This window comes from Streptomyces sp. NPDC048142 (genome assembly GCF_043202835.1).
Classification (GTDB): domain Bacteria; phylum Actinomycetota; class Actinomycetes; order Streptomycetales; family Streptomycetaceae; genus Streptomyces.
On record NZ_JBIDBC010000007.1, the window covers coordinates 57672 to 114653 of the forward strand.

Annotated in this window: 46 protein-coding genes (2 of these 46 running past the window's edge); 20 read left to right on the top strand and 26 right to left on the bottom strand. The window is 71.0% G+C overall.

All coding sequences use genetic code 11. The annotated features are described in order from the left end of the window. The 4 genes from ACGF2Y_RS11795 to ACGF2Y_RS11810 all read right to left on the bottom strand — a co-directional run. On the bottom strand, positions 1-24 hold the start of the coding sequence (locus ACGF2Y_RS11795; protein ID WP_392945430.1) for a methylmalonyl-CoA mutase. The gene continues 1677 nt to the left of window position 1, outside the view; only the first 24 of its 1701 coding nucleotides appear in the window; the start codon lies at positions 22-24; the stop codon falls past the left edge of the window. A 97-nt stretch (positions 25-121) separates the two neighbouring features. Beyond that, positions 122-448 carry a DUF3817 domain-containing protein gene (locus tag ACGF2Y_RS11800; protein ID WP_392945432.1) on the bottom strand — a complete coding sequence of 109 codons (327 nt, stop codon included), beginning with the start codon at positions 446-448 and terminating at the stop codon, positions 122-124. Between the two features lie 67 nt (positions 449-515). Next, positions 516-1025, bottom strand: coding sequence for a MarR family winged helix-turn-helix transcriptional regulator (locus ACGF2Y_RS11805; protein WP_392945434.1), 510 nt, complete (start codon positions 1023-1025; stop codon positions 516-518). Positions 1026-1035: 10 nt separating this feature from the next. Further along, on the bottom strand, positions 1036-2331 hold the full coding sequence (locus ACGF2Y_RS11810) for an MFS transporter (RefSeq protein ID WP_392945436.1): 1296 nt from the start codon (positions 2329-2331) through the stop codon (positions 1036-1038). Positions 2332-2416: 85 nt separating this feature from the next. Between ACGF2Y_RS11810 and ACGF2Y_RS11815 the strand changes: the two genes are divergently transcribed. Together ACGF2Y_RS11815 and ACGF2Y_RS11820 are read left to right on the top strand one after the other, a co-directional pair. Beyond that, positions 2417-3400, top strand: coding sequence for a DUF5937 family protein (locus ACGF2Y_RS11815; protein WP_392945438.1), 984 nt, complete (start codon positions 2417-2419; stop codon positions 3398-3400). 171 nt (positions 3401-3571) lie between these two features. After that, positions 3572-4645 (top strand): glycoside hydrolase family 6 protein, encoded by a 1074-nt coding sequence (locus ACGF2Y_RS11820; protein ID WP_392945439.1) that lies wholly within the window; start codon positions 3572-3574, stop codon positions 4643-4645. Between the two features lie 54 nt (positions 4646-4699). Here ACGF2Y_RS11820 and ACGF2Y_RS11825 read toward each other — a convergent pair whose 3' ends face one another. The 4 genes from ACGF2Y_RS11825 to ACGF2Y_RS11840 form a co-directional block, all read right to left on the bottom strand. Further along, positions 4700-6655 carry a galactose oxidase-like domain-containing protein gene (locus tag ACGF2Y_RS11825; protein WP_392945441.1) on the bottom strand — a complete coding sequence of 652 codons (1956 nt, stop codon included), beginning with the start codon at positions 6653-6655 and terminating at the stop codon, positions 4700-4702. A gap of 3 nt (positions 6656-6658) precedes the next feature. Then, entirely contained in the window at positions 6659-8470 is a 1812-nt protein-coding gene (locus tag ACGF2Y_RS11830) for a glycosyltransferase family 2 protein (RefSeq protein WP_392945443.1), read from the bottom strand. Positions 8471-8642: 172 nt separating this feature from the next. Then, positions 8643-8936: an MTH1187 family thiamine-binding protein gene (locus tag ACGF2Y_RS11835; RefSeq protein ID WP_392945445.1), complete on the bottom strand. Its 294-nt coding sequence runs from the start codon at positions 8934-8936 to the stop codon at positions 8643-8645. Next, positions 8933-9283, bottom strand: coding sequence for a DUF3817 domain-containing protein (locus ACGF2Y_RS11840; RefSeq protein ID WP_392945447.1), 351 nt, complete (start codon positions 9281-9283; stop codon positions 8933-8935). The genes ACGF2Y_RS11835 and ACGF2Y_RS11840 overlap by 4 nt, the downstream gene beginning before the upstream one ends. A gap of 222 nt (positions 9284-9505) precedes the next feature. Between ACGF2Y_RS11840 and ACGF2Y_RS11845 the strand changes: the two genes are divergently transcribed. Beyond that, positions 9506-10138, top strand: a complete 633-nt coding sequence (locus tag ACGF2Y_RS11845) for an AIM24 family protein (protein ID WP_392945760.1) — start codon at positions 9506-9508, stop codon at positions 10136-10138. Next, on the top strand, positions 10138-10788 hold the full coding sequence (locus ACGF2Y_RS11850; protein WP_392945449.1) for an AIM24 family protein: 651 nt from the start codon (positions 10138-10140) through the stop codon (positions 10786-10788). Before ACGF2Y_RS11845 ends, ACGF2Y_RS11850 begins: the two co-directional genes overlap by 1 nt. 35 nt (positions 10789-10823) lie before the next feature. Here the strand turns inward: ACGF2Y_RS11850 and ACGF2Y_RS11855 are convergent, their stop codons facing one another. After that, positions 10824-12029 carry an RNA-guided endonuclease InsQ/TnpB family protein gene (locus tag ACGF2Y_RS11855; RefSeq protein WP_392945451.1) on the bottom strand — a complete coding sequence of 402 codons (1206 nt, stop codon included), beginning with the start codon at positions 12027-12029 and terminating at the stop codon, positions 10824-10826. A 267-nt stretch (positions 12030-12296) separates the two neighbouring features. On the opposite strand from ACGF2Y_RS11855, the gene ACGF2Y_RS11860 reads away from it, so the two are divergent. Together ACGF2Y_RS11860 and ACGF2Y_RS11865 are read left to right on the top strand one after the other, a co-directional pair. Then, a complete protein-coding gene (locus ACGF2Y_RS11860; protein WP_392945453.1) occupies positions 12297-13061 on the top strand; it encodes an AIM24 family protein in 765 nt (254 codons plus the stop codon). A 149-nt stretch (positions 13062-13210) separates the two neighbouring features. After that, a complete protein-coding gene (locus ACGF2Y_RS11865; RefSeq protein WP_392945455.1) occupies positions 13211-13687 on the top strand; it encodes a MarR family winged helix-turn-helix transcriptional regulator in 477 nt (158 codons plus the stop codon). A gap of 15 nt (positions 13688-13702) precedes the next feature. Here ACGF2Y_RS11865 and ACGF2Y_RS11870 read toward each other — a convergent pair whose 3' ends face one another. Then, positions 13703-15148 (bottom strand): ATP-binding protein, encoded by a 1446-nt coding sequence (locus tag ACGF2Y_RS11870; RefSeq protein WP_392945457.1) that lies wholly within the window; start codon positions 15146-15148, stop codon positions 13703-13705. After that, on the bottom strand, positions 15145-15807 hold the full coding sequence (locus ACGF2Y_RS11875; protein WP_392945459.1) for a response regulator transcription factor: 663 nt from the start codon (positions 15805-15807) through the stop codon (positions 15145-15147). The genes ACGF2Y_RS11870 and ACGF2Y_RS11875 overlap by 4 nt, the downstream gene beginning before the upstream one ends. Before the next feature lie 130 nt (positions 15808-15937). On the opposite strand from ACGF2Y_RS11875, the gene ACGF2Y_RS11880 reads away from it, so the two are divergent. Continuing rightward, complete coding sequence (locus tag ACGF2Y_RS11880; RefSeq protein WP_392945461.1) at positions 15938-16591, top strand: PepSY domain-containing protein; 654 nt, start codon at positions 15938-15940, stop codon at positions 16589-16591. A gap of 209 nt (positions 16592-16800) precedes the next feature. Here the strand turns inward: ACGF2Y_RS11880 and ACGF2Y_RS11885 are convergent, their stop codons facing one another. From ACGF2Y_RS11885 to ACGF2Y_RS11910, 6 genes are all read right to left on the bottom strand, one after another. Further along, entirely contained in the window at positions 16801-17463 is a 663-nt protein-coding gene (locus ACGF2Y_RS11885; protein WP_392945463.1) for a hypothetical protein, read from the bottom strand. A 165-nt stretch (positions 17464-17628) separates the two neighbouring features. After that, positions 17629-18171, bottom strand: a complete 543-nt coding sequence (locus ACGF2Y_RS11890) for a hypothetical protein (RefSeq protein WP_392945465.1) — start codon at positions 18169-18171, stop codon at positions 17629-17631. Continuing rightward, positions 18171-24644: an RHS repeat-associated core domain-containing protein gene (locus ACGF2Y_RS11895; protein ID WP_392945467.1), complete on the bottom strand. Its 6474-nt coding sequence runs from the start codon at positions 24642-24644 to the stop codon at positions 18171-18173. The genes ACGF2Y_RS11890 and ACGF2Y_RS11895 overlap by 1 nt, the downstream gene beginning before the upstream one ends. Before the next feature lie 294 nt (positions 24645-24938). Further along, positions 24939-28583, bottom strand: coding sequence for a LamG domain-containing protein (locus ACGF2Y_RS11900; RefSeq protein WP_392945469.1), 3645 nt, complete (start codon positions 28581-28583; stop codon positions 24939-24941). A 674-nt stretch (positions 28584-29257) separates the two neighbouring features. After that, the gene (meaB, locus tag ACGF2Y_RS11905) at positions 29258-30226 is read right to left on the bottom strand and encodes a methylmalonyl Co-A mutase-associated GTPase MeaB (RefSeq protein ID WP_392945471.1); all 969 of its coding nucleotides are present in this window, start codon (positions 30224-30226) and stop codon (positions 29258-29260) included. 37 nt (positions 30227-30263) lie between these two features. Then, positions 30264-31469 (bottom strand): acetyl-CoA C-acetyltransferase, encoded by a 1206-nt coding sequence (locus ACGF2Y_RS11910; RefSeq protein WP_392945473.1) that lies wholly within the window; start codon positions 31467-31469, stop codon positions 30264-30266. Positions 31470-31603: 134 nt separating this feature from the next. Between ACGF2Y_RS11910 and mce the strand changes: the two genes are divergently transcribed. The 7 genes from mce to ACGF2Y_RS11945 all read left to right on the top strand — a co-directional run bounded on the left by mce (position 31604) and on the right by ACGF2Y_RS11945 (position 41359). Beyond that, on the top strand, positions 31604-32032 hold the full coding sequence (mce, locus tag ACGF2Y_RS11915) for a methylmalonyl-CoA epimerase (RefSeq protein WP_392945475.1): 429 nt from the start codon (positions 31604-31606) through the stop codon (positions 32030-32032). Positions 32033-32275: 243 nt separating this feature from the next. Then, positions 32276-36169, top strand: a complete 3894-nt coding sequence (gene scy, locus ACGF2Y_RS11920; protein ID WP_392945477.1) for a polarized growth protein Scy — start codon at positions 32276-32278, stop codon at positions 36167-36169. Positions 36170-36353: 184 nt separating this feature from the next. Continuing rightward, the gene (locus tag ACGF2Y_RS11925) at positions 36354-37292 is read left to right on the top strand and encodes a cellulose-binding protein (protein ID WP_392945479.1); all 939 of its coding nucleotides are present in this window, start codon (positions 36354-36356) and stop codon (positions 37290-37292) included. 92 nt (positions 37293-37384) lie between these two features. Then, positions 37385-38395 carry an ABC transporter ATP-binding protein gene (locus ACGF2Y_RS11930; protein ID WP_392945481.1) on the top strand — a complete coding sequence of 337 codons (1011 nt, stop codon included), beginning with the start codon at positions 37385-37387 and terminating at the stop codon, positions 38393-38395. 5 nt (positions 38396-38400) lie between these two features. Next, positions 38401-39180 carry an ABC transporter permease subunit gene (locus tag ACGF2Y_RS11935; protein ID WP_392945482.1) on the top strand — a complete coding sequence of 260 codons (780 nt, stop codon included), beginning with the start codon at positions 38401-38403 and terminating at the stop codon, positions 39178-39180. 164 nt (positions 39181-39344) lie between these two features. Then, the gene (locus ACGF2Y_RS11940) at positions 39345-40514 is read left to right on the top strand and encodes an ABC transporter ATP-binding protein (RefSeq protein ID WP_392945483.1); all 1170 of its coding nucleotides are present in this window, start codon (positions 39345-39347) and stop codon (positions 40512-40514) included. Then, positions 40511-41359, top strand: coding sequence for an ABC transporter permease (locus tag ACGF2Y_RS11945; RefSeq protein WP_392945484.1), 849 nt, complete (start codon positions 40511-40513; stop codon positions 41357-41359). The genes ACGF2Y_RS11940 and ACGF2Y_RS11945 overlap by 4 nt, the downstream gene beginning before the upstream one ends. Before the next feature lie 133 nt (positions 41360-41492). Here the strand turns inward: ACGF2Y_RS11945 and ACGF2Y_RS11950 are convergent, their stop codons facing one another. Further along, the gene (locus ACGF2Y_RS11950) at positions 41493-41822 is read right to left on the bottom strand and encodes an ATP/GTP-binding protein (protein ID WP_392945485.1); all 330 of its coding nucleotides are present in this window, start codon (positions 41820-41822) and stop codon (positions 41493-41495) included. 211 nt (positions 41823-42033) lie between these two features. Between ACGF2Y_RS11950 and ACGF2Y_RS11955 the strand changes: the two genes are divergently transcribed. Beyond that, positions 42034-43098, top strand: a complete 1065-nt coding sequence (locus tag ACGF2Y_RS11955) for an LLM class flavin-dependent oxidoreductase (protein WP_392945486.1) — start codon at positions 42034-42036, stop codon at positions 43096-43098. A gap of 138 nt (positions 43099-43236) precedes the next feature. On the opposite strand, the gene ACGF2Y_RS11960 is transcribed toward ACGF2Y_RS11955, so the two are convergent. Further along, positions 43237-43629: an SCO5389 family protein gene (locus tag ACGF2Y_RS11960; protein ID WP_030580963.1), complete on the bottom strand. Its 393-nt coding sequence runs from the start codon at positions 43627-43629 to the stop codon at positions 43237-43239. Positions 43630-43903: 274 nt separating this feature from the next. On the opposite strand from ACGF2Y_RS11960, the gene nucS reads away from it, so the two are divergent. Continuing rightward, positions 43904-44575, top strand: coding sequence for an endonuclease NucS (nucS, locus tag ACGF2Y_RS11965; protein WP_392945489.1), 672 nt, complete (start codon positions 43904-43906; stop codon positions 44573-44575). Between the two features lie 79 nt (positions 44576-44654). Here nucS and ACGF2Y_RS11970 read toward each other — a convergent pair whose 3' ends face one another. The 3 genes from ACGF2Y_RS11970 to ACGF2Y_RS11980 form a co-directional block, all read right to left on the bottom strand. After that, positions 44655-47150, bottom strand: coding sequence for an ATP-binding protein (locus ACGF2Y_RS11970; protein WP_392945491.1), 2496 nt, complete (start codon positions 47148-47150; stop codon positions 44655-44657). A gap of 202 nt (positions 47151-47352) precedes the next feature. Further along, positions 47353-47676 (bottom strand): STAS domain-containing protein, encoded by a 324-nt coding sequence (locus tag ACGF2Y_RS11975; RefSeq protein WP_392945493.1) that lies wholly within the window; start codon positions 47674-47676, stop codon positions 47353-47355. A 303-nt stretch (positions 47677-47979) separates the two neighbouring features. Beyond that, the gene (locus ACGF2Y_RS11980; protein WP_392945495.1) at positions 47980-48828 is read right to left on the bottom strand and encodes a 3-hydroxyacyl-CoA dehydrogenase family protein; all 849 of its coding nucleotides are present in this window, start codon (positions 48826-48828) and stop codon (positions 47980-47982) included. A 397-nt stretch (positions 48829-49225) separates the two neighbouring features. On the opposite strand from ACGF2Y_RS11980, the gene ACGF2Y_RS11985 reads away from it, so the two are divergent. After that, complete coding sequence (locus ACGF2Y_RS11985; protein ID WP_392945497.1) at positions 49226-49798, top strand: cob(I)yrinic acid a,c-diamide adenosyltransferase; 573 nt, start codon at positions 49226-49228, stop codon at positions 49796-49798. Positions 49799-49823: 25 nt separating this feature from the next. Here the strand turns inward: ACGF2Y_RS11985 and ACGF2Y_RS11990 are convergent, their stop codons facing one another. Continuing rightward, on the bottom strand, positions 49824-50402 hold the full coding sequence (locus tag ACGF2Y_RS11990; RefSeq protein ID WP_392945499.1) for a hypothetical protein: 579 nt from the start codon (positions 50400-50402) through the stop codon (positions 49824-49826). A gap of 151 nt (positions 50403-50553) precedes the next feature. Here ACGF2Y_RS11990 and ACGF2Y_RS11995 point away from each other — a divergent pair, with 151 nt between their 5' ends. From ACGF2Y_RS11995 to ACGF2Y_RS12005, 3 genes are all read left to right on the top strand, one after another. Next, a complete protein-coding gene (locus tag ACGF2Y_RS11995; RefSeq protein ID WP_392945501.1) occupies positions 50554-51753 on the top strand; it encodes a sensor histidine kinase in 1200 nt (399 codons plus the stop codon). Then, a complete protein-coding gene (locus tag ACGF2Y_RS12000) occupies positions 51750-52400 on the top strand; it encodes a response regulator transcription factor (protein ID WP_311121550.1) in 651 nt (216 codons plus the stop codon). Before ACGF2Y_RS11995 ends, ACGF2Y_RS12000 begins: the two co-directional genes overlap by 4 nt. Positions 52401-52580: 180 nt before the next feature. Further along, the gene (locus ACGF2Y_RS12005) at positions 52581-54455 is read left to right on the top strand and encodes a glycosyl hydrolase family 18 protein (protein WP_392945503.1); all 1875 of its coding nucleotides are present in this window, start codon (positions 52581-52583) and stop codon (positions 54453-54455) included. Positions 54456-54691: 236 nt separating this feature from the next. On the opposite strand, the gene ACGF2Y_RS12010 is transcribed toward ACGF2Y_RS12005, so the two are convergent. From ACGF2Y_RS12010 to atpD, 3 genes are all read right to left on the bottom strand, one after another. Further along, the gene (locus tag ACGF2Y_RS12010) at positions 54692-55138 is read right to left on the bottom strand and encodes a DUF2550 domain-containing protein (RefSeq protein ID WP_392945762.1); all 447 of its coding nucleotides are present in this window, start codon (positions 55136-55138) and stop codon (positions 54692-54694) included. Between the two features lie 134 nt (positions 55139-55272). After that, the gene (locus ACGF2Y_RS12015) at positions 55273-55647 is read right to left on the bottom strand and encodes a F0F1 ATP synthase subunit epsilon (RefSeq protein ID WP_003966248.1); all 375 of its coding nucleotides are present in this window, start codon (positions 55645-55647) and stop codon (positions 55273-55275) included. 109 nt (positions 55648-55756) lie between these two features. Continuing rightward, positions 55757-56982, bottom strand: partial view of a F0F1 ATP synthase subunit beta gene (gene atpD / locus ACGF2Y_RS12020; protein WP_018958984.1) — the 3' portion only. 217 nt of this gene lie beyond the right edge of the window; 1226 of the gene's 1443 nt are visible here — the last part of the coding sequence; its start codon lies off the right edge, out of view — the gene reads right to left on this strand; the stop codon is at positions 55757-55759.

A 56982-nucleotide genomic window follows, 5' to 3' on the forward strand; every position in this document is an offset into this window, starting at 1 on the left:
TTCCTCGATCGCGTCAGCGTCCATACCTTCGAATTTACTAGGACGTCCTAGTAAATGTCGATGGCAAACCGCCCGGCGCTTTTCGCGCGGGGCGGTTCGGGTGATCCCGGAGCCCTGGGGCTCAGGCCTCGGCCGGGGCCGGTGCGGGGTCGGTGACCAGGGCGCGGGCCTCGCGGCTGACCTTCGGCTCGACGAAGAACGAGGCGAAGGGGATGCAGCCCGCGGCCAGCACCCACAGGAGCTTGCCGAAGGGCCATTTCGCCTTGGAGCCGAGATCGAACGCGAAGACGACGTAGACGATGAACAGCACGCCGTGGATCTGGGAGATCAGCATGGTGTCGCCGGTCTCGAAGCCGTACTTCGCGATGATCGCCACGGTGAAGACGAGCAGCCAGACTGCGGTGACGTAGGCCATCACCCGGTAGCGGGTGAGCACGTTCTGTTTCATGGCTACGAGCGTAACGGGACGACCGGGGCGATCTTCGCGCGGCCCCGGCCTCACCGGAAGCCCGCGTTCACTTCTCCTCGAAGTCCTGGGCCGCCACCCGCAGCGGCCGCAGCATGGCGAAGATCTCGGCGCACTCCTCGGCGTCGTACACCCCGAGGCCGAAGTCGATCGCGACCAGGTCCCGGGTGGCCGCCTCGACGACGTCGCGGCCCTTGTCGGTGATGGCCGCCAGCGTTCCGCGGCCGTCGTTGGGGTTCGGCCGCTTGCCGACGAGACCGGACCTGACCAGCCGGTCCACGGTGTTGGTGACCGAGGTCGGATGCACCATCAACCGCTCCCCGATCTTGGACATCGGCAGCTCACCGGCCTTGGAGAAGGTGAGCAGCACCAGCGCCTCGTACCGGGCGAAGGTCAGCCCGTACGGCTTGACGACGGCGTCGACCTCGGCAAGCAGGATCTGCTGGGCCCGCATGATCGAGGTGATCGCCCCCATCGAGGGCACGGGTCCCCAGCGCTGCTGCCAGAGTTCGTCGGCGCGGGCGATGGGATCGAAGGGAAGGCTGAGCGGCTTCGGCACGGCACCGACCTTACCGACTGGTCATATGCCGGTCAGCCCCGTCTCGTCCTTCGGTATCGGACATCCGTCCGGGGGCTGTCCTGCGGACCTCGGCGACGAGCAGGAGCGTGCAGACGGTACCGATGATTCCGGATCCGGCGACCACTCGGTGCACGGGGAAGAACTCGGCCGCAAGCCCCGCCAGCGCCATCCCGAGGCCCTGGACGGTCATCAGCCCGGCGGTGAGCAGCGTCATGGCCCGGCCGCGCAGCTCCTGGGGCACGGCGTCGACGAACCACTGGTCGAGCCCGATCACGTACGCGGCGCCCGCGCCGGCCAGCGCGAGGGCCACCAGGGCGAGCGGCAGAGGGGGCCGGACCCCGTACACGAGGAGCGGGAGCAGGCCGACGGCGGCGACCGGCAGGACGATCCGGGAGCGGTTACGGGGGCTGAGCACCGACCCCACGAACAGTTCGGCCCCGATGTGCCCGACGGCCATCGCGCAGAGCAGCAGCCCGAGCGCGGCGGGCGGGGCCCCGATCGCGTCGGCGTACGGGGCGGCGAGCGCCTCCGGGGCCACGACGAACATCGCGGGCAGCCAGAACAGCAGCATCAGCGCCCGGATGCGGCGGTCGCCCAGCACCAGACGGGCCCCGGAGAGCGACTCCTTCAGGAGGGTCCCGCCGCTGTCGCCGGTGGCGGTGCGGGCGGGGCGGCCACGGGTGCCGAAGCGGAGCAGGGCGGCCGAGCACAGGAAGGTCACCACGGTGACGGAGATCGCGCCGCGCGGGGACAGCACGGTGAGCAGCACCCCGCCGGCGCCGAACCCGATGAGCATCGCGCTCTGCGAGACGATCCGCAGCAGCGAACGGCCCAGCACATAGAGGTCGCCCTCGCCGAGGATGTCGGTGAGCGCCGCCATCCGGGTCCCGGTGAAGACGGGCGCGATCGCGGCGACCAGACAGCGCAGGGCGAGGAGTCCGGCGACCGGGGTGGCGGGCACCAGCATCACGGCGACGCAGGCCGCGCAGAGCAGATCGCAGACGACCAGGACGCGGCGGGCCGGGTAGCGGTCGGCGACCCCGGCGAAGAGCGTCCCGCCGATCAGGTACGGGAGCAGCCCCAGCGCGAACGTCAGCGCGCTGAGCAGCGGGGAGCCGGTGAGGTCGTAGACGAGCACGGTGAGCGCCAGTTCGCTGACCACCACGCCGAGCAGCGAGAGCAGATGCGCGGCGAAGACGGCCCGGAACTCGGTGACGGCGAAGACCGCGCCGTAGCCGCGCGGAGTGGTGGAAGTGCCCGCCGGGGCGGGGGTGTCGGTCGGCATGGGACGAGCCTGTGGCCGACCGCACCGGAGCCGTAGACTTTCGGCTGGAGACGAATGTCCGGGGTCCGCGAGGTGAGGGAGAGGCGTGCCGTTCCAGCTGCACTTCGGCGAGAGCGACCTGCTGCGCTGCCGGTTCGCCCTGTCACCGCTGTTCGAGACCCAGGAGGCGGTGCGCACCCTGTCCCGCCCCTACCGCCACGGCTACCACCTGCCGTGGCTCCGCCGGATCCGGGAGGCGGCCGGGGCCCTGGACCTGGAGCCGCTGTGGCTGCTGATGCCGGACAGCGGCCACAACCCGGACTTCATCTGTCCGCCCCCGATCGGGCCGCTGGCGACGTTCGAGGAGGAGATCACGGCCGTCCGGGCGATCGATCCGGAGGTGGCGCGGGCCGATATGGCGTCGGCGCTGGCGGACCGGCCCGGCGGGAGCGAATCGGCGACGGGGCGGCGGCTGCTGGCCGATCCGGCGCGGGCCGTGCGCGAGCTCGCCGATCTGCTGGAGCGGGCCTGGCAGGCGCTGGTCGAGCCGTACTGGCCCCGGTTGCGGGCGCTGCTGGAGGCGGACATCGCCTACCACTCCCGGCGGCTCGCGGACAGCGGCCTGGAACGGCTGCTGGGCGAGGTGAGCCCGCGGCTGAGCTGGAACGGCTCGACGCTCACCGTGGCCGGGACCCGGGGCGACCACCAGCGGGTGCTGGGCGGGCAGGGTCTTGTGCTGATGCCGAGCGTCTTCGTCTGGCCGGAGGTGGTGGGAGGCCACGAGGAGCCGTGGCAGCCGGGACTGATCTATCCGGCGCGCGGTATCGGCGGGCTCTGGTCCGGGGCCGGCGACCGGACGCCCGAAACCCTCGCCCGGCTGCTGGGCCGGGTCCGGGCCGACGTCCTGTGCGCGCTGGACGAACCGGCGGGGACGAGCGCCCTGGCGCACCGGCTGAGCCTCGCCCCCTCGTCCGTGTCGGCCCATCTGTCCGTGCTGCGCGGGGCGGGGCTGCTGACCTCGCGGCGCTACGGGCATCAGGTGCTGTACGAGCGCACACCGCTCGGGATCGCGCTGGCCGCCTCCGGCTGAGGCGCATGGCCCATCGGAACGCCGAAGGGCCGGGACATCGGGGCATCAGGGCCTCGGGGCATCGCGGCATACGGGTCACGGACAGTGTCGCGTCACCACTCCCCGTAACTGTTGTGTCACGATTGCTCACGTTTCCCGTGTCCGTGAGCCACCGCCGTCCGAGGGGTCTGGATGTCCGGCCGCAGAATCGTCCCCCGCGCCTTCGCTCTCCCCCGCGCCTTCTCCCGCGCCTTTCCGCGTGCCGCTCCCGCCCTGACCGCCGCCGTCCTGGCCACCGTCCTCGCGGCGGGCTGCTCATCGCCGGACGCCGCGCGGGGCGGCGAGGAGGGCACCGAACTCGTCCGGGGAGAGCCCGCCCCGAGCGCGGCCTCCCCGTACTGGGTCGACCCGAACAGCGACGCGGCCCGCCAGGTGCGCACCTGGGAGCGGCAGGGGCGCGAGGCGGAGGCGAAGATGCTGCGGCGGATCTCCGGCCGGCCGGTGGCCGACTGGCCCGCGTGGGACGACCCGGCCCCGGGGATCCGGGCCGCCGCGGAGTCCGCCGCCCGCACGAAGAAGACCATCCTGCTCGTGGCGTACAACATCCCGCACCGCGACTGCGGGCTCTACTCCGCGGGCGGTGCGAAGGACGCGGACTCCTACCGTTCCTGGATCGGGGAGTTCGCCGACGCCATCGGGGACGCGCGCGCCACCGTGATCCTGGAACCGGACGCCCTCTCCCACATCACGGACGGCTGCACCCCGCCCGAGCACCACGCCGAGCGCTACCAGCTCCTCTCCGAGGCGGTGGACACGCTCAAGGCCCGGCCGAACACCCGGGTCTACCTGGACGCGGGCAACCCGGACTGGATCGACGAGCCGTCCAAGATGGCGCAGCCGCTGCGACGGGCCGGCATCAACCGGGCCGACGGCTTCTCGCTGAACGTCTCCAACTTCCAGTCGAACGAGCGTGTGAAGGCGTACGCCGACCGGCTCTCCGACGCCGTGGGCGGCTCGCACTTCGTGATCGACACCAGCCGCAACGGCAACGGCCCCCTGTCCGGGGGCCGTGAGGACGCCTGGTGCAATCCGCCGGGCCGGGGGCTCGGCACGCCGCCGACCACCGACACCGGGGACGACCGGCTCGACGCCTATCTGTGGATCAAGCGGCCGGGCGAGTCCGACGGCACCTGCCGGGGCGGCCCGCCGGCCGGCGACTGGTGGCCGGAGTACGCGCTGGGCCTGGCCAGGCGCGCCGCCTCCTGAGACACGGGGCGAACGTCTCCGCGCTCGGGCGGCCCCGACCCGTCGCTCCCGGGCTCAGGCGACCTTGACCCACTTCGCCTCGGAGGGGATGCCGTCGGTGTCCGTGACGAAGAGCATGTACCAGCCGGGCGGCACCAGCGTGGGGTCGCCCGGCACGGTCACGCTCACCTTGCCGTCACTCTTCTTCAGGCCCAGCTCGATGGAGCGCTGCTCCACGTCGGTGGTGTGGGTGACGGCGCTCGGCCGCATCAGCCGGGCGGTGGCGATCCGGTCCGCGTCGGCGCTCTCGTACGTGAGCGTCGCGCCGCGCTCGGCGTCCTCGGGGCCGGTCCCGATCATCGGGCGCTCGCCCTTGCCCCGGTGCAGCGCGGGCGGGGTGTAGACCTCCATGCGCTGTTCGAACTTGCCGAGCTTGGTGTTGTCCTTGTCGGCGTAGAGCGGGTCGGATCCGAAGGTCGCCACCCGCCCGTCGGGCAGCAGCAGCGCCTCCGAGTGGTAGTTGCGCCCCACCGTCGGCTCGGCCGCCTCCTTGAAGGAGTTGGTCTTCGGGTCGTAGGTCTGCGCCTTCAGGATGTTGCTGTTCCCGCGGCCCCGGTAGTCCACCGATCCGCCGCTGGTGAAGACGGTGTCGTCGGGCATGATCACGCTGTTCAGGTAGCGCGTGCCCTGCGGCAGGTCGGGGCCCGGTTCGAAGGCCGGGCTGTCCTTCTTGAGGTCGATGACCGCCGTGCGGGCCGTGGACTTGTCGGACTCGCCGACCCCGCCGCCGCCGAGGACCATCACCTTCTGGTCCTGCACGGGCGGCAGCAGCAGCGAGGCCGCCGTCTCCAGCTCGCCGGTGTCGGTCAGGCCGGGCACCTTGGTGAAGGTGTTCTTCTCGATGTCCCAGATCCCGGGCTCGCGCCCCTTGTCCGCCGGGCCGTAACCGGCGTTGGCGCCCGGGTAGAAGAGCTTGCCGCCCTTGGTCAGGAAGAGCGCCGGGTAGGTCGGGAAGTACTGGAAGGGGCCCTCGGACCACTTCTTGGTCTTCGGGTCGTAGACCTCGTTGTCGCCCGGGAGGATCGCGCCGACGTCGTCGAGACCGGAGACGGCCAGCACCTTGCCGTCCTCCAGGCCGACGAGCGTCGGATACCAGCGGGCCTCCTTCATCGGGTCGACGCTGACGTACTTCTCCGCCGTCGGGTCGAACTCGTAGGCGGCGCGGATCCCCTGGAAGTCCTGCTTGTCCATGGTGATCTTCTCGGCGATTCCGTAGGAGTTGTCGGCGTCCTTGCCCTTGAGCCCGACGATCTCGTACTGCGCGGCGTCCGTCGCCACCGCCTCGGGGCCGTCCTCCACCGCCTCGACGAACACCCGCTGTTCGGCGGCGGTCACCTTGGTCTTCCAGGGCTTCATCTGGCCGCTCTCGAAGTAGTCGACCTCGAACTCGCGCTTGGCCTTGGGGACGGTGACGTCGAACGTGGCCTTGTACTCCACGCCGGACGGCGAGCGGAAGACCGTGCCCTTCTTGAGCTTCAGCGGCTTGTCCGGGTTCTCGTTCTTGACCCGCATACCGCCGCCGGCCCGCTTCACCTTGTCGTCGAGCACCTCGTAGCGGGCGGTGCCGCCCGCGATCAGGAGGCGGCCGTCGGGCAGCTGGGCGTGGCCGCCGCAGAAGAAGTCCTCGGGGGTGGGGATCTTCTGGAAGGTGTTCTCGGCCGGGTCCCACAGCACGGTGTCGAAGGTGCCCGCGTCGAAGTTCTTCTCGTCGTTGCCGGAGCCCGCGACGATCAGCACCTTCCCGGTGTGCAGGAGCGCCGCGTGGATGGCGTTGGTGCGGTAGTCCTTCGGGATGTTCACCTGCTCCCAGGAGCCGTACTCCGCCTTGTACGCCGGCTGGTCGATCTTGTACGCGTGGTACCTGTCCTCGGCGAAGGACAGCGCCGCGGGAGCGTTCAGCCCGGCCAGCAGCACGGCCGCGCCGCCTCCCAGGAGCGTCTTCCTCATCTTCTTCGAGGGCCGGTAGTTCATGGTTCAGTTCCCTCCTGCGGTGGTGGTGGCGGTGCCGGCGCTCGCCGTGGTGGCCGCCGGCGGGGCGGGGGTGGTAGTGGTGACGTATGTCGGTTCGAGCGGCGGGGGCGTCGGGACGGGGACGGCGCGCGCCGCCTCGGCGCGCTTGTCCTGCCGGACGGTCCAGGCCCACACGAGGACCGGGGAGAGGGATATCGCCAGGCCCAGCGTCGCCCAGGTCCGCATCGCCACATGGGTGTGGTCCAGATACACCGAAGCGGCGAGCGAGGAGAGCAGGACCGCCGCCCAGAAGAGATGGATACGGAAGGTGAGCAGCCGGTCCGGGGAGGCCTGGCCGCCCTTGGGCGTGACGATGAACCGGCCGTCGGTGCGCAGCACGGCCGAGCCGAGCGACTTCAGGTAGATCGGCGCGGAGAGCGCCGACATGGCCATGCCGGCGAGTCCGCCGGAGCCCTCGGGCTCGTGCGGGGAGACGTTGTGCCGGCGGTTCCAGAGGTAGAGCCCGATCTGGAGGGCGGCGGCGTCGCTGTAGAGCATCAGCCAGATGGAGGCGGCGACCTGGGTGCCGGACGCCCCGAACCAGAGGAAGAGCACACAGCTGAGGACGCCGAGCAGCCAGTTGACGGCGGTCATCGGGTAGTAGACGAGCATCAGCGTGTAGCTGAGGAGCCGGCCGGGGGGCACCCGGAACAGCGCCTTGCCGTACTGCTTGAGCAGCGTCTCGTACGTTCCCCGGGACCAGCGCAGCTGCTGGGTGAAGAAGTCCGTCCAGGAGGCGGGCCCCTCGCCCACGGCCAGCACGTCGGGGGTGTAGACGGAACGCCAGTAGTGCCCGGTGAGCGGGTTGCGGCGGCGGTGGATCTCGAAGCCGGTGGCCATGTCCTCGGTGATCGAGTCGTACAGGCCGCCGACCTGCCGCAGGGCGGCGATGCGGACGACGTTGTTGGTGCCGACGAACATCGGGGCGCCGTAGCGGTTGCCCGCGCGCTGGATCAGGGCGTGGAAGAGGAACTGCTGCGATTCGGCGGCCTTGGTGACGGCGGAGTCGTAGTTGCCGTAGACCTGCGGTCCGACGACGAAGGCGATGTCCGGGTCGCGGAAGTAGCCCATCATCCGCTCCAGGAAGTTGGGCATGGGCACGTGGTCGGTGTCGACGGAGGCGAAGAAGTCGTAGTCGCCGCCGTGCAGGGCGATCCAGGCGTTGTAGTTGCCGTGCTTCGTCTTCGCCTTGTGGACGCCCTTGTCCCGGTTCCACTCGGGGACCCCGCGCCGGGTGAAGTGGTGGACGCCCAGTTCGGCGCAGAGCATCCGGGCCCCGGGGTCGTCGCCCTCGTCGAGCAGCCAGACGTCCAGCGGGCCGGAGTGCCTCAGCCGTACGGCGCCCTTGAGGGTGGCGCGGACCATGGAGAGCGGTTCCTTGCCGGGGACGTACGTGGTCAGGAAGGCGACCCGGGTGCCGGGCTCGGGCGTCACCGGGACGGGGTCCCGCGCGACGAGCGTGGCGTGCGCGATGGAGACCACGTTGACCAGCATGAACAGCTCGATCAGGGCGATCGACACCAGCATCACGGTGTCGGCGACGACCAGCCAGCGCTCCCCGTTCTCCCGCTCGGTCCAGTGCGTGGGCCAGACCAGGTACAGCAGCAGGACGCCCGTGAGCACCGGGGCGAGCGTCATCAGCAGGACGGCTCTTATTCGGTGCTTCTCCGTCGAGAGCAGGCTCTTGTAGCGCACCCGGTACCCCGTCGGATCCGGCTCCGTGAGCGGACCCGCGAGCCGGCTGTAGGTGTCGTAGTCGTAGCCCTCCGACCGCACCGTGCCTCCCACTGTCGAACGGGTTGATATCCCCACAAGAGGGGACAGCTAACGGCGTGTCGACTTGGCAGGTCCGAGTGAGCGGTTTTTGGTCCGGAACCGGAAAAGCCCCCGGGCGTGTGGTGCCGGGGGCCTTTCGGGTGAACGCGGGAGGTCCCGTGCGAACGGTGCGTCAGGGGGCGAGATACCGCTCCACGGTCTCGACCTTCGAGGCCAGACCGTCGGTGACACCGGGCCGGATGTCGGCCTTCAGCACCAGCGACACGCGGCCGGCGCGGGCCTCGACGGCGGCCACGGCGCGCTTGACGACGTCCATGACCTCGTCCCACTCCCCTTCGATGGAGGTGAACATGGCGTCGGTGCGGTTGGGCAGCCCGGATGCGCGGACGACCCGCACGGCGTCGGCGACGTACTCCCCGACGTCCTCGCCGACGCCGAGCGGGGAGACCGAGAACGCGACGATCACGCGCTGACCGTGCCTTCGCGGCGGGCGCGGGCGGCGATGACGCCGTCGGCCTCGTACCCCTTGAGGAGCTTGTCGCCGTAGAGGCCGCCGAAGGGGATCAGGGCCAGGCCGAAGAAGAGGGCGACGCGCTTGAGCGGCCACTTCGCCTTCATCCAGACGTCGAGCAGGAACACGGCGTAGATCACGAAGAGCACGCCGTGGATCAGGCCGAGCGGCATCATCAGGAAGTCGATGTCCGAGACGCGGCTGAGGATCGAGCCGAAGAGGATCAGGGCGGGGAAGGACAGCGCCTCGGGAATCGAGATGAGGCGCAGCCGGTGCAGGGCGGAAGCGGTCTTGATGTCCACAGGGGCACCTTCGGTGGGAGGGTCGCGAGGGCTTGTGAATCCAGGCACAAGCCGCCCCCATTGTGGCATCGCGCCGGCCCGCCCCCGGCGGCGGGGGCTGGCCCGTCCGCCGGTGCGCGTATCGCCGCATATCAGGGCCGGTCGGGGTACGCATCGGGGGCGTAACGGTTCCGGAGCCTCTGGCCGTGACGCGGGGCGGGGGGCTACCGTCGTCGCGTGGCGATGTTCCGACTCCAAGGCAGCAAGACGCTCGCCGTCGATCTGGCCGGCGATTCCGTCAAGGCGAAGAACGGCTCGATGGTCGCGTACGACGGTCGGATGACCTTCAAGAAGATGACCGGTGGCGGTGAGGGGATCCGCGGCATGGTGACCCGCCGGCTGACCGGCGAACAGATGACGGTGATGGAGGTGTCCGGGCAGGGCACCTGCTACTTCGCCGACCGGGCGAGCGAGATCAACCTGGTCGCGCTGCACGGTGACACGCTGTACGTCGAGGCGAGCAATCTGCTGGCCACCGACGCCGGGCTGCGCACGGGCACCACGTTCACCGGGCTGCGCGGCGGGGCGAGCGGCAACGGGCTGTTCACCACCACGGTGGAGGGCACCGGGCAGGCGGCGATCATGTCGGACGGCGCGGCGGTGCTGCTGCGGGTGTCGCCGCAGTATCCGCTGACGGTCGACCCCGGCGCGTACATCGCCCACCAGGGCCGGCTCCAGCAGAACTTCCAGGCGGGGGTGAACTTCCGGACGCTGATGGGCGAGGGCTCCGGGGAGGCGTTCCAGATCCGCTTCGAGGGCGACGGCCTGGTCTACGTACAGCCCAGCGAGCGCAACACCGTCGGGGGCGATGTCTGATGCCGTTCCGGGAGATCAACTCCAAGATGGTCGAGGCCACCCTCGCCCCGGGCCAGAAGCTGTTCAGCCAGCGCGGCGCGATGCTGGCGTACCGGGGCGAGGTGTCCTTCACCCCGAACATCCAGGGCGGCCAGGGCGGCGTCGCGTCGATGATCGGCCGCCGGGTGGCGGGCGAGTCGACACCGCTGATGACGGTCGAGGGATCGGGCACGGTGCTGTTCGGCCACGGCGGCCACCACATCCAGGTGATCAGCCTGTCCGGCGACACCCTGTACGTGGAGGCCGACCGGCTGCTCGCGTTCGACGGGACGCTCCAGCAGGGCACGATGTTCATGGGCTCGCAGGGCGGGGTGATGGGCATGGTGCGCGGCCAGGTGACCGGCCAGGGCCTGTTCACCACCACCCTCAAGGGGCACGGCGCGGTCGCGGTGATGGCACACGGCGGGGTGATCGAACTGCCGATCGCCCCGGGCCGGGACGTCCATGTGGACCCGCAGGCGTACGTCGCCCATCACGGCGAGGTCCGCAACAAGCTGTCCACGGCGGTCGGCTGGCGGGACATGGTGGGGCGGGGCTCCGGCGAGGCGTTCCAGCTGGAGCTGAGCGGCAGTGGTGCGGTGTACGTCCAGGCCTCGGAGGAGAAGCTTTGAATCCTCCCCTCACCGAAGGGCAGGGGATTCCTGGCTCAGGCTGCCTCCTGGAGCAGCGCTCCAGGAGGTCTTCTGCCATCGGCACCAGCCGGGTGGAGACCAGCCCGGACAAGCATGACGCGTGCGGAGTTCTTGTCCCGTGGGGACACGTTGCCGCATGCGGTGCAGGTGTAGGTGCGTTCACCCAGCAGCAGTGCGTGCTTGGCTCTCGCATCGCAGCGGCCGCAGTCCATCGTGGTGTACGCGGGATGTACGAGGCGGATGTCCCGCCCATGCTTACGGCCCATCTCCATCAGAGCGGCCTTGGTGGTGCCGATGGCGGCGTCAGCGGCCTTCCGGGCCATGGTCGTCTTGGCAAGGAACTTCGGGCGGAAGTCCTCGACAGCGATGGCGTCGTGGTTGCGGACGACCTTCTTGGCCCATTTACGGCCGGTGTCCTCACGCTGCCGCGCGACCTTCTTGTGCGCCTTCGCGCGCAATTTCTTCGCTTCGCGGTAGCCCTTGGATCCGGGGCGGCCCTTCTTCGGCCTGCGGCGAGCCATCATCCGGTCGTACCGGACCACCTTCGCCCGGGCCCTCCCGCCGTGCTCGGCGTGCGGCAGGTCGTGCGCGTCGGACGTCGTGGTCGCGGCCTCTCTCACACCCCAGTCGACACCAAGGACGCGGCCGGTCTCCGGCAGGAGCTCGACCTGAGCGGGAATGACGAACGAGCAGTACCAATGCCCAACACTGTCCTGGTACACGCGCACCGAAGACGGCTCATGCGGCAGCTCCCGCGACCACACGACCGTCACAGGTATGCCGCCCGCCAGGTGCAGCCGGCCGTCCTTCAACCGGAACCCACGCTTGGTGTAGTTGAGGGAAGGAAGTGCCTCGCGTTTCGTCTTCCATCCCGGCATCCCGGCCCGACGCGCCACAGGCAGACGCTCCGCGATGTCCTTGTGGGCCTTGGCACGGGAGCGACCGAAGTCACGGATGACCTGCTGCTGGGCAACCGACGAGCCCTCACGCAGCCACGGCATGCGGGCACGGGCTTCGGTCAGCATCCTGTCGAGTTGCGCTGGACCGCACGTGACCTTCTCGCCGGTGGACTTGTTCCGCAGATGTACTGCCGTGGACTTGGCGACGCACTCGTTCCACAGCCACCGGCACCGGTCCCACTCCGTCGCGAGAGCGGCGCGGGCAGTGGACGACACACGCAGCCGGTACGTGAAGCGGGCATGCCCGACCTCGACAACCATCGCCACCTCCTCCCCCACGGCCAGACCGGAATACTGCGCTGCCCCGGACCTCCCGAAGGACCATATGTGCGACAGCAGCACAAAGGCACCCCAATCCCGCAAGCACTACCCCGACCAGTGAAGACAGGAACACGCGTTCGCATTGCCTCGGTGATGCCGACAGCGACACAAACGCTCCGCACCCTGAACCGGCTGCAGGGGCTGACCGCATCACCACGCGACCAGACCGCTCCCCAGGCGTGAACGCCGGGACCTCATGAAAGGCAGGTGAGCACACCCGTGGCCTTCGACCCCATGACGCTGCCGTCGGACGACAACGTCAACTCCTACACCTTCTGCGTGGAGCTCAAGGGGAGCCAGTGGTTCCTGCAGAAGGGCAAGATGATCGCCTACTACGGGCAGATCCAGTTCGACGGCATCGGGCACGGCCGGTTCGAGCGGCTGGTGCGCGCCGGCTTCCATTCGCCGCTGCACGCGAGCGACTGGGTGGTGGCCGAGGGCAGCGGGAAGATGCTGCTGGCGGACCGGGCCTTCGATGTGAACTCCTTCGACCTGGAGGACGGGAACCTCACCATCCGGTCCGGGAACCTGCTGGCGTACCAGCCGACGATGGCGCTGAAGCAGTCGATCGTGCCGGGGTTCGTGACGCTGATCGGCACGGGCAAGTTCGTGGCCGCGTCGAACGGCCCCGTGGTGTTCATGGAGCCGCCGCTGCGGGTGGATCCGCAGGCGCTGGTGGGCTGGGCCGACTGCCCCTCCCCGTGCCACCACTACGACCACGGCTATATGACGGGCGTGATGGGCGGTATCCGGTCACTCACGGGAATCGGCGGAACGTCGGGCGAGGAGCACCAGTTCGAGTTCGTCGGGGCGGGCACGGTGCTGCTCCAGTCGAGCGAGGCGCTGATGGCGCAGCAGGCGGCGGGCATGGTGCCGGACGAGCCGGGCGTTCCGGGCGGCGGCGGCCGGCCCGGATCCGCCCCGCGCATGCCCGGCCAACTGGGGGACCTCCAGCGCCGCTTCGGGTGGTGAGCGGTAGGCTGCGGAGTGTGATGTCGAACGTCTGCGCCCAGCCGTCGGTACTTGCCGACGGGCCTGTCGGCACTCCGGCGAGCCGGGAGTACCGGTCGTCACACTCCCCCATTTCGTCCGGCTTTCAACTTCTTAGGTAGAATCCATATATGGAGACCGAGACGGCCACCCGCTGGCTGAGCGACACGGAGCAGTCCGCCTGGCGCACCCACCTGGACGTCAGCAGGCTGCTGACGCACCAACTGGAGAAGGACCTCCAGCCGTTCGGCCTGACGATGAACGACTACGAGATCCTGGTCAACCTCTCCGAGTCGGACGACCAGCGGATGCGGATGAGCGACCTCGCCGCCGCCACCCTCCAGTCCAAGAGCCGGCTCTCGCACCAGATCACCCGTATGGAGACCGCCGGACTGGTCCGTCGCACCCACTGCGAATCGGACCGGCGCGGACTGTTCGCGGTCCTCACCGAGCACGGCGCGGAGACCATGCGGAAGGTCGCCCCGCACCACGTCGCCTCGGTGCGGCAGCACTTCATGGACCTGCTGTCCCCCGAAGCGCTCACCGACCTGCACGCGGCACTGACACCGATCGTGGAACACCTGCGCGGCAAGCGCGGCAAGCTGTAGGGGCCGTCGTCCGGATCAGGCCGAGCGGGGCAGCCACAGCCGGAAGGCCGCACCGCCCTCGGCCGCCCGGTGCACCGTCAGCGTCCCGCCGTGGCGCGAGGCGACATCCCGGGCGATGGCCAGACCGAGGCCGGCGCCGCCGTCGTCCCGGCTGCGGGCGTCGTCGAGCCGGACGAACCGTTCGAAGATCCGCTCCCGCTCGTCCCTGGGAACGCCGGCCCCGTCGTCCCGGACCCCCACCCGCACGCCGCGCCCGTCGGCCGCCACCGACACCGCGACGCTCCCCTCGGCGTGCCGCTGGGCGTTGTCCAGCAGGTTGCCGATCACCCGGGACAGCTGCCCGCGCGACCCGTTCACCTCGAACGCACCGCCCTCCGGCACCTGAACAGCCACCGCGATCCGGTCCCCGGTGCGCTGCGACACCTCCTCCCGGACCAGCGCTCCCAGCTCCACCGTGGCGCTCCCGGGCTTCTCCCCCGCGTCCAGCCGGGCCAGCAGCAGCAGGTCCGCCGCCAGCACCTGCAGCCGTACGGTGTCGGCGACCGCGCCCGGGAGGTCCAGCAGCTCCGGGTGGGCCTCGGCCACCTCCAGCTGGGTGCGCAGCGAGGCGATCGGGGAGCGCAGCTCGTGCGAGGCATCCGCGACGAACCGCCGCTGCCGCTCCACGGACGCCTCCAGAACGGTGAGCGTCTCGTTCGTCGTCCGGGCCAGCCGGGCGATCTCGTCCCGCGAATCGGGCTCCGGCACCCGGCGGGCCAGGTCCTCCGACGCGGTGATCGCCGCCATCTCTCGGCGGATGCCCTCGACCGGCCGCAGCGCACGCCGGGTCACCAGCCAGGTCACCCCGGCGACGACCACCAGGAGCACCGGCAGGCCGGTGAGCATGGCCCCGCTCACCGTGTTCACCGCCTCCTGCTCGGCGGCGAGCGGTGCGCCCGCATACACGGTGAGGGTGACGCCGTCGGGGGTGGTCGCCTCGACGGCGGCGAAGCGGTAGTCGGCGGTGGTGCGGTCGACGGTGGCGGTGCCGTCGGAGAAGTCCGGGTCGTCGGAGGAGACCTCGCCCCGGCCCGGCCGGCTTCCGTCGTCGTCGTCGGCGTCCTCGTCGTCGTCCTCGCCGGGCGGAAGGGAGGCCCCCGCCGAGGCCGAGGGCACCGGGGTGACACCGGACGTGCCGGTGCCGGTGAGGGCCCGCAGGTCCTTGGACACGATGACGACCTGGCCCTCCTCGTCGGTCACCTGGACCGGGTGGTCCTCCTCGTCGTCCAGCTCCACGTCGTCGTACGGAGTGCCCGTGGCGAGCTGTCCGGCCGCCCCACGGGCCGCCACCTCGGCCTGGAGGTCCGCCTGGTCGATCAGATTGGCCCGCAGGACCAGGAGCACGGCCAGGCCGGCCGCGACCAGGGCGACGGCGACGACCAGCATGGCCCCGAGGGCGGCCCTGGCCCGTACGGACCTCAACTCGCCTCCAGCCGGTAGCCCGCGCCGCGCACGGTACGGATGGCGGTGGCGCCGAGCTTGCGGCGCAGGGTGGAGATGTAGACCTCGACGATGTTGGGGTCGCCGTCGTAGGCGAAGTCCCAGACGTGCTCCAGGATCTCCGCCTTGCTGACCACCTGGCCCGCGCGCAGGGCCAGTTGCTCCAGCACCGCGAACTCCTTGGCGGTGAGCGCGATCTCGCCCTCGCCGCGGATCACCCGGCGGGCGGCGGTGTCGATGCGCAGGGGCCCGACGGTCAGGACGGGCGCGGCGGTGCCGGCTCCCCGGCGGCGCAGCAGGGCGCGGACCCGGGCAACGAGGACGACGTAGCTGAAGGGCTTGGTCAGATAGTCGTCGGCGCCGGTGTCCAGCCCCTCGGCCTCGTCGTACTCGCCGTCCTTGGCGGTCAGCATGAGGATCGGCACCTCGTGTCCGGCGGCGCGCAGGTTCGAGCAGACGCGGTAGCCGTTCATGCCGGGCAGCATGATGTCGAGGATCACCAGGTCGTAGGCGCCCTCGCTCGCCCGGTGCAGCCCTTCCAGCCCGTCGCGCACGACATCCACGGCGAAACCCTCGGCGGTCAGTCCCCTGGCCAGGGACACCGCGAGTCGCTTCTCGTCCTCCACGATCAACAGGCGCATGCGCACAGCCTCGCAAACTCGACCTGAAGGCGCCTTCATGTGGCTTCAGGCTGCGTTCAGCAACGTCCCGGCAGTGTGGACCACGTCGAACAGCACAGCAGCCCTCAGCACTCTCTCGGGGAGGAACCTCATGAAGCGCAACGTCACCATCGCGGCGATCACCGCGGCCGTTCTCATCGGCGGCACCACCGCCGCCACCGTCGCCTTCGCGGAAAGCGACGGCGACCGCGACCGTACGCCCGCCAAGAGCGCGAGCGCCGTGAGCCTCGCAGACGACGCCCCCGACGGCCGGGTCCCGGCCGCCGCGAAGACCACTCGGATCTCCCTCGACCGAGCTGTCGCCGCCGCCCTGAAGAGCGTCCCGGGCACGGTCACCGAGGCCGAGCTGGACGACGACCACGACGGCCGGGCGGTCTGGGAGCTGGACGTCCGCGGGTCCGACCAGCAGTGGCACGACGTGACGGTCGACGCCGGCAACGGCAAGGTCCTGAAGACCCGCGACGACGACAACGACGACCGCGACCGGTACGCGCCCCGCTCCTCCACGGTCACCCTGAACCAGGCGGCGGCCGCGGCCCTGAAGAGCACGCCGGGCAGCGTCACGTCGATCGACCTGGACGACGACGACAACCGCCGGGGCAGCGTCCTGCGCTGGGACGTCGACATCACGGGCAAGGACGGCAAGCAGCACGAGCTGCGTGTGGACGCGAAGACCGGCAAGGTCACCGTGGACCGCGACGACGACGGTGACGACCGCGATGACCGGGACGGCGACGACGACTGACGGTCGCCCGGCAGTCGGGAGCGGCACTGCCCTTTCCTCGGGGTGGGGAGACGGGAGGCGTCTCCACGAGCCGCGGTGCGGCTCCGCAGCGCTGAGGCAGAGGACCCGCTCACCCCCTCGCGGGCCCGGTCGGTACCGACGGACTCCCCCAGAACCGACCCCGCCCCTCCGCCCGGCAAGGCGAAGGGGCGGGGCTCGGCCGGTCCCTGCTACTCGTGGCGGATGAGCTCCGTGACGAAGCGCATGTCGTGGTCGCTGCCCAGGTAGATCTCGCCGTACCCGGCAGACGGCCACACCACCTGCCCGTCGATCCACGGCACGGTCACGGAACGGTATGTCGCGTCCCCGCACAGCACGGCCTCGCCGACCGGAGCCGGAAGGTCCCGGAACCGATGCCGAATCGGCCCGTACTGCAGAGGCAGTGTTCCGATGGGCTCGGCCTCGTCTCCCCCGGTGAGCGGGAAGAGCACCAGCCAGGGGGCTTCCGAAACATAGCTGTGCAGCAACAGGTACCGCACGGTCTGCCCCGGCTCCCGGCGCGCGACCCCGGCCATGCGCCAGGCACGTCGGACTCCGGTGAGCACGAACGCCAGGACGCCCAGCGAGATCAGGGGCACGAGCCCGAACCAGAACGGCCGGTTGTCGTCCGGCACCAACTCGGCCGCGTAGACCGCCAGGCCGTCCGTGCCAAGGATCATCAGCAGGATGGGTGCGTGCGCGGCCCGCTGCAGCCCCCGCACGCGCCACCACGCGACCCGCCGGACATCCGCCTCCGGGCGGAGCGTCGGTTGTTCGACCTTGCGGTAGGCGGCCTGACTCGCGGCGGCCTCGGCCATCTCCCGATAGGTCGCGACCACGGTGTCGTCCGTCATGAATTCGCTCCGCCTCCTCTCAGCAGTAGCTCGGGCCGGTGATCGACGGGGGGCGCAGGTCGCGATGCCCATGCCACATGAGATGACCTCTTAGTGGGGATCGGAATCTGAGGAGCGGTAACCCGCTCCTCAGATTCCGATCTCTTGCGTGAGATCTTCAGGTGGTTATCCGTTCAGGACGACTGCCAGGATGAACAGGAGGAGTACATCCATGGGCGCCCAGTCGGGGGCCCTCACCGCATGGGGTGCGTGGTCCTTGCGGAACCGGCGCTTCGGCAGGGCTTGTCGCAGCCGGGCAGCCGCCTGGGGAATACGCCCTCGGTCAAGCATGGAGCCCGAGAACGCAGAAACGAAGATCTCGTCGCCGTGCACAGTGTGAATGTGCAGTCCGGGCTCGGTGGAGATGGATTTGACGGATCCGGCCGGTACCCAGATCCGGGTGAAGAATCCGAACACCTGGAATCCGTCCGAATGGATCTCTACCTTCGGGCGGACTACGGACCGCCAGATGAGGCGAACGCCGGGCAGAATGATCCCGGCTCCCAGGGGTGCTTCTTCCCAGCCTCGAGCTTGGACTGCCGTGGTCATTCCCTCAATGCCGAAGGCCAGCAGGCCCACGACGAGAATTCCTCCGACGATGGGGCCGCTCTTGCGCCGGAGAACCTCACGGGCGCCTCGACGTCTCTTGATGCGCCATGCGGTGTCCATCAGCATCCCCTTCCAGCGGCGCTCAGTGAGCCTGCACCACAGGTTGACCACGTGATGCCGGCGTTAACGGCCATGTCCCGGCCGGAGACAGCCCAGCTCACCGCCCCTTGAGCGCCCTGCGGGCGTACGCTGCCCCGCCAGAGCGCGGGTGCCGCGCCGGCCGGGCCGCGACTGAAGGCGCTTGCCGAGCGCCAGGCGCCCCAGCTACCGGCGATTCCTCTACCGAGGGCGCCGCCTGCCAGTGTCCAGGCTGCGCCCTTCAGCGCCTTCGTGCCGGAGAAGTTTCCGTTCCTGTAGTCGGCGTAGTTGTCCGCTGCCCAGAGTGCCACGCCGGCGGCGAAGCACAGTCCAGCTGAGGCGGCGACGCATACCGCGAAGGCGCCGATCTGGGCAAGGCCGCGCCAGTGGTCACCGACCCACTGGCCGAACCCGGAGTCCCTGATGCTGCCCCAGGCGTTGCCGACGTTGTCCGTCGTGTTGTCCCAGGCGTTGCTGAAGTTGCCCTTCAGAAGGCTCCCGATGACGCCGTCCTTCTTTCGCTGCTCCCGCTCCGCCTTGGCCTGAGCCTTGGCCTTGGCCTCGGCGAGGGCCTCCTGGCGGGCCGCCTGCTGTTGCGCGGCCCGCTGCTGGGCGGCGCCGTCGCTGATCAGGTAGGTGGTGGGGCTGGCCTGGTAGGCCGCGTACTTCTTCTGGGAGACGGGGTCCTTCCTGGGTGTCTGCTTCCAGTTCCACTTGCCGTTGTCGTAGGTGTACCCGGCGTCCATGCCGCGGTCCTTGGCCCACTGGTTGTCACGGTCGATGCCCTCGCCGGTGGGGCCGAGCGGGCGGAGGCCGTCCGGGTCGGAGAAGGTGACCGGGGAATTGTTGGCGTAGCTGTAGCCGTTCAGCGACTGGGGCTGGTCGAGGGCGAGGAGCGGGTCGACGCTGATGAACTGGCCGGTCGACGGGTCGTACTCGCGTGCCCCGATGTGTGTCAGACCTGTGCGCTTGTCGGCCGTGTTGCCGAGGAAGCCGCTGTCCGTGGGCCAGCCGCCGCCCGTGGTGGCGCCGCGGTGGGCGCCGAACGGGGTGCTGCGGCGCTTGACCGGAGCTTGGGTGTCGGAGGTGATCGCCAGGGACTGGGTGCCGTGGTGGTCGCCGGCGAGGTAGAACAGCTTCTGTGTACCCGACTGGTTGGTGCGGACGGCGATGGTCTGGCCGGCCGCGCCGTAGGTGCGCTTGGCCCAGGTGGTGCCGTCGGCCTTGAGGTGCAGTTCGGTGGCCCCGAGGTGGAGGACCCGCTCGCCGCCCTCGATGGCGCGGATCAGCAGGGTGCCGTCGGCGTCGTAGAGGTAGTCGGTGTCCTTCCCGCTCTCGGTGATCTTGCTGAGCTTGCCCTCGGGAGACCAGTCGAGATCCTGGCTGCCGGTCGTACCGGGGCGCTTGGTGGTGTTGCCGGTGGCGTCGTACGCGTAGCCGGGGGTGAACAGCGCGCAGCCGCTGCTGCTGGTGCCGGTGAGGGTGTGGGGCTGGTCGCCGGTGTAGCAGTAGTCGGTGGCGGTGACTCCCGCGGCGGTGTGCTGGGTCTGGCGGGTGCGCTGTCCCGCGTCGTTGTACGCCCAGCTGGTCCAGTAGGGTGCTGGGCCGCCGAGGGCGGTGGCGGCGCGGGCGTCCGAGCACTTCTGCGAGGACGGGGTCCAGGCCTCGGTGAGGCGGCGGTGGCCGTCGTAGGCGAAGCACTGGGTCTCGGCGGCCGTGCTGCCGCCGAGCGTGGTCGGGTCGGCGATGGAGGTGATGTTGCCGGCGTCGTCGAAGCCGTACGTGAGGTCCTGCAGCATGTACGGGTGTGTCTGGTCCGTGACGTGGCTGCGGGTGAGCCGTCCGGTGCCCTGTTCGTAGGTGTTGGTGATGTAGACGTTCTTGGCTCCCGAGCCGCCGGTGCCGAGCGTGAGCTGCTGCACCTGACCCAGGGCCGAGTAGTCGGCGGCCCGCAGGTAGCCGGTGGTGCCGGTGACCGAGGTGACGTTGCCGAGGCCGTCGTAGCCGTAGTCGACGATCTCGGAGGGCAGTCCGCCGAGCGCCGGTTCGGAGCTGTTCTGCAGAGTGCCGTCGATGTTGTAGTAGCTGGAGAAGTCGACGGTCGCGGGCGCGCCCGCGGCGACGAGCGGGTCGTTCGACGGCAGCGTGAGCCGGGTCCCGGTCGGCCGGGACAGGCTGTCGTAGGCCGTGACGGACTTGGTGTACGCCTCGCCGGTCTTGCCGCCGACGTAGCGGGTCGTGCTGTCGGGCAGGCCCTTGAAAACGCCGTCGTAGGTGCGGGCGGTCAGCTGGTTGGCGTCCGTCTTCGATTCCTGCCAAGTGCCGGTCTCGCGGCCCAGCTCGTCATAGGCGGTCAGGACGGCCGTGCCACGGGCGTCCGTGGTCTTGACGGGCTGGTCGAGGGCGTCGTACTCGGTCGTCGAGGTGCCCTTGTCCGGGTCTCCGGTGGTGGTCTGGCGGCCGAACAGGTCGTAGCCGTAGGTCCAATTGGCGCCGTCGGGGCCGGTGATGGACCTCTTCTTGTCATCGAGGGCGTAGGTGTACTTCACCGAGGCGTAGCCGTTGCCGAGCGTGCCGCCGTACTGAGGGTCGGCGGGGCTGGTGGAGGCGTACTCGCGGGATTCGACCATCCGTCCGCGGGCGTCGGTGATGGTACGGATGGCCGTGCCGCCCTGGACGGCGCTGGTGGCGGTGGAGTCACCGGTGTAGCTCGTCGTGGTGGTCCATTTCTTGACGCCGTAGACGTGGAGCGTGCTGGCGACGGTGCGGCCGGCGCCGTCGAAGACGGTCTCCGTCTGCGTCGGTGCCTCGCCGTACTCGGCGCGGGTGTACGTCCCGTTCGGCGAGGTGGTGGGGTCGAAGATGCCGGTGTACGTCTCGTAGGCGTGGCCGCGCGAGTCGTAGCGGGTGTCGGTCAGCAGCCGGCCGCCCTGCGGGGACGGCGCCTGGGTCTGCAGGGGACGCAGGAGTGCGTCGTACAGCGCGTAGCTGGTGTTGTAGCTGGTGCCGTCGGCCTTGAGGGACGAGGACGACACCCACGACGGGGCATTCGCCTGCATCCGGTAGGTGAAGGTGGCGGTGGCCGCCTGGCCTGCGCCCTTGGAGCGGTTGGGGCCCCAGACGGCGGTCAGCCGGCCGAGGGCGTCGTAGGTGCGCTCGGTCTTCTTGAGGTTCGCGTCGTAGGAGCGGACGGGGACGGCGCGCCGCGGGTCGAGGAACTCGACCGTGCGGAAGCCCTTGGCGTCGGTCTTGACGGTCCGGGTCAGGGGGCCCGCGGTGGCGGGGGTGTAGGCCGTCGACGAGGTGTGGCCTGCGGCGTCGGTGGTCGACAGGGTGCGGCCCAGGACATCGTACGTCTCGGTGGCGAGCGTCTGCCAACTCGGCGCGCCGGCACTGGTGTAGCCCTTGGTGCGGCCGGTCCAGGTGGCGAGGCCCTTGGTGGGGGTCTGGTTCGCGGTCCAGGCGGTGGCGGTCGGGTCGTCGTAGACGGTGGCGGTGTCGGAGAGGACGTCGCCGCGGCTGCCGGTGTCGGCGGGCAGGTCGAGGTCGGCGTCGGCGACGGTGCACTTCGTGCCGACGGTGCGGCTGCGGGAGACCAGGTCGGTCAGTCCGGCGGCGGTGTTGCGGGCGTACCAGGTGCGGGTGCAGGTCTCGTCCCCGGCGGTGCCGTACAGGCCGGAGTCGTAGACGGTGACCGGCATGCCGTAGCCGTCGAAGGTGGTCTGGACGGCACGGCGGCGCCAGGAGTCCGAGGCGGTCAGATGCGTGTAGGTGGTGGTCTGCCGCGTGCGGACGTACCGGGCGACGTGGTCGGCCGAGCCCGGTACGCCGCTCTGGCGCGCGGTCTCCTTGGACCACGGCTGGTTCGCGGTGACCGAGATGGGCTGACTGCCGTTGTGGACGACCTTCTGGCGCAGTTGTCCGGAGTACTGGTCGCTGTCGGTGAGGGTGGCGAGGCCGACCGAGGGCTGCGTCAGCGGCGCGAGCTTCACCGACTTGGTGGTGCCGTCCTTCTTCTTGTCGCCGTCCATGCCCTGCATGTACAGCGAGACCGTCTTGTGCTGCGGCTGGGTGGTGCCCTTCGCGCCGCTGTGGACGGTGACCTGGCGGTAGCCGCGCCAGTCGGACCAGGTGCGCTCGGCCTTCGGGGTGAAGGGTGACTCGCTGTGGTGCCAGGCGGCGCCCGCGTAGGCGTAGGAGTTCTCGACCGTCTCGTTGTGGCCGGCCGGGTCGGAGGTGGTCACGGCGAGGACGCGGTACTTGTGGAACCAGTCGACGGAGGCTTCCTGCGCTCCGTTGATGTTCCAGTACTGCGGGTAGCAGTTGCGGGTGTTGGTGTCCTCGGCGGCGCCGAGGATCTCGCTGCGGACGCACTCGGGTGCGGACAGCGTGACCGTGGTGATGGCGCCGGTCTCCGAGGTGACGGTGGAGATCCGGGGCCGGGTCAGCGGCAGGATGTCGTCCGTGCCGTCCACCCGGTTGGGCAGCAGCTGATACGTGAAACCGACCGGGGTCACGGAGACGGCGGTGCCGGCCTTGGCGGTGCGCTGGAGCGACTTCAGGGTGAGGACGTGGTCGGAGGAGTCGCCGATGTCGCCGCCGTCGAGGTACCGCTGGGTGAGCTTCCACGAGTCGACCGGGTCGTAGGCGGTGGTGGAGGCGTTCCAGGTGAAGGTGTTGACGCCGGTCAGCCGCTTGCGGGAGAAGAAGGACGGCGAGGTCGTGTAGCAGCTGGTGGCGTCCTTGGCGCAGAGCGCGTCGAAGGGGACGTCCGGCCAGTTGTGGGCGGTCTCCTTGGTCAGCGAGGTGCAGTCGGCGACGGTGCAGCGCTCGGCGTGCGCGAGGGTGACCTTGGCGTCGGCCTTGTCGGTGAACAGGGCGTCGGCGCGGAGGCCGTACTGGATCTCCTTCAGGTAACCGCCTCGCGTGTAGGACGCGTTGGCCGTGGCCGCCTTGTTGCGGGGGTAGTGGTTGGTCTCCGCGGTGTACCAGTAGCTGGCGGCGTTGCCGTAGGGGTCCTCGACGTAGTCGAGATTCCAGCGCCATGCCTGGGTCAGCCAACGGTCGGCGAACGTGGAGCCCTTGGAGTAGCCGGGTTCACCGGAGTCGTCGCCGAAGACCGGCACGGTCCAGGTGGAGTGGGTGCGCTGACTGCCCGCGCCCGCCAGCTTGTTCAGGCCGAAGACGTACTTCGTGCCGTCGCCGGTGGTGACGGTCCAGTGCTCGCCGTTGTCGTCCCCGTTGTCGGCGCCGGTGGAGCGGACCACCGTGGAGGCGTCGTCGTCGGACAGCCGCCACCTGCCCGTGGTGGTGTCCTTCACGAGCTTGGAGGACTTGCCGTTCAGCACCAGGCTGGCGTTCTCGTACTTCCAGCACAGATCGTGCACACCGCTGTGCCCGTCCCTGTCGCAGCTGCCGTAGGCCCGCTCGATGTACGACTCGGTGATGCTGAAGCCCTCACCGGTCGCGCTGCCCTGGTTGTTGCTGGTGGCGGTGCGTCCGTCGATGCTGCCCGAGTCGTACGAGAGGGACAGCGACGGGGCCGGTCCGGCGGCCGCCGAAGGCAGCGGGAAGTCATGGGACCAGGAGAACGACCCCGAGCTCTTGCCGGCCTCCCAGGAGGACGAGGCCGCCAGCGGGGTGGCGGAGTAGTCGCCGGTCCCGGAGCTGGAGGGGCCCGAGCCGCCGGAGGCGGTGAGAGCGAAGACGGATGCGTTCGCGACACTCTGGGTGGACACGCCGCCGCCCGCGTCGGCACGGTCGAGCGAGACGGTCGCGCTCAGCGTGTGCGTGGAGAGGTCGTTGGCCGATTCCACGGGGGTCTGCTGACGGCACTTCGCCTTCTCGGGCGTGGTCAGAGCGCAGTCGGGGAGCCGGACGAGCCGCAGCCGTCCGCCCCACCCGCCGCCCACGGCGCCGGCCAGGGTGCTGTAGTCGATACGCAGCTCGGCCCGGCCGGGCTGCTCGGCGGCGGCGGTCAGCAGGACACCGGTGATCCCGGCACGTCGGGACGCGCCCTGGTCGAGCACCGCCACTTCGGCGGTGCCGCCGGCCTCCGCGGTGCCGTCGGCCTCTGCTGCGGCACCAGCCTTCGCTGTGCCGGTGCCGGCGGGTGCCTCGGCCGCCGGCCGGGCCTTGGCCACGGAGAGGGTGACGGGCAGTCCGCCGGGCTTCGCGGTGGCCGCCTTGCCTGCCGTGAGGTCGAGGTCGGCCTCGCCGCCGGACGGCCAGGCCGCGGCCCGGCGCTCGGCCGTCGCCTCGCGGGCGAGTGCGGCGTCCGCCTTCTTCTCCTCGGCCGCGCGCAGCCGGTCCCGCTTCGCCCCGGGCCCGGACACCTCCTTCACCTTGCTCGGCCGCTGATCCTGTACGTCGGGCCGCCCGAGGGCCTCCGCCGCCGCGGCGACGGGGGCGAGCCCGGCGGGTACGGCGAGGGCCAGCGCCAGGACGGTCGCCACAGGGCGAGCCCGGAACAGGGTTCTGTACCGCGCCGTTCTGCCCGGTGGGCTCGGCGGGGCGGGAGTGCGGAATTCCATGGTTGCCTTCTTCGTCCGGCCCCCTGAGCGGGGGTGACAGGTGGGATCGGCGGCGGGCGGAGCCGGACCGGGCGGGGAAGGGGCCCTCGGCCGTGGTGAGTCCGGACACGAGGGCGCAGCCGGACCGAGCCCGCCGCGGGGTCGTACCGCCGGGGCGCTCCTGGGGGTACGTCCTCCTCGGGGGGGGCCGACGCTCTCGGCCCCCCGGGGAGGACGTCAGTCGCCGATGAACTCGGTGATCTGCGTCGACGAGGCCATGGCACCGGCCCACACACGCAGGTCCGTGAGGCGCGCGGGCAGGTGGTGCTGCCAGGTACCGCCGTCGAACGCCGTGCCGACGGCGAAGTCACCGGAGCCGCTGACCGGGGTGAACGGGAGGGAGTCGCCCTGGCGGTTGTGGCCGAGGTAGAGAGCGACCTTCGGTTCCCCGCCGTCGGAGGCGTCGAACACGCCGGTCAGCCGGACGGCGCTGTCGAGCGCGGCCGGGGCGCTCGACGTCGCCGACGTGAGGGTGCCGTCACGGTTGAGTCGCCCGAAGTGCCACGTTCCGACGGGGATCGTGCGCTCCTCGAAGGTCTCCTCGTCGAGGACCGTCTCCTTGCCGGTCAGCTTGAACCACAGGCCCCAGGAGGAGCCGTCGTCGGTGCGCTGGCCCAGTACCTGGCCCGTGTACCCGATGCTCCGGGCCGTCAGCGCTGCGCTGTCGAGTTCGGCCAGGGTGGTGACAGTGAACGAACCCGTGTCGTCGACCAGCGGACCGGGGGCGGTGCCCGCGTCGTCCGTGCCGTCGAACACGAGCTGACCGCCGGAGACGGAAGCGCCGCCCGAGAGGGTCAGGGTGCGCCCGTAGCCGGAGGTGCTGTCCGGGACGGTGGTGCCGTTGCCCTGGGGGGCCGACCAGTCGGCCACCAGCTCGGTGCCCGCGAAACCGTCGGAGGTGAGCAGCTTCGACTCGTCGGCGATCTCGCCGGAGCTCAGTGCCCGCTGCCAGACGGCCACTTCGTCGATGGAGCCGAGAGCAGGGTCGGTGTAGACGTCGGACCAGAGGACGCGGCCGATCTGGAGCGGGCCGGCGGCGGCCCAGGCCGTGGTGTAGGGGGCGGTGCCCTGCGGTCGGCCGTTGACGTAGAGGGCCACGGTCTTGGCCGTCGCGTCGTACACTCCGGTCAGATGGGTCCACACGCCCAGGGTGGCCGGTGCGGAGGACTTCACCCGGCTGTAGGACCAGCTGCTGTCCTTGGGGGCGTCGTTGTCGACGGCCCGGAAGGTCCACGCACCGCCGTTCTGCTCGTAGCCGAGGTAGAACAGGCTGCGGTGGGTGCCGTTCTGGCTGACGAAGGTGCGGTTGCGGCCGGCCTGATCCATGCGGACCCAGGCGGAGACGGTGTAGGAGGACCGGGTCTCCAGGACCTGGCCGGGGGTGGCCGCGTACCCGCCGCTGCCGTCGAGCGCGAGGCCCTTGTCCGTAACCGGCTCGGGCAACTGCATGCCGTTGGCGTCGTGTGTGATCAGCCCGCGCCGTCCGCGGTCGTCGCGCGTGGCGGCGCCGCCCAGGGACGCGTCATGGCCGGATCCCGTGGCGTCCAGCGCTGTTCCTGAGGACTCGTCGAAGTGCCACCGCGCGAGGGGCCCGGCGCCCGCGGCGACCAGGAAGTCCACCACGTTCTCCGCGCCCCAGCGGCCCAGGCCGTCCTTGGCCTGCACATAGAGCCGGTGGGTGCCGGCGCGGTCCGGGGTGATCGTGGCGGTCGCGGTGGAACCGTTCAGTGCCCTCCAGCCGGCGGACTGCGTCATCCGGTACCGGTAAGCGACGTTCGAGGTGTCGCCGTCCGCCGCGGAGAAGACGAAGGATCCCTTCACTCCCGGCCCGCCCCCGCCCTCGCAGGCGTTGGTCGTGCACTCGGTGTAGGGCGCGGCGAACCCGATCTCCGGGGCCTTGGGCGCGGTCGGGTCGACCTTGAAGTAGCACCAGCCGGTGGTGGAGGCGTTCGACGGACCGGGCAGGTAGTCCGCCCCGTTGTCGTAGTACGAGCGAGTCCAGGCGCGGTAGCGGTAGAGCTTGCCCTCGCTCAGCGTCGACCACGACAGCGTCTGCTTGACGTTGTCGCCGACGAAGCCACTGGTCGGCCGCAGATCACCGTTGCCCGCCGGGGTGTCCGACCAGGTGCCGTCACCGTTCTTGTGGTCGATGTCGAAGAAGATCCGCAGCTTGGCACCGGACTCACCCCCCGCCATGGTCTGCGGGGTCGCGGTCAGCGCCGGGGTCGGGTCGGAGACGACCGAGGGAGCGGACTCGCTGGTGGAGCACACCTGACCACTGCCGGCGACCGCACCGATGCTGCTCGGCTTGGCCGGCAGGCCGACGTACTTGACGGCGAGCACAGCGTCGTTCTTGAAGCGCTTCCAGGCGGACGTGTCGGACTCGTCGTGCGCCCGCAGCTCCAGGGTGAGCCGGGAGAACTTGCCCGCGGCGAAGTCCTTGACCGTCGGGGTGAGATTCTCGTTGGTCTCCTTGGGGTTGTCGTTGAACTCGATGGCCGCCGCCGGCTGCGAGGGACTGCACGCGGTCCCCCGGCCCGCCGAGACGTGCCGGTCGCCCATCCAGTCCAGCTCCTTGGGCCGCGAGGACCAGGTCGTGGACGCGGAGATGTTGTTCGTGCGGACCAGATCGACCCAGCGCTTGTCACAGGTGAACGACCAGGTCTCCGTGGCACGGAACGTGGCGTCCAGGACCTGCTTGCCCTTGAGGCTGGCGGGCGAGAACTCGAAGTACAGCCTCTGGACATAGCCGGGGCCGCAGTAGTAGCCACTCCAGGTGCCGCACTTGCCCACGCCACTGCCGCGGCCGTCGGAGCCGTTGCCCCAGCCGTACGACTCGTAGCCGTCCGAGCGCAGAAGGGTCCGCTCGGACTCACCCCACGTCACCGTCGGGTCGATGTAGATGGGGTACTGCTCGGACGTGGTCTCGCGGATCAGCTCCAGGTCGGGGACGACCGACACCGATTCCCGGTCGACGCTCGTCTCCATGACCGTGACGAGGTCGCCCTCGCCGGGCTGCTGCGAACGGTCGACGTGCCCCTCGCCCGAGTGCCCGCCCTCCGCGCCGGAGGCCGAGGGACCGGTCGGCCCCTCGGCCGGGCCCGACCTGAGGAGTGCGGGGCCGGAGGAGGCGTCGGCACGCCCCGCGGAGTTCCACATCTGCGCGGCGGGGGCGCGGAACACCGTGCGCCCCGACTCGTCCTTCGCGGACAGGGTGGCGCCCGGCATGCTGTGGACGCTCAGGCCGTCGGCCTTGAGACCGTATTCGATCTCACGGAGCCGCGGATCGCTCGCAGCCTCGGGAGTCCTGACCACCAGGACCTGGCGGAACCCTTCCACGGTGGCGGTCATCTTGAGATCCACGTCCGGCAGCACGTTCTCGTAGAGCGCGCTCGCACCGTCCAGCTCGGGCTCGGGCAGCTTCCCCGGCCAGCCGAACCGGAGGGAGCGGCCCTGCTTGGAGATCGTCACCAGATCTGCGCCGTCACCACCACCCGAGAAGCCGATGTCCACGGCGGCGGCCTTCGGAGCCACCGAGTTGTCCGCCTGTCGGACCAGCGTGGCGTCGGGCTCCTGCCATCCGCCGCCCGTCCTGGACACGCGCACGGGTACGGAGGACTCCTCGAGCGTGAAGGAGAAGCCGTCCGGGTTGGCGTAGGTCGTCGCGCGTTCCGTACGCTCACCGACCACCTCCACGCGCTGTCCGGTCTGTTCGGCCTCCGCGAGAGCCTTGTGCCCCTCCGAGAGGACGGCTTCGTCCGCCGCCGCGGCCGGAGCCCCCGCCAGTGCGGGAAGTCCTCCGATGAGAGCCGCGGCCACCATCCCGGCGATCGCGCGTCTGGCGGTGCCGGATCTATCGCCCCGCCGACGGCGAGGCCACCCCCTGGTCACAAGAACTCTCCACATGTATCGCTCACCCAAAACGGAAGCAGAAGCAAAGCCGCTTGATCACCGTCGAGGCAAGTGACAGGGAAGGGAGGTGGCACGCCATGAGAAGTCGCAGAAAATCAGGCCATAAAGCCCAGGCGCTCCAGCAGGGCGAACGGATGTAAGCCGGAGGAATAACGAAGCAAACATTTCACGCTTGCAACGGAATTGATGCGCCGTCACGCGGTTGGCGAGGGCGCCGAGGGGCTCAGCATTCCGGGGGCAGACGAACGGCGGCGGGGCTCCGGTCGTGATGGAAAGGTTACTTCCGCTTCGAAGGAAGGGAGTTCCGTCACGCCTCGGCCAGGGGGTTTGGGTGATCTTGAAAAAAAGGGGGCGGCGCCAAGATGTCCGCGGGCCCGGCGTAGAGTGACGCGGCCTGCCCGTGAACGCACTCGCCGGCCAGGTGACGTACCCGAGCGGATGGCGAACCAGCTTTCCGCGGCGGCTTTCCGGCGACCGGAGCCGACGTGTCCCGGGGAAACTCGCGCGCCTGGCGGCCCGTACGACAAAGGCCTCCGGAGCGGCGCCCTCGCCGCCCCGGAGGCCTCCTGCGCGTGCCCGGGTGCTCAGGAGCCCTCCGTCAGCCCCGCCACCAGCTCGTCCGCCGCCGCGTACGGGTCCAGGCTCCCCGCCACGATGCGCTCCGCCAGGGCGTGCAGACGGCGGTCGCCGCGCAGGTCGGCGATCCTCTCGCGCAGGGTCGTGACGGCGATCGTCTCGACCTCGTGGGCGGCGCGGGCGGTACGGCGCTCGGCCAGGACGCCGTGCTCCTCCATCCAGGCCCGGTGCTTCTCCAGGGCCTCGACGACCTCGTCCGTGCCCTGGCCCCGGGCGGCGACCGTCTTCACGATCGGGGGGCGCCAGGCGCCGGGGCCCCGGGACTCCCCCAGGCTCAGCATGTGGTTCAGCTCGCGGGCGGTGGCGTCCGCGCCGTCCCGGTCCGCCTTGTTGACCACGTAGACGTCGCCGATCTCCAGGATTCCGGCCTTGGCCGCCTGGATTCCGTCGCCCATGCCCGGGGCGAGCAGCACTACGGAGGTGTCGGCCTGGGAGGCGATCTCCACCTCGGACTGGCCGACGCCGACCGTCTCGACGAGGACCACGTCGCAGCCCGCCGCGTCCAGCACCCGGATGGCCTGCGGGGCGGACCAGGCGAGGCCGCCGAGGTGGCCCCGGGTCGCCATCGAGCGGATGTAGACGCCCGGGTCGGAGACGTGGTCCGCCATCCGGATCCGGTCGCCCAGCAGCGCCCCGCCGGAGAACGGCGAGGACGGGTCGACGGCGAGGACGCCGACCCGCTTGCCCGCCCGGCGGTAGGCGGTGACCAGGGCCGAGGTGGAGGTGGACTTGCCGACGCCGGGCGAGCCCGTGAGCCCGACGACGTAGGCGTGGCCGGCCAGCGGCGCCAGCGCGGCCATCACCTCGCGCAGCTGCGGGGACGCCCCCTCCACCAGCGAGATCAGCCGGGCCACCGCACGCGGCCTGCCTGCTCGCGCCTGCTCGACCAGCGTGGGTACGTCCACGTCCACGTTCACCGCTCCGTATCCCTTGCCCTCGTGACCGTTACGGGTACTACTTGCCCGGGACGCGGATGATCAACGCGTCGCCCTGACCGCCGCCGCCGCACAGCGCGGCCGCGCCGGTGCCGCCGCCGCGCCGCTTCAGCTCCAGGGCCAGGTGCAGGACGACCCGGGCGCCGGACATCCCGATGGGGTGACCGAGCGCGATGGCGCCGCCGTTGACGTTGACCTTGTCCGAGGTGACGCCCAGGTCCTTCATGGACTGGACGGCGACGGCGGCGAACGCCTCGTTGATCTCGATCAGGTCGAGGTCCTCGACGGCCAGGCCGTCCTTCTTCAGGGCGTGCCGGATGGCGCCCGAGGGCTGCGACTGGAGGGAGTTGTCGGGGCCCGCGACGTTTCCGTGGGCGCCGATCTCGGCGATCCAGTCGAGGCCCAGCTCCTCGGCCCTGGCCTTGCTCATCACGACGACCGCGGCGGCGCCGTCGGAGATCTGCGAGGAGGTGCCGGCGGTGATCGTGCCGTCCTTGGCGAAGGCGGGGCGCAGCTTGCCGAGGGTCTCCACGGTCGTCTCGGCGCGGATGCCCTCGTCCTTGGCGAAGAGGACCGGGTCGCCCTTGCGCTGCGGGATCTCGACCGGGGTGATCTCGGCCTCGAAGAGTCCGTTCTTCTGGGCGGCGGCGGCCCGCTGGTGGGACAGGGCGCCGATCTCGTCCTGCGCGGCGCGGTCCAGACCCAGCCGGCCGTTGTGCTTCTCGGTGGACTCGCCCATCGGGATGTTCTCGTAGGCGTCGGTGAGACCGTCGTACGCCATCGAGTCCAGCATCTCGATCGCGCCGTACTTGTAGCCCTCGCGGGACTTCGGCAGCAGGTGCGGGGCGTTGGTCATGGACTCCTGGCCGCCCGCGACCACCACGTCGAACTCCCCGGCGCGGATGAGCTGGTCGGCCAGCGCGATGGCGTCGAGCCCGGACAGGCACACCTTGTTGACGGTGAGCGCGGGGACGTTCATCGGGATGCCGGCCTTGACCGCGGCCTGCCGGGCGGGAATCTGGCCCGCGCCGGCGGTGAGCACCTGGCCCATGATCACGTACTGGACCTGGTCACCGCCGATACCGGCCCGGTCCAGGGCGGCCTTGATCGCGAAGCCGCCGAGGTCGGCGGCGGAGAAGCTCTTCAGGGAGCCGAGCAGACGGCCCATGGGCGTCCGGGCGCCCGCGACGATCACTGAGGTGGTGGTACCGGTCGTTGCTGGCATGGGCACGGCCCCTTGGGATCGGATGTGAACGAGGGTTTACCTGAATGTACTGAGCGGCACCGCGCCCGTCATCCGGCAACCGGTGTGACGGCGCGCACGTTGCGTAACCATGGCGGGAGCGCTGCACTGGATCCATGCTGACGCGAATCGACCACATCGGGATCGCCTGTTTCGACCTGGACAGGACGGTGGAGTTCTACCGTGCCACGTACGGGTTCGAGGTGTACCACTCCGAGATCAACGAGGAGCAGGGCGTCCGGGAGGCGATGCTCAAGATCAACGGGACCTCGGACGGCGGGGCTTCCTACCTCCAGCTGCTGGAGCCGACCCGGGAGGACTCGGCCGTGGGCAAGTGGCTGGCGAAGAACGGGGAGGGCGTGCACCACATCGCCTTCGGTACGGAGGATGTGGACGGGGACGCCGCGGACATCCGCGAGAAGGGCGTCCGGGTGCTGTACGACGAGCCCAGGACCGGGTCCATGGGGTCCCGGATCACCTTCCTGCACCCCAAGGACTGCCACGGCGTCCTCACCGAACTGGTCACCAGCGGGGCGGAGCACTGACCCCCGCATACCCGGCCCGGTAGAGTGGGCGGTTCCGGGCCGGGGCCGGGTCGGGGCCGTGCCGTGTCCTCGTCGTTTGTCTGTCACCATTCCCCGGGAGACAACTCGCCCGCGAGCAGTGCTCGTGCGGAGGGTTTTCGACCAGGGTTGGGGTCTCCCCTGCTCAGTGGGGCATCCCCTGCTCGAAAGAAGTTGAGAGCTTGGGGAAGAAGTTGAGAGCTCGGGGAAGGATGGGACCGCGCAGTGCGGGGCTACGAACGCCAGGAGAGCCACCGAGCTGAAGACGACCATCTCTCGCGGTTCGAAGCCGAGATGGACCGGCTGAAGACCGACCGGGAGAAGGCCGTCCAGCACGCCGAGGACCTCGGCTACCAGGTCGAGGTCTTGCGTGCCAAGCTGCACGAGGCCCGGCGCAATCTCGCGGCCCGTCCCGCCTACGACAGCGCGGACCTCGGCTACCAGGCCGAGCAGGCGCTGCGGAACGCGCAGGCCCAGGCCGAGCAGATGCGCGGCGACGCCGAGCGCGAGCTGCGCGAGGCCCGCGCCCAGACCCAGCGGATCCTGCAGGAACACGCCGAGCACCAGGCGCGCCTGCAGGCCGAGTTGCACACCGAGGCCGTCCAGCGCAGGCAGCGGCTCGACCAGGAGCTGGCGGAACGCCGCCAGACCGTCGAGTCGCACGTCAACGAGAACGTCGCCTGGGCCGAACAGCTGCGCGCCCGCACCGAGTCGCAGGCCCGCCGGCTGCTGGAGGAGTCCCGCGCCGAGGCCGAACAGGCGCTGGCCGCCGCCCGCGACGAGGCCGCCCGGCTGGCCGAGGAGACCCGTCGGCGCGCCGGCTCGGAGACCGAGTCCGCCAGGGCCGAAGCCGAAGCGATCCTGCTGCGCGCCCGCAAGGACGCCGAGCGCCTCGTCGGGGCCGCCTCCGCCCAGGCGCAGGAGGCCACCAGTCACGCGGAGCAACTGCGCTCCAGCACCACCGCGGAGACCGACCAGGCCCGCCGGCGGACCGCCGAGCTGAACCGCACCGCCGAGCAGCGCCTCTCGGAGGCCGAGACCCGGCTGCGCGAGTCCCGCCTGGAGGCGGAGAAGCTCCTCTCCGAGGCGAAGGAGGCCGCTGCCAGGCAGCTGGCCGCCGCCGAGTCGCAGAACGAACAGCGCACCCGTACCGCCAAGTCGGAGATCGCCCGGCTGGTCGGTGAGGCCACCAAGAACACCGAGGTGCTCAAGGAAGAGGCCGAGCAGGCCCTCGTCGACGCGCGCGCCGAGGCGGAGCGGCTGGTCGCCGAGGCGGGCGAGAAGGCCCGTACGGTCGCCGCCGAGGACGCCGCCGCCCAGCTGGCGAAGGCGGCCCGCACCGCCGAGGAGGTGCTCACCAAGGCCTCCGACGACGCCCGGTCGACGACGAAGGCGGCGAGCGAGGAGGCCGAGCGGATCCGCCGCGAGGCGGAGGCCGAGGCGGACCGGCTGCGCGGCGAGGCCGCCGAGCAGGCCGACGAGCTCAAGGGCGCGGCCAAGGACGACACCAAGGAGTACCGGGCCAAGACGGTCGAGCTCCAGGAGGAGGCCCGCCGGCTGCGCGGCGAGGCCGAGCAGCTGCGTTCCGAGGCGGTCGCCGAGGGCGAGCGGATCCGGGGCGAGGCCCGCCGCGAGGCGGTCCAGCAGCTGGAGGAGGGCGCCCGCACCGCCGAGGAGCTGCTGACCAAGGCCCGCTCCGACGCGGACGAGCTGCGCACCAAGGCGAACGGCGAGAGCGAGCGCATCCGCACCGAGGCCGCCGAGCGGGCCGCGACGCTGCGCAAGCAGGCCGAGGAGACGCTGGAGCGCACCCGGGCGGAGGCCGACAAGCTGCGGGCCGAGGCCGAGGAGCAGGCGGCGGCCGTCACGGAGGCGGCCGAGGGGGCCGCGGCCGAGCTGCGCGAGGAGACCGAGCGCGCTGTCGCCGCCCGGCAGGCCGAGGCCGCCGACGAGCTGGCCCGGCTGCACGCCGAGGCCGAGACCCGGCTCGCCGCCGCCGAGGAGGCGCTCGGCGAGGCCCGTACCGAGGCCGAGCGGATCCGCCGCGAGACGAGCGAGGAGTCGGAGCGGCTGCGGAACGAGGCCGCCGAACGCGTACGTACGCTGACCGAGCAGGCCGGGGCGGAGGCCGAGCGGCTGCGCGAGGAGGCCGCCGCCGACGCCGCCGAGTCCCGTGCCGAGGGCGAGAGCGCCGCCGCACGGCTGCGGAGCGAGGCCGCCGCCGAGGCGGAGCGGCTCAAGTCCGAGGCGCAGGAGAGCGCCGACCGGGTGCGCGCGGAGGCCGCGGCCGCCGCCGAGCGGGTCGCCGCCGAGGCCGCCGAGGCGCTGGACGCCGCCCAGGAGGAGGCCACGCGCCGCCGCCGGGAGGCCGAGGAGACCCTCGGTGCGGCCAGGACCGAGGCGGAGCAGGAGCGCGAGCGGGCCCGCGAGCAGAGCGAGGAGCTGCTCGCCTCCGCCCGCAAGCGGGTCGAGGAGGCCCAGGCCGAGGCGCACCGGCTCGTCGAGGAGGCGGACGCACGGGCGACCGAGCTGGTCTCGGCGGCCGAGCAGACCGCCCAGCAGGTACGGGACTCCGTCGCGGGTCTGCAGGAGCAGGCCGAGGAGGAGATCTCCGGGCTGCGTTCGACGGCGGAGCATGTCGCGGAGCGCACCCGTACCGAGGCGCAGGAGGAGGCGGACCGGGTCCGCGCCGACGCGCACGCGGAGCGGGAACGGGCCGGCGAGGACGCGGTCCGGCTGCGCCGGGAGGCGAACGAGGAGGCGGACCGGGTCCGGCGGGAGGCCCACGAGGAGACCGAGGCCGCCAAGGCACTGGCCGAGCGGACGGTCTCCGACGCGATCAGCGAGTCGGAGCGGCTGCGCGCGGACACCTCGGAGTACAGCCAGCGGATGCGCACCGAGGCGTCCGACGCCCTGGCGTCGGCGGAGCAGGACGCGTCGAAGGCCCGTGCCGAGGCCCGGCAGGACGCCAACCGGATCCGTTCGGAGGCGGCGGCCCAGTCGGACCTGCTGATCGGCGAGTCGACCACCGAGAGCGAGCGCATCCGGAACGAGGCGGCGCAGGCCTCGGAGCAGCTCGTCGTCGAGGCCACCACGGAGGCCAACCGCCGGCGGGCCGAATCCACCGAGCGGGCCGACCGGATGCTGGCCGAGGCGACCGCCGAGTCGGAGCGGCTGCGCGCGGAGGCGGCCGAGCGGCTCGGTTCCGCGCAGGAGCACGCGGCCCGCACCCGGGAGGAGGCCGAGCGGCTGCGCGCGGACGCGGAGTCGGCGGCCGAGGAGCTGCGCTCGGAGGCCCGCCAGGAGGCGGACCGGATGCTGGACGAGGCGCGCGAGGCGGCGGCCAAGCGCCGGGCGGACGCGGCCGAGCAGGCGGACCAGCTCATCAACAAGGCGCGGGAAGAGGCGCTGCGTACGGCCACCGAGGCCGAGGGGCAGTCCGACACGATGGTCGGCGCGGCCCGCAAGGAGTCCGTGCGCATCACCTCGGAGGCGACCGTCGAGGGCAACACCCTGGTGGAGCGCGCCCGTGCCGACGCCGACGAGCTGCTGGTCGGCGCCCGGCGCGACGCGACCCAGATCCGGGAGCGGGCCGAGGAGCTGCGGGCCCGGCTGGAGAGCGAGATCGAGGAGCTGCACGAGCGGGCCCGCCGGGAGACGTCCGAGCAGATGAAGACCGCCGGCGAGCGCGTCGACCACCTGATGAAGGCGGCGACCGAGCAGCGCGACGAGGCCGAGGCGAAGGCCAAGGAGCTGATGGCCCAGGCCAATTCGGAGGCGAGCAAGGTCCGGATCGCCGCGGTGAAGCGGGCCGAGTCGCTGCTGAAGGAGGCCGAGGCCAAGAAGGCCGGGCTGATCCGCGAGGCGGAGAAGCTGCGTGCCGACGCCGAGGCCGAGGCGAAGCAGACGGTCGAGGAGGGCAAACGCGAGCTGGACGTCCTGGTGCGCAGGCGCGAGGACATCAATGCGGAGATCTCCCGTGTCCAGGACGTGCTCGAAGCGTTGGAGTCTTTCGAGGCTCCGACCGGGGGCGGGAAGCCGGCCGGCGGTTCCGCGGGAGGCGTGAAGGCTCCGGCGGCGGCGGGCACCCGGTCGGGGGGCAAGTCGTCCGAGCGGTAGCCGGTCCGCGGTGGTCCGTGCTTCGCCATGGACATTCAACCCTCTCAGTGGCAAGCACTCCGGGGGTCAGCCACTCAAAAGGGGTGTCATTCTCCAGATCAAACCGACATCTTCACGCTGACACGCCGCAATGGCCCCTAGGATTCCCTCTATCACCTCACCGGTCTCATTCGACAGGAACCCCATGAGTGACCCTTCCTCCCCCTTCGGCTTCGAGCACGTGCGCCGTGGCTACGACCGCGGTCAGGTGGACGACCGCATCGCCAAGCTCATCGCCGACCGTGACAGTGCCCTGGCCCGAATCACCTCTCTGGAAAAGCGCATCGAGGAGCTGCACCTCGAAACGCAGAACGCCCAGGCCCAGGTAAACGACGCCGAGCCGTCGTACGCCGGTCTCGGTGCCCGTGTCGAGAAGATTCTCCGCCTCGCCGAGGAGGAGGCCAAGGACCTGCGCGAGGAGGCCCGTCGCGCGGCCGAGCAGCACCGTGAGCTCGCCGAGTCGGCGGCCCAGCAGGTGCGCAACGACGCCGAGTCGTTCGCCGCCGAGCGCAAGGCGAAGGCCGAGGACGAGGGCGTCCGCATCGTCGAGAAGGCCCAGGGCGAGGCGAACACGCTGCGCACCGACGCCCAGAAGGACGCCCAGCAGAAGCGCGAGGAGGCCGACGCCCTCTTCGAGGAGACCCGTGCCAAGGCCGCCCAGGCCGCGGCCGACTTCGAGACCAACCTCGCCAAGCGCCGCGATCAGTCGGAGCGCGACCTCGCGTCCCGCCAGGCCAAGGCCGAGAAGCGTCTCGCCGAGATCGAGCACCGCGCCGAGCAGCTCCGCCTGGAGGCCGAGAAGCTCCGCACGGACGCCGAGCGCCGGGCCCGCCAGACGGTGGAGACCGCCCAGCGCCAGGCCGAGGACATCGTCGCCGACGCCAACGCCAAGGCCGACCGGATCCGCAGCGAGTCGGAGCGCGAGCTGGCGGCGCTCACCAACCGCCGCGACTCGATCAACGCGCAGCTGACCAACGTCCGCGAGATGCTGGCGACGCTGACCGGCGCCGCCGTGGCCGCCGCCGGCTCCCCGGTGGAGGACGAGCCCGCCCCCCGCGGCGTCCCGGCCCAGCAGAGCCGCTGACCCCCGGCTCGCGCAGGATTATTCACCCCCGTGTGCGCCCGGTTCCACCATGTGTGGTGGCGCCGGGCGCTCAGGCGTTCTAGCGTGTGCGCATGATCGAGCTCGAGGGACTCACCAAACGTTTCGGCAGCAAGGTTGCCGTCGATCATTTGTCGTGTCAGGTCAAACCGGGCATCGTGACCGGCTTTCTCGGCCCGAACGGCGCGGGCAAGTCCACCACGATGCGGATGATGCTCGATCTCGACAACCCGACCAGCGGTACGGTGCGCATCGACGGCAAGCACTACCGCGATCTCCAGGAACCGCTGAAGTACATCGGGGCGCTCCTCGACGCCAAGGCGATGCACGGCGGCCGCACCGCGTACAACAACCTGCTGTGCCTGGCGCAGAGCAACCGCATCCCGAGCAGCCGGGTCGACGAGGTGCTCGACATGGTCGGCCTGAGCGCGGTGGCGCGGAAGAAGTCCAAGGGGTTCTCCCTCGGCATGGGCCAGCGGCTCGGCATCGCGTCCGCGCTGCTGGGCGATCCCGAGATCCTGATGTTCGACGAGCCAGTCAACGGACTGGACCCCGAGGGCATCCACTGGATCCGCAACCTGATGAAGGCGCTCGCCGCGGAGGGCCGGACGATCTTCGTCTCGTCCCACCTGATGAGCGAAATGGCGCTGACCGCCGACCATTTGATCGTGATCGGCCAGGGCAAGCTGCTCGCCGACACCTCGATGGCGGATTTCATCCACGAGAACTCCCGCACATACACGCGGTTGCGCTCCCCGCAGCAGGAACGGCTGCGCGACGTGCTGCGCCAGGAGGGCTTCACCCCCGTCGAGACGGCGGGCGGCGTCCTGGAGATCGACGGCGCCACGACGGAGGAGCTGGGGGAACTGGCGGCCCGGCACCAGGTGGTGCTGCACGAGCTGAGTTCCCAGCGGGCCTCCCTGGAGGAAGCGTTCATGCAGATGACCGCGGGTTCGGTGGAATACCACGCCCACTCGGAACGGGACCAGGCCGCCGAACCACCCGCGGTGGGCGCGGGCTGGGGCGAGGACTGGAACAAGCCGGGCGCCGCCCCGCGCGACGGCACCGACGGCAAGGGGGCCTGACGATCATGGCATCGGTACCCGCGGTTCTCACCTCGGAATGGACCAAGATCCGGTCGGTCTCCTCGACCATCTGGACGCTGATCTCGGCTTTCGTCGTCACGGTCGCGATGGGCGTGGCTCTGAGCGCCCTGCTGAACGCCACGTTCGACGACCTCTCCGAGGCCGAGCAGGTCACGTTCGACCCGACGTTCGTCAGCTTCTCCGGGACCATTCTCGGCCAGCTCGCGATGGTCGTGTTCGGGGTGCTCGTGGTCGGCACGGAGTACAGCTCCGGCATGATCCGCACCTCGCTGGCGGCGGTGCCCCAGCGCGCGACGTTCCTCCTGAGCAAGATCACGGTGGCCGGTGTGCTGGCCCTCGCCGTGGGGCTGCTCACCAGCTTCGTCTCGTTCTTCCTCGGTCAGGCCATGCTCGGCGACCGGGGCACCGACCTCGGCGCGGAGAACGTGCTGCGCGCGGTGGTCGGCGGCGGGCTCTACATGGGGCTGATCGCGATCTTCTCCATGGGAGTGGCGGCGATGCTCCGCAGCTCCATGCTGTCGCTCGGCATCCTGATGCCGTTCTTCTTCCTCGTCTCGCAGATCCTGATCGCGGTGCCGTACGCCAAGGACGTCGCCCAGTACTTCCCCGACCAGGCCGGGTCGAAGATCATGCAGGTCGTCCCGGGGGCGCTGAACAGCGATACGGCGCCGTACGGGCCCTGGGCCGGGCTCGGGATCATGGTGCTCTGGGTGCTGGCGGCGGTGCTCGGCGGCCTCCTGGTCCTGAAGAAGCGGGACGCGTAAGGGGCGACCCCGGCAGGTGTCCTGATACGTGTGACGGCCCGGTAGCGGGCTGTGCACGACGTGGCCGGAACCGTCAGCGCCTGGTTATCCTCCTAAGTCTTACGGGGGTGTGCGGCCGGGTGGCCCGAGCCCCGAACGACAGAGTGAGTCGATGGGGCTGGAGAATGATCGAGGCAGTCGGCCTGACCAAGCGCTTCGGCGTGAAGACGGCCGTGGACGACCTTTCCTTCCAGGTGCGGCCCGGGGCCGTCACCGGATTCCTCGGTCCCAACGGGTCGGGCAAGTCCACGACCATGCGCATGATCCTCGGCCTGGACCGCCCCACGTCCGGTCATGTCACCATCGGCGGCCACCCCTACCGCAGCCTGCCGAACGCGCCGCGCCAGGTGGGCGCGCTGCTGGACGCCAAGGGCGTGCACGGCGGGCGCACCGCCCGTAACCACCTGCTGTCCCTGGCCCAGCTGGCCGGCATCCCGGCGGCCCGGGTGGACGAGGTGCTGGGTGTCGTCGGCCTTCAGGACGTCGCCAAGCGGCGCTCCAGCGGCTTCTCGCTCGGGATGGGACAGCGGCTCGGGATCGCGGTGGCGCTGCTCGGCGATCCGCAGGTGCTGCTGTTCGACGAGCCGGTCAACGGTCTCGACCCGGAGGGCATCCACTGGGTCCGCAATCTGATGAAGTCGCTGGCCGCCGAGGGGCGCACGGTCTTCGTCTCGTCCCACCTGATGAGCGAGATGGCCCTCACCGCCGACCATCTGATCGTGATCGGGCGCGGCCGGCTGCTCTCCGACATGAGCGTCACGGACTTCATCTCCGCCAACTCCGCCGACTTCGCCCGGGTCCGGGTGCCGGACGACGGCCCCGAGGAGCGGCAGAAGCTGACGGCCTCGCTCATCGAGGCGGGCGGCCGGGTCATGTCGGAGCCGGGCGGGGCGCTGCGGGTCACCGGGCTGCCGCTGCCGAGGATCAGCGACCTGGCCCACGGGTGCGACGTACGGCTCTGGGAGCTCTCGCCGCACCAGGCCTCCCTGGAGGAGGCGTACATGCGTCTCACGCAGGGTCTGGTGGACTACCGCTCGACGGACGACGCCAAGGCGGGCCTCGTGGAGCCGCCGCCCCAGGACGCGTACGGCAGTGTCCTCGGCGCCGGCGGCCCGGCGGCGCTCCCCGAGCCGGTGGAGGTGCCGCAGGAGGGCTGGTACGCCCCGCCGCCACCCGCCCCGGGCCGGGCCCCCGGGCGCGGCTCCGGACCCGCCGCCGTGCCCTCCCCCGCTTCCGCTGCCGTGCCCGCTTCCGCCGGCCCGGCCGAAGAGCAGACCAGCAAGGACCTCCGATGACGACGCCGGCCACCCCGCAGGCCCACCAGCAGGCGCCGGAAGCCGGTCTGCTGGGCTCCTACGAGTCGCCGATCCCGATCCGGCCCGCCACCCTCGGCGACGCGGTCGCCTCGGAGTGGACCAAGATCCGTTCCGTACGCGCCACGATCTGGACGCTCGGCGTGATGATCGTGCTGATGCTGACGATCGGGCTCGGCACCGCGCTGCTGATCGCGGCGGACGGCAGCAGCCTGGCGGACGAGCCGGTGCTCGGCCTCGGTTTCTTCGGGGTGCTGCTGGGCTCGATCTGTGTGATCACGCTCGGCGTGCTGACCATCGGCTCCGAGTACAGCACCGGCATGATCCGTACGACGCTGACGGCCTGCCCGAGCCGGGGCCGGGTGCTCATGGCGAAGTCGATCGTCTTCTCCGCGCTGGCCTTCGCCGTCACGGCGGTGACCGCCACGGTGGTGGCGGGGCTCCAGACCCTGATCCTGGACGGCGTCCCCGCGTCGGCCGACGACTGGGCGCGCGGCACGGTCGGGGTCGGGCTCTACATCGCGGCCCTCGGTCTGCTGTCGCTCGGGATCGGCGCGATCGTGCGGCACTCGGCGGGCGCGATCACCATCATGATCGGCGTGGTGCTGCTGCCCCTGGTCCTCGCGCTGTTCATGTTCGCCGACAGCCTGCGGGGCCTTCAGCGCTTCCTGATCGACTACTCGATCCCCAACCAGCTCGGCGCGCTGTACGGCACGAGGATGACCAGTACCGGCCCGTCCGGCTGGGAGCCGCTGCTGCTGATGGCGGGCCTGGCCGCCGCGGCGCTGGCCGGGGCGGTCGCGATACTGAACCGGCGCGACGTCTGAGGGACCGGCGACACCCGAGGGGCCGGGCGTACATCCGAGGAGCCTGGCATCCGTACGCCGAGGGCCTCGCTCAGGTCCCCAGGGCTCGTGTACGTCCAATGCCTCGCGTACGCCCCGGAGTGGCCGCGTGCCCTCAGTAGCGCGGCGCGTTCCGGGACCGCTGCACCCGGGTGGTGCGGCGGTCCTTCGCGTTCCAGCACGCCTTGTGCCAGTGCCTGCGGTCGTCGATGCCGCCGAACTCGGGCCAGGCCACGAGGTGCGGGACCCCGGAGGGGATCTCCTGGTCGCAGCCCGGACAGCGGTACCGCTTGCCCTGGGCGCTCGCCCCGTTGACCGGCCGCACCGACCACTCCTCGCCCTGCCAGCTCTCCGAGGCCCCTCCGCCGCCGTACCTGCCGGGCGCCGTGCCGGGGCGTTCGTCGGGACTCTCGCCGCCACGGGGGCGGTTACGGCGCGGGGACACAGGACACCTCACGGGGGCGGATCGGGCACGATTCGTCCAAGCCTAGGGCCTGGCGTCGGGGCAGCCGTCGCGTACCCGGGGCGGTCCGGCCCGGCAGTGGGGTGAGTTAGCGGAAAATCGCAACAACTTCCTCCTGGACCGTGCCTTTGGCACGTGTCAGACGTTGTTGCCGGTGGGGGAGAACGCGTCGGCCGCAAGGAGGCAATAGGCGATGCGCATCGGAACGTTCGTTCTGGCAGCCCAGTTCCCGGGACAGGGGCCGGGTGAGGCCCTGCACCGGGCCGTCCGGTCCGTCGAGGCCGCGGAAGAGAGCGGTCTCGACTCGGTCTGGCTGGCCGAGCACCACTTCGTGCCGTACGGGGTCTGCCCGTCCGCGACCACGCTGGCCGCGCTGCTGCTGGGCCGCACCCGCAGGATCCGGGTCGGCACGGCGGTCAGCGTGCTGCCCAACCACCATCCGGTCGCCCTCGCCGAGCAGGCCGCGCTGCTGCATCTGACCAGCGGCGGACGCTTCTCGCTCGGGGTGGGCCGGGGCGGTCCCTGGGTGGACCTGGAAGTCTTCGGCGGCGGTCTCGACGCGTACGAGAACGGCTTCCCCGAGGCGCTCGGCCTGGTGCTCGACTGGCTGCGGGAGGCGCGCGTCGCGGGGCGTGGCGAGCGGTTCGGCTTCCGCGAGGTGGCGGTGGTGCCGCGCGCGGACGAGCTGCTGGAGGGCCCGGCCGGCGGGAGGCCGGGCACGACGGGTCCCGGCACCGCAGGACCCGAGGTCGTCGTGGCGTGCATCTCGCCGAAGGGCGTACGGCTCGCGGCGCGGCAGGCGCTCCCGATGCTGCTGGGCATGCACTGCGGGGACGAGGAGAAGGCGGAGATGGTCGCCCTGTGGCGTACGGCCGCCCGGGAGGCCGGCCATCCGCCCGAAGTGGTGGAGGGGGCCGCACATGTGTCCGCCGGGGTGGCCCAGATCGCGGACGGTGCCGGGGATGCCGCGGAGTCGCTGATGAAGGCGATGCCCGGCTGGCTGCGCCAGGGGCTCGACGCCCATGTCACGGTCGACGGCAGGCACCGCGTGATGCGGGACCCGGTCGCGTACACGGAGTTGCTCTGCTCGCTGCATCCGGTGGGCACGCCGCGGCTGGCCGCCGACCGGCTCGCGGCCACCGCGGAGCGGACCGGGATCACGCGCTTCGCCCTGCTGGTGGAGGGATCGGGCGATCTCGCGGCGACCGAGGAGAACGTCCGGCGGCTGGGCGCCGACGTACTGCCGCTGCTCACCTGACCCGCGCACGCCGGTATTCCCGCAGGACGGCGGTGGGACATCCGCGGGACGTCTGTGGGACAGGTGGCGCGGTGGTACGGGAGCTGCCGCCCCGGAGCCAGTTGCACCTCCCACGGCCCGGGACGGCAGCAGAAGCGTTCAGCAGTCCCGAAGTTCGGGCGACTGGTTGAGCAACTGGCCCCTCACCGAGGTGAACTTGGCCAGTCGGTCGTCGACCGAGGCGTCCAGCGGGAACACCGCGACGCGGTGGCAGTTCTGGAATGCGAGGCGCACCCCGAAGTGCCGCTGCAGCGCACCGCGTATCGCATCACTCGCGAGCGCACGCAGCAGCTGACCACGTGCCTGCTCGTCCGGCGGCGGCGTCTGGTTGTCGGCGAACTGTCCGCCGTCGACCTTCAGCTGAGCCACCAGCGAGCTGATCATCTCCCATGCGAAGGGCAGGGAGGTCCGGACGCAGTCGACGAAGTCGGCTTCGTCGACCTCGCCTCGCTCGGCCTGTTCCAACAGCGCCGGTGAGACGTCGAGCGACATGGGTTCTCCTCTCGCGACCCCGGACAGTGGCCGGGGCCTTACGGGCAGGGAAGGGGGCGACGACGACGCAGCGTGCACGGACGGCGACCTCCTGCTTCCACGGTAAGCGCGCGGTCGGGGCCGCACCAGGAGATTGGGAACACAACCGGCCAATAACGAAGGGGAGCAAAGAGGGGCAAGCCCGCTTCGCGGCGGTGCGGCGTGCACCGAGTGACAGGAGGAGACGGGTGGGGAAATCGCGTCGGGCCCCCGTCGTCGAGTAGCGTTGCCGACCATGCGTCTCGTCATCGCCCGTTGCTCCGTGGACTACGCGGGCCGGCTCACAGCCCACCTGCCCTCCGCCCCCCGACTGATCCTGGTGAAGGCGGACGGAAGCGTCTCCATCCACGCCGACGACCGGGCGTACAAACCGCTCAACTGGATGTCCCCGCCGTGCACCCTGAAGGAGGGCGCCGACGGTGAGGAAGGCGTCTGGACCGTGGTGAACAAGGCGGGCGAAAAACTGATCATCACGATGGAGGAAGTCCTCCACGACTCGTCGTACGAGCTGGGCGTCGACCCGGGGCTCATCAAGGACGGCGTCGAGGCGCACCTCCAGGAGCTGCTCGCGGACCGGATCGAGATCCTCGGCGACGGCCACACCCTGATCCGCCGTGAATACCCCACCGCGATCGGGCCGGTGGACATCCTGTGCCGGGACGCGAACGGGCAGACGGTGGCCGTGGAGCTGAAGCGGCGCGGCGACATCGACGGCGTGGAGCAGCTGACGCGCTATCTGGAGCTGCTGAACCGCGATCCGCACCTCGCGCCGGTCCGGGGCGTCTTCGCCGCGCAGGAGATCAAGCCGCAGGCCCGGGTGCTGGCGACGGACCGGGGCATCGGCTGCCTGGTCCTGGACTACGACGCGATGCGGGGCATCGAGGACGACAAGCTGCGGCTGTTCTGATCCGAGCACCGGCACGGACGAGGGCCGGGCAGTTCACGCTTCCGCGCGAGCCGCCCGGCCCTCGTCCGTCCTGACGTTCTCAGGCCTCCGGTTCGACGGTGGCCGCGCCGGACTCCGGGGCGCTTCCCGACACGACGGGACCGACCGCGGAGGAGGAGCCTCCCGCCGGGGACGACGAGTCCTCGGTGGGCGTCGGGGTCGGGGGCGGCGACTCGCTCTCCGACTCGGACGGCGTGGGGTTCGGGTCCTCGTCCTCGCTCGCCGTGGGCTCGGGCGAGACCTCGGTCGGCGTCGGCTCGCCCGGGGAACTGCTGCTCTCCCCGTCCGTCGGCTCGTCCGTCCCCGGCGGCGTGCCGCCGGTGGCGGAGGCGCTCGGGGACGGCGAGCCGGAGGTGCCGGGGCTCGCCGCGTCCGACGGGCCGGGAGTCGCCGACGACTCGTCGGTGGTCTCCCGGGCCGGGGCGGGGCCGTCGTCCGGCTCGTCCGCGGGCGGGCCGTCGTCGGTCGCGTCCTCGCCGGTCGTCTGCTCGGTGGTGACGTTGCGGCTGCCCGGTTCGTCGCCGTCGTCCGCGGTGACGCCGAGCGTGACGACGGTGCCGAGCACCGCGATCAGCAGGGCGCCCGCGCCCGCGGCGGCCAGGTTGCGGCGGGCGCCGCCCAGGACCGCGCGCCCGACGTTCCCGCGCGGGGCGGGGCCGGGCGGCAGCGCGGAGACGACGGTGAGCTGCTCCTCGGCGGTGTGCCGGATGGACAGCGGCGCACTCGGGAGCCCTGCGGGCGGTGTGCCCGGGGCGTCCTGGCGTATGACGGGTACCTCGTCGCCCGAGAGGGTGCGGACCAGCGGCGGGAAGTCCCCGGAGCGGTCCGCGACCAGGGCGAGCGCGCGGCGTCCGGCGACGGCCCCGGACTTGTCGGCGAGCGCGCCGCGCATCCCGATCGAGGTCTCCAGCTCGGTCCGGGCCCGGTCCGGGTGGCCGGTGCAGAGCGCGAGGACGCCCAGCTCGTGGTGGAAGTAGGCCTCCTCGGCGACCTCGCCGGCGATCCTGGCGGCCTCCTGGCCGATCCTGAGCGCCCGCTCCCAGGCTCCCCAGCCCAGGCCCGCGGCGAAGGCCGGGGAGGCGCTGCGGGCCAGCAGGACGGCCGCGCTGGCCGCTCCCGCCTCGTCGCCCGGGACCAGCCGGGCCAGGGAGGCGACGATCGCGTCGGCCTCGGTGACGGCCCGCCGGGGGGTGACCGAGGGGTGCGAGGTCCACCAGGCGTAGTGCTGGGCGGCGGTACGGGCGTGGGCGGCGGCGTCGTCCTCGTAACCTGCGGCCACCAGCTGGGCGAGGACTCCGGCGGCGAGGCGGTAGCGGGAACCGGCCGGGGAGAGCAGAGCGCAGCCCGCGAGCTCGCCGAGCGCGGCGTCCGCGTGGGTGTCGCCGACCAGGGCCGGCAGATGGGCCTGGTGGGGCACCTCGCCGCCGAGGGCGACGGCGAAGCGCAGGGTCGTACGGGCCGCCTCGCTGAGCCGGGAGGCGAGGAGCTCGGCGGGCGCCGCGCCCTCGCCGAGGCTCGGCAGGGGGATGTCGAGGGCTTCGGCGGCGGGTGCTCCGGTGGCCGGGGGCGCGTCGTCCGCGCGTGGCTCGAAGTAGTCGTACTCGTCGAAGGCTTCGGGGTCCACGCTCAGCCGGTCGCGCTGGACGAGGAGGGATCCGGCCTGGACGAAGCGGAGCGGCAGGCCCTCGGACTCGAACCAGAGGTCGCCCGCCCAGTTCCGCTCGTCCTCGGTGAGGGGGCGCTCGACGACCTTCTCCAGCAGGGCCAGCGAGGCGCCGCGGCCGAGGCCGGCGAGGAGCACCTCCTCCAGGTGGGCGTCGACGCCGGGGATGGTGACGTCGGGGGTGGCGGCGAGCAGGAAGGCGCACTCGGGGGTGGCGGCGAGCAGTTCGTCGAGGGCCGCTCCGCCGATCTCCAGGTCGTCCACGGTGACGACGGCTCCGATGCCCCGGACGAGCGCGAGCAGTTCGTCGCGGTCGGGGCGGTGGCTCGGGGCCTTGTACACGGTGTCGAAGAGGGCGTGCAGCAGATCGGCGCCGGTGCGGCCCCGGCCGTTGAGGCGGACGACCCCGTCGGGGGCCAGGTCCGCGCAGTCGGCGGCGACGGCGTCCAGGAGCGCGGTGCGGCCGGAGCCGGCCTGGCCGGTGAGACGGACGCTGCGGCCTCGTGCCAGCAGGCGGACCAGGCGTTCGCGCTCCTCCTGGCGCTCCAGGAGGGGCAGCTGCGGGGCGGGCGGGCCCGCGGGCACGGGGGGTGCGCCGGCGCGTTCGTGGTCGGCGCGTTCGGCGGGTGTGCGGCGGACCGGGGCGTCGGGGCCGGAGCCGGGCGGGCAGGTCTCGACCTCGCTGCCGTCGACGGGGTTGACCGTGAGCAGCAGATCGCCTGCGGTCAGCTGGACGACGCGGACCTGTTGCGGTGTCCCCGGGCCGAACTCGGCGCCGCCGGAGTCACGGGACGGCCGTCGGTGGCCGGAGTCACCGCCGGGGCGGTCGTGGCCCTGCCCGTACTCTTCCGGTGCCCGGTGTGTCGGGTCCATCGCAAAGTCCCCCAGACGCGTCGTGCGCGGTTGCCCCTCCCGGCCTCGCACGCCCCGCTGTCGCTTCCGGTCCGGTGTCCGCACATGGGTTCGTTGTCATTCGGCGGACGGCCGAACCCTAGACCTTGGCACAGTATCCATAATGCGCCGGGGTACCACGCCGTCCAGGTCATCACGTTCCGGTGAGGATTGCGTGACTTTCTCAGACGCGTGGCAGCGACTCCGCGGCGATGCCGCCCTCGATGGCCAGGATGCGGTGCAGCCGGGTGGCCACCAGGAGGCGCTGCATCTGCGGTGGCACGCCGCGCAGCACGAGGCGGCGTCCGGCCCGTCCGGCCCGGCGGTGGGCTCCCATGATGACGCCGAGTCCGGTGGCGTCCCAGGAGTCCAGCTCGGTCAGGTCCAGCACGAGGTCGCCGACTCCGTCGTCCAGGGCCGAGTGCAGGACCGTACGGGCGTCCGCCGCGCTTCGGACGTCGAGGCGGCCCCCGACGACCAGCTCGGCGTAGTCGCCCCTGATGTGCATATGCGCTCCCCGGTCATGCTCCGTAGAAGGTCCGTCTGTCTGAAAGGTCGATCTGCCCGAAAGGTCTGTCTGTCCGAAAGGTTCGTCGGCCTGGAAAGTCCGTCTGTCCGTTCCGTCGCCGGCCTTGCCTCTGCCACCACTGACTGCCGCAAGGACAGGGAAGTTGCCGCCTGTGAGCAAACCGATACCGAATTCACTCGGTGGAGTGACTTCGATTCGCCGGGCTCCGGTGGCTTCCGGGTAAAATCCCCGGCTACCCCGGCCCGGACGGCGGTGAGCCGACGGGCCAGGGGGTGGATCCGGTCAGTACGTGTAGAAGCCCTGCCCGCTCTTGCGCCCGATGTCACCCGCGTCGACCATCCGGCGCATCAGCTCCGGGGCGGCGAACTTCTCGTCCTGCGACTCGGTGTAGATGTTGCCGGTGGCGTGCAGCAGGATGTCGACGCCGGTCAGGTCCGCGGTGGCGAGCGGGCCCATGGCGTGGCCGAAGCCCAGCTTGCAGGCGATGTCGATGTCCTCGGCCGATGCGACGCCCGACTCGTACAGCTTGGCGGCCTCGACGACGAGCGCCGAGATCAGCCGGGTGGTGACGAAGCCCGCCACATCGCGGTTGACGACGATGCAGGTCTTGCCGACCGACTCGGCGAACTCCCGGGCGGTGGCGAGGGTTTCGTCGCTGGTCTTGTAGCCGCGCACCAGTTCGCAGAGCTGCATCATCGGGACCGGCGAGAAGAAGTGCACGCCGACCACGCGCTCCGGACGCTCCGTCACGGCCGCGATCTTGGTGATCGGGATGGCGGAGGTGTTGGACGCGAGGACGGTGTGCTCGCCGACGACCTTGTCCAGGGCCCGGAAGATCTCGTGCTTGACTTCCAGCTTCTCGAAGACGGCTTCCACGACCACGTCCGCGTCGGCCACCGCGTCGAGGTCGGTGGTCGTGGTGATGCGGGCGAGCGCGGCCTCGGCGGCGGCCGCGTCCAGCCTGCCCTTGGAGACGAACTTGTCGTACGAGGCCTTGATGCCGTCACGGCCCCGGTTCAGCGCGGCGTCGGTGACGTCCCGCAGCACGACGTCCCAGCCCGCCTGGGCGGAGACCTGCGCGATGCCGGATCCCATGAGTCCGGCACCGATGACGGCGAGCTTCCTGGCCACGTTCGCACCTCTTGGTTTCTGTTCGCCCGTGCGCTTCTGTTCACGGCGGTTCACATGCTCTCCGGCGGAGGTTAGTACCCGTCGGGCGCGCTGGGGTGGTGAAGAGATGCGCGTCACGTCTCAGATGACGGACATCACACCGGGACGCCTCATTCGGCTCCGCGCCGCGCGTAGTTGAGGACCGGTCGCCGAGCAGACCCTCGGTGCCGTCGAGCGCCATCGGGAAGCCGGCGGGCGTGGTGGTGGAGTGGCGGGGCATCCTCCTCGGCGTCGCGTTCACCGGTGCGCCGGCACGCTCGCCGTCGTACACACCGGCCTCACCGGCGTACGCGCGGGACACACGCTTTCAGCACCCCGCGGGTCTTCCTCCGGGCCGGAGGATAACTACGCTGGCCCCATGGTCAATCTGACGCGCATCTACACCCGGACCGGCGACCAGGGCACCACGGCCCTCGGCGACATGAGCCGCACCGCCAAGACCGATCTGCGGATCTCGGCGTACGCGGACGCCAACGAGGCCAACGCGGCGATCGGCGCCGCCATCGCGCTGGGGCAGCTGCCCGAGGACCTGGTGAAGGTCCTCGTACGTGTCCAGAACGACCTCTTCGACGTGGGCGCGGACCTGTGCACCCCGGTGGTCGAGGACCCGAAGTATCCGCCGCTGCGGGTCGAGCAGTCCTACGTCGACAAGCTGGAGGCCGACTGCGACACCTTCCTGGAGGAGCTGGAGAAGCTGCGCAGCTTCATCCTCCCCGGCGGTACGTCCGGCGCGGCCCTGCTGCACCAGGCCTGCACCGTGGTCCGGCGCGCCGAGCGGTCCACGTGGGCGGCCCTGGAGGTGCACGGCGAGTCGATGAACACCCTGACCGCCACCTACCTCAACCGTCTCTCCGACCTCCTGTTCATCCTCGCGCGGAGCGCGAACAAGGAGGTCGGGGACGTGCTGTGGGTGCCGGGCGGCGAGCGCTGAGACTTCCCCCCGGGCGGGGGCCCGCCTACTTCCCGGCCGGTTCCCGCTCGACGGCGGCGTCCTCGTTGCCCTTCGGGGCCTGCTTCGGGAACAGCGTGTAGCTCCCGGCGATGATCAGGTTGATGCCGATCACCCAGCCCATCTTCTGCTGCCACATCCGCAGCGAGCCGGTCTCCCCGCCGGAGCCCACGTACCAGACCGCCGCCTGGAGCAGCCCGAGCGCGACCACCGCGGCGAGGATCCAGCGGGCGGCGGCGCGCCACTCGTGGACGGCGCGGGCCATGCCGTACTTCGGCGGCTTCACCGGCGGCGGGCCGCCGAACCAGCGGTGGGCGACGCGGGCGTCCACCCACCTGACGGTGTGGTGGCCGAGGCCCACGGTGAAGCCGATGTAGACGGCGGCCAGCCCGTGCTTCCAGTCGGGCTCGGCCCCGTTCCTCAGGTCGATCGCCGTCACCACCAGCAGCAGGACCTCCAGCAGCGGCTCGCACAGCAGCACGGCGGCCCCGAGCCTCGGTTTCCTCGCGACGTACCGCAGTGCGAGCCCTGCGGCCAGCAGTACCCAGAAAGCGGCCTCGCAGGCCACGACCAGAATGGCGATCACAGCGTCTCTCCTCCCGTTCCCCTCCAGCCTCCCGTCCGCGGGGCGGGGAATCGTCGTCGGCAGTGACGAAACGGGACTGCATCCTTCGATGTAGTCGCGCATCGGTCCGGGAAGGGAGGCCGGGCGTCCGCGCGGCGTGTTGGATGGAGAGGTGTTCACCTCGATCCGCCCCCACCGCGACGATGTGCTCCTTGCCGTCTGCGGGCTGCTCGGGGGGCTGCTCCTGTGGCGGCTCGGCCTGCACACCCAGGGCGGCCGTCCCTTCTCCGCACCGTGGATCGCCCTCGTACCGCTGACCGTGATGGCCGCGATGGAGCTGCTGCGCCGCAGCGCCCCGCGCACGGCGCTGGCCTTCGGCGCGCTCGCGCTGATCGCGGACCAGTTCACCCGGGGCAGCCTGGCGACCGTCCTGATGTTCACGGACGTGATGTACGCGGCCGTGCTGTACGGGACCCCGGCCGCGGCCCGCCGCCTCCCGGTGGCCACGCTCCTGGTCACCGTCGCGTCCACGATCGGTTTCCTGGCCTGGTTCCGCAGGCCCGAGGCGCTGCTGATCGGTGTCGTCACGGGGCTGGTCACCTTCGTCCCGACGATCACCGGGGTCAGCGTGCGCAACCACCGCGCCGCCGCCGAGGCCGCCCGGCTGGCCGCCGACCAGACCGCGCGGCTGGCGGAGCTGGACCGGACGCGGGCGGTGGTCGCCGAGCGGGCCCGGATGGCCCGGGAGTTGCACGACATGGTGGCCAACCACCTCTCCGCCGTGGCGATCCACTCCACGGCGGCCCTGTCCATCGACGACCCGGAGACCTCGCGGCGGGCCCTCGGGGTGATCCGGGAGAACAGCGTGGAGGGGCTCGCGGAGATGCGGCGGCTGATCGGGCTGCTGCGCGAGGGCGGCGAGGGCGATGCCCCGGCCGCCGCGCCGACGCTCGCCGCACTGGACGCGCTGGTCGAGCAGGCGAACGCCAACGCCGCGTCCAGCGGGCTGACCTGCACCCTGGAGGACACCCGGGCGGCGGGCTCCGGCCCACTGCCGACGCCGGTGGAGCTGACCGCGTACCGGATCGTTCAGGAGTCCCTGACGAACACCCTCAAGCACGCGGCGCCGGGCCCGGTGGTGGTGCGCCTCAGCCGGACCGGGGAGCTGCTGACGGTCGAGGTGACCAGTGTGTACGGGGAGCGTCCCGGTCCCTCGGCGCCAGGGTCGGGGGCCGGGCTGGTGGGCATGCGGGAGCGGGTTGCGCTGCTCGGCGGGACGATCGAGGCGGGGCCCGGGACTGCCGCCGACGGCACCAAGATCTGGCGGGTGCGGGCCGAACTGACCGTACGGGAAAAGGAGATGCGGGAATGACGATCCGGGTACTGGTCGCGGAGGACCAGTCGGCGGTGCGCGCGGGGCTGGTGCTGATCCTCTCCAGCGCGCCGGACATCGAGGTCGTCGGGGAGGCGGGGGACGGCGAGGCCGCGGTGCGCCTGGCGCGTGAACTCCGCCCGGATCTCGTCCTGATGGATGTGCAGATGCCTCGGCTGGACGGGGTGTCGGCGACCCGGCAGGTGGTTGCGGAGGAGCTGGCGGACGTTCTCGTCCTGACCACGTTCGACCTCGACGCGTACGTGTTCGGGGCGCTGCGGGCCGGGGCCTCGGGCTTCCTGCTGAAGAACACCGACGCCCGCGATCTGCTGGAGGCGGTACGGACGGTGGCGCGCGGCGAGGGCCTGATCGCCCCGGCCGTGACCCGCCGGCTAATCGCGGAGTTCGCCGGAGCCACGCCCGTACGCGCCAGGGAGGCGGCCGATCCGGCGGTGCTGGACGCACTGACCCGGCGGGAGCGCGAGGTGCTGGGGTGTCTGGGCGAGGGCCTGTCCAACGCCGAGATCGCGCTGCGGCTGTCGATGGCGGAAGCCACGGTGAAGACCCACGTCAGCAGGCTGCTCGGCAAGCTGGAGCTGCGCAGCCGGGTCCAGGCAGCCGTCCTGGCGCAGGAGTTGGGGATCTGACCCGCTTCCGGGTCTCATTCCCCCATCTAAGGTCTGGACCTCTTGACGATTGGTCCAGACCTTCCTACTCTCACCGACACACACTGCGGTGAGTACGGGAGCACACGACGTACTCAGGGCGGCGCAGGGTTGCAGTCCACGAATCACCCCCGTTTGCTGGACCTCACCCGAGGAGCACCGTTGAGCACTGAGACCCCCCAACGCCGTTCCAGATTCAGATGGCTCCCCGCCCGGAGCGGCAGATCCAAGGTCGTCGCGGGCCTGACCGCGCTGGTCGTGCCGCTGGCCGCGATGGTGGGGCTCGCCTCCCCCGCCTCAGCGGCCGCGTCGGCCACCGCCACATACACCAAGAAGTCGGACTGGGGCAGCGGCTTCGAGGGCCAGTGGACGGTGAAGAACACCGGCACCACCACGCTCTCCTCCTGGACCATCGAGTGGGACTTCCCCTCCGGCACCTCGGTCGGCTCCGCCTGGGACGCCGCCGTCACCAGCAGCGGCAACCACTGGACCGCCAAGAACCTTTCCTGGAACGGGACCGTGGCGCCCGGTGCCAGCGTCAGCTTCGGTTTCAACGGCAGCGGCTCCGGCTCCCCCACGGGCTGCAAGCTGAACGGCGCCTCCTGTGACGGCGGCAGCGTGCCGGGCGACAACCCGCCCTCCGCTCCCGGCGCCCCCACCACCAGCGATGTCACCGACACCTCGGTGAAGCTCAGCTGGAGCGCCGCGACGGACGACAACGGCGTCAAGAACTACGACGTGCTGCGGGACGGCGCGAAGGTCGCCACCGTCGCCGGCACGACGTACACCAACACCGGTCTGACCGCGGGCACCGACTACTCCTACGCCGTGCAGGCCCGGGACACCGCCGGCCAGACCGGCCCGGTCTCCGCCTCCGTCTCCGTGCGCACCACCGGCGGCGACCAGAACCCCGGCCCCGGCGGCGACAAGATCAACATGGGCTACTTCACCAACTGGGGCGTCTACGGGCGCAACTACCACGTGAAGAACCTGGTGACGTCCGGCTCGGCCGCGAAGATCACGCACATCAACTACGCCTTCGGCAACGTGCAGAACGGCAAGTGCACGATCGGTGACTCGTACGCCGACTACGACAAGGCGTACACGGCCGCCCAGTCCGTCGACGGCGTCGCCGACACCTGGGACCAGCCGCTGCGCGGCAACTTCAACCAGCTGCGCAAGCTGAAGGCCGAGTACCCGCACATCAAGGTCCTCTGGTCGTTCGGCGGCTGGACCTGGTCCGGCGGCTTCCCCGAGGCCGCGCAGAACCCCGCCGCCTTCGCGCAGTCCTGCTACGACCTGGTCGAGGACCCCCGCTGGGCCGATGTCTTCGACGGCATCGACCTGGACTGGGAGTACCCCAACGCCTGTGGTCTGACCTGTGACACCAGCGGCCCGGACGCACTGAAGAAGCTCGCCTCCGCGACGCGGGCGAAGTTCGGCGCGGACAACCTGGTCACCGCCGCCATCACCGCGGACGCCTCGGCCGGCGGCAAGATCGACGCCACCGACTACGCCGGTGCCGGTCAGTTCATGGACTGGTACAACGTGATGACGTACGACTTCTTCGGCGCCTGGGCCAAGCAGGGCCCGACGGCCCCGCACTCGCCGCTGAACCCGTACACCGGCATCCCGCAGGAGGGCTTCACCTCCGCCGAAGCCATCGCCAAGCTGAAGGCCCAGGGCGTCCCGGCCAAGAAGCTGCTCCTCGGCATCGGCTTCTACGGCCGCGGCTGGACCGGCGTCACCCAGTCCGCCCCCGGCGGCACGGCGACCGGCCCGGCCTCGGGCACGTACGAGTCGGGCATCGAGGACTACAAGGTCCTCAAGAACAGCTGCCCGTCCACCGGCACGTTCGCCGGCACGGCGTACGCCCACTGCGGCACCAACTGGTGGAGCTACGACACCCCGGCCACCATCGGCTCGAAGATGACCTGGGCGAAGAACCAGGGCCTGGGAGGCGCGTTCTTCTGGGAGTTCTCCGGTGACACCACCAACGGCGAACTGGTGAGCGCGATCGACAGCGGTCTCCAGTAATCCCCACGCCGCAGCAGTAACACCGCACCACCCCGGAAAAGCACCGGGGAGACGGGTCCGCCCCCCGTCTCCCCGGTTTTTCGCTGCGTACGTGCGTACGCGCCACGTGCGTACCGTGGTACGTACGTGGTTACGCGGCGCTCACCCTCCGCCGGACCTCGTCCGGGGGCGCCCCCAGCCGGCGCGGCTCACTGCTGAGCGACATTGGCCCTCCCCCAGTCGGCGGGGCTCACTCCCTACGCCACATTGACCCGCTGGCCGGGCGGCGCCGCCTCCAGCCAGGCGAGGAAGCCGGTCAGGGCGTCCTCGCTCATCGCCAGCTCCAGGCGCGTCCCGCGATGGAGACAGCCGAGCACGACGGAGTCGGACAGCAGCGCGAGCTCCTCCTCGCCCTCCGGCAGCCGGCGGGCGATCACCTCGATCGCAGAACGCTCCAGGCCCCGGCGGGGGCGAGGAGCGTAGGAGAAGACCCGGAACCAGTCGACGCGGTCACCGCTGTAGCGGGCGACCCCGTACACCCAGCCTTTGCCGAGCGTGTCGGGTTCCTCCGACACGTCCCAGCGCAGGCTGCAGTCGAAGGTCCCTCCGGACCGCTGGATCAGCCGCCTGCGCAGGCCGAAGACGAACAGTCCCAACAGGACCAGCACGACGACGGACGCGCCCACCCACAACGCGAGGACCATCTCCACCGACCTCCTCGCATCGTCGAGTAACGGATACCGAAAACCGTATTGCACCTGCATCGCCTCAGCCGCGACACGGCTGGATTGCTCCAGCGCGGGCCGCGGCTGAGTAAAAACATCTGTCAGTGGGGGTGCTAGCGCACCGCCACAGCGCGCAGTCGTACATCGGCGCGCCGCTGGGCAGCGGCGTCCGCGTCCGACTTCGCGAGCTCCAGCGCCCGCTCGGCGCGCTCGACATCGATCTCGTCGGCCAGCTCGGCGATCTCGGCCAGCAGCGACAGCTTGTCGTCCGCGAACGAGATGAATCCACCGTGCACGGCGGCGATGACGGTGCCGCCCTCACTCGTGCGGATCGTCACCGGGCCCGATTCCAGCACACCGAGAAGCGGCTGGTGACCGGGCATGACGCCGATGTCGCCGGACGTGGTGCGCGCGACGACCAGGGTGGCCTCGCCGGACCAGACACTTCGGTCCGCGGCGACCAGCTCGACATGCAGCTCAGCAGCCAAGGGTGGCTCCTCGGGTCACCACCCGGCCTCCCGGCCGGGTGTTGGGTCAATTCTACGGGGCGTGGTGAGGGGGGCGGGACACACCCACCCCCCTCGGTGAGCCGGAGGCTCAGGAGACGCCGAGCTCCTTGGCCTTGGCCTTGAGGTCGTCCAGGCCGCCGCACATGAAGAACGCCTGCTCGGGGAAGTGGTCGTAGTCCCCGTCGCAGATCGCGTTGAACGCGGAGATCGACTCGTCGAGCGGGACGTCCGAACCGTCCAGGCCGGTGAACTGCTTGGCGGCGTGGGTGTTCTGCGACAGGAAGCGCTCGACGCGACGGGCACGGTGGACAACGAGCTTGTCCTCCTCGCCCAGCTCGTCGATACCGAGGATCGCGATGATGTCCTGGAGGTCCTTGTACTTCTGCAGGATTCCCTTGACGCGGCTGGCCGCGGCGTAGTGGTCCTGCGAGATGTAGCGGGGGTCCAGGATGCGGGACGTGGAGTCCAGCGGGTCCACGGCCGGGTAGATGCCCTTCTCGGAGATCGGACGGGAGAGAACCGTCGTCGCGTCGAGGTGGGCGAACGTGGTGGCCGGGGCCGGGTCGGTCAGGTCGTCCGCGGGGACGTAGATCGCCTGCATCGAGGTGATCGAGTGACCACGCGTCGAGGTGATGCGCTCCTGGAGCACACCCATCTCGTCGGCCAGGGTCGGCTGGTAACCCACCGCGGACGGCATGCGGCCGAGCAGCGTGGAGACCTCGGAGCCGGCCTGCGTGAAGCGGAAGATGTTGTCGATGAAGAGCAGCACGTCCTGCTTCTGCACATCGCGGAAGTACTCCGCCATGGTCAGGGCGGACAGGGCCACGCGCAGACGCGTCCCCGGCGGCTCGTCCATCTGGCCGAAGACGAGCGCGGTCTTCTCCAGAACGCCCGACTCGGTCATCTCGTCGATGAGGTCGTTGCCCTCACGGGTGCGCTCACCGACACCGGCGAACACCGACACACCGTCGTGCAGCTTCGCCACACGCATGATCATTTCCTGGATGAGGACCGTCTTGCCGACGCCCGCACCACCGAACAGACCGATCTTGCCGCCCTTGACGTACGGGGTCAGCAGGTCGACGACCTTCAGGCCGGTCTCGAACATCTCGGTCTTCGACTCGAGCTGGTCGAAGGCCGGGGCCTTGCGGTGGATCGGCCAGCGCTCGGTGATCTGCGCCTCGGCCTCCGGCTCGTTCAGGATCTGACCGAGGGTGTTGAACACCTTGCCCTTGGTGATGTCACCGACGGGGACGGTGATGCCCTCGCCCGTGTTGGTCACCGGGGCCTGGCGGACCAGGCCGTCGGTGGGCT

What these genes read in the sequence shown, in the direction of transcription:
- ACGF2Y_RS11890 (WP_392945465.1), bottom strand. Translation starts at nt 18,171, where the DNA reads ATGGACACCGCATGGCGCATCAAGAGACGTCGAGGCGCCCGTGAGGTT.
- ACGF2Y_RS11970 (WP_392945491.1), bottom strand. Translation starts at nt 47,150, where the DNA reads ATGGACCCGACACACCGGGCACCGGAAGAGTACGGGCAGGGCCACGAC.
- ACGF2Y_RS11865 (WP_392945455.1), top strand. Translation starts at nt 13,211, where the DNA reads ATGGAGACCGAGACGGCCACCCGCTGGCTGAGCGACACGGAGCAGTCC.
- ACGF2Y_RS11975 (WP_392945493.1), bottom strand. Translation starts at nt 47,676, where the DNA reads ATGCACATCAGGGGCGACTACGCCGAGCTGGTCGTCGGGGGCCGCCTC.
- ACGF2Y_RS11845 (WP_392945760.1), top strand. Translation starts at nt 9,506, where the DNA reads ATGTTCCGACTCCAAGGCAGCAAGACGCTCGCCGTCGATCTGGCCGGC.
- ACGF2Y_RS11875 (WP_392945459.1), bottom strand. Translation starts at nt 15,807, where the DNA reads ATGCGCCTGTTGATCGTGGAGGACGAGAAGCGACTCGCGGTGTCCCTG.
- ACGF2Y_RS11850 (WP_392945449.1), top strand. Translation starts at nt 10,138, where the DNA reads ATGCCGTTCCGGGAGATCAACTCCAAGATGGTCGAGGCCACCCTCGCC.
- ACGF2Y_RS11955 (WP_392945486.1), top strand. Translation starts at nt 42,034, where the DNA reads ATGCGCATCGGAACGTTCGTTCTGGCAGCCCAGTTCCCGGGACAGGGG.
- mce (WP_392945475.1), top strand. Translation starts at nt 31,604, where the DNA reads ATGCTGACGCGAATCGACCACATCGGGATCGCCTGTTTCGACCTGGAC.
- nucS (WP_392945489.1), top strand. Translation starts at nt 43,904, where the DNA reads ATGCGTCTCGTCATCGCCCGTTGCTCCGTGGACTACGCGGGCCGGCTC.
- ACGF2Y_RS11960 (WP_030580963.1), bottom strand. Translation starts at nt 43,629, where the DNA reads ATGTCGCTCGACGTCTCACCGGCGCTGTTGGAACAGGCCGAGCGAGGC.
- ACGF2Y_RS12010 (WP_392945762.1), bottom strand. Translation starts at nt 55,138, where the DNA reads ATGGTCCTCGCGTTGTGGGTGGGCGCGTCCGTCGTCGTGCTGGTCCTG.
- ACGF2Y_RS11800 (WP_392945432.1), bottom strand. Translation starts at nt 448, where the DNA reads ATGAAACAGAACGTGCTCACCCGCTACCGGGTGATGGCCTACGTCACC.
- ACGF2Y_RS12000 (WP_311121550.1), top strand. Translation starts at nt 51,750, where the DNA reads ATGACGATCCGGGTACTGGTCGCGGAGGACCAGTCGGCGGTGCGCGCG.
- ACGF2Y_RS11855 (WP_392945451.1), bottom strand. Translation starts at nt 12,029, where the DNA reads ATGGTTGTCGAGGTCGGGCATGCCCGCTTCACGTACCGGCTGCGTGTG.
- ACGF2Y_RS11925 (WP_392945479.1), top strand. Translation starts at nt 36,354, where the DNA reads ATGAGTGACCCTTCCTCCCCCTTCGGCTTCGAGCACGTGCGCCGTGGC.
- ACGF2Y_RS11820 (WP_392945439.1), top strand. Translation starts at nt 3,572, where the DNA reads ATGTCCGGCCGCAGAATCGTCCCCCGCGCCTTCGCTCTCCCCCGCGCC.
- ACGF2Y_RS11825 (WP_392945441.1), bottom strand. Translation starts at nt 6,655, where the DNA reads ATGAACTACCGGCCCTCGAAGAAGATGAGGAAGACGCTCCTGGGAGGC.
- ACGF2Y_RS11880 (WP_392945461.1), top strand. Translation starts at nt 15,938, where the DNA reads ATGAAGCGCAACGTCACCATCGCGGCGATCACCGCGGCCGTTCTCATC.
- ACGF2Y_RS11935 (WP_392945482.1), top strand. Translation starts at nt 38,401, where the DNA reads ATGGCATCGGTACCCGCGGTTCTCACCTCGGAATGGACCAAGATCCGG.
- ACGF2Y_RS11810 (WP_392945436.1), bottom strand. Translation starts at nt 2,331, where the DNA reads ATGCCGACCGACACCCCCGCCCCGGCGGGCACTTCCACCACTCCGCGC.
- ACGF2Y_RS11945 (WP_392945484.1), top strand. Translation starts at nt 40,511, where the DNA reads ATGACGACGCCGGCCACCCCGCAGGCCCACCAGCAGGCGCCGGAAGCC.
- ACGF2Y_RS11940 (WP_392945483.1), top strand. Translation starts at nt 39,345, where the DNA reads ATGATCGAGGCAGTCGGCCTGACCAAGCGCTTCGGCGTGAAGACGGCC.
- ACGF2Y_RS11900 (WP_392945469.1), bottom strand. Translation starts at nt 28,583, where the DNA reads ATGGTGGCCGCGGCTCTCATCGGAGGACTTCCCGCACTGGCGGGGGCT.
- ACGF2Y_RS11910 (WP_392945473.1), bottom strand. Translation starts at nt 31,469, where the DNA reads ATGCCAGCAACGACCGGTACCACCACCTCAGTGATCGTCGCGGGCGCC.
- ACGF2Y_RS11930 (WP_392945481.1), top strand. Translation starts at nt 37,385, where the DNA reads ATGATCGAGCTCGAGGGACTCACCAAACGTTTCGGCAGCAAGGTTGCC.
- ACGF2Y_RS11985 (WP_392945497.1), top strand. Translation starts at nt 49,226, where the DNA reads ATGGTCAATCTGACGCGCATCTACACCCGGACCGGCGACCAGGGCACC.
- ACGF2Y_RS11885 (WP_392945463.1), bottom strand. Translation starts at nt 17,463, where the DNA reads ATGACGGACGACACCGTGGTCGCGACCTATCGGGAGATGGCCGAGGCC.